Below are 57,671 nucleotides of genomic sequence, written 5' to 3' on the forward strand. Positions count from 1 at the left end.
TCTCTGCTGCTGGCCGCCTGATAGTTCCCCAATCTGCCTTTTGCTGAACTCCTGCATGCCAACTCGCTGAAGACATTCCATGGCCCACTCTTTATCCTTTTTCTTTGGACGGCGGAACAGTTTTAAATGGGGGTAGGTCCCAATAAGAACCGCATCATGCACAGTGATTGGGAAATCCCAGTCTATGGCATTCCGCTGCGGCACATAGGCGATGCTTTTGCGAACTTCAGCAATGGATTTTCCCATCACTCTAACTGCACCTTTATCCTTTGGTATAAGATTTAGCATGGCTTTTAAAAAAGTCGATTTACCTGCGCCGTTCGGCCCGATAATTCCTACCAGATTACCTGTATTAACAGTAAGGCTGACTCCTGTCACCGCTTCATTTCCGAAATAGGAAACATGCAAATCCTCTATGCTAATTGCCGGATCCTTCATCATTTTATCCCCCTTTATTTTCCAAATTTAAATTGATTCAAATTAATTGTTTATATGCAATTATACGTCACACGGACAAGATTTATGGATATATTAAAAAGTTTTGCCTTAATGCAAATTATATGCGATTAATAAACAAAGTCAACACAAAAAAATAATCTTTTCAGAAAGTTTAAGGTTTGCAGTAAAATAGGGGAATTATGAAATCAGGCTCTGGCATTCAATTTGTTTAATGGTAAAATAAGGGGTGTTATACTATCTTTATCAGTTAATAGATTGTAATTTTGTAAATATATGAAACTTTTTACCCTTTTTGATCGTTTAATTAGTAAAGGGCGGGATAGGTGCTTATGATCGATGATGTGTGGACTGCCCTGATGGTTATGATCTTTTCCTACACATTTGGGAGCGTAGCCGGGGCTTATTATGTGGTTAAATACATAGCAAAAGAGGATATAAGAAAAAAGGGGAGCGGGAATGTAGGGGCTACTAATGCAGGGAGAGCAACCGGCAAGAAGGGGTTCTTGCTGACAATTGCAATTGATGCTGGAAAGGCATGGACAGCTTTATATGTAACTGAACTTATGTTTGAAGGTGATGGTTTATTAATTCTTAGCGCTTTTTGTGTTCTTATTGGCCATTTGTTTCCAATTCAGCTGGGGTTTCATGGTGGAAAAGGAGTGGTTGTCTACTTGGCTTCTGCCTTGTTTTTGGAACCACTAACAATAGCGATAATGGCTATCACGATGGGAATTGCCTATGCAGTTCTCCGGAAGTATACAATATCAGGTTTTATCGCCATGGCTTCAATTCCCATTACAGCCTGGGTGATTGGTGATTCATTCATCATTTCGGCAGGCCTCCTGCTGCTGCTTTTGATTGTTTTCATTTCCCATACCCATTTCATCATGCCTAAACATAGGAGGTAAACTGTGAATATTATCTGCAAAATCGCAACCGAACTTAATGAATTTAAACAAATTCATCAGCTGAACTACCAGACATTTGTGGAAGAAATTCCTCAGCATAAGCAAAATGATGATCAGCATTTAATTGATAAATTTCATGAAGAAAATACATATGTCATTGCCAAGGCTGGCGAGGAAGTTGCCGGAATGATCGCGATCCGTGCCAAAAGGCCATTTTCGCTTGATTATAAGCTTCCTAATCTCGAAGAATACTTGCCTGTTAAGGGAGAATTTTGTGAGATCCGCTTGCTGTCAGTCAAAAAAGAGTTTCGCAGCACCCGTGTTTTTTATCAGCTTTGTGAAAAGCTTGTAGAGCTTTGCCTCGAAAAAAATTATACGATGGCGCTGATATCGGGCACGGTCAGGCAGCTGAAATTGTATAAGCGGATGGGATTTCTGCCTTTTGGTCCTCTGACAGGAGAGGAAGGAGCCCAGTTTCAGCCCATGTATTTAACAAAAGAGAATTTCGAACGTTCAACGAAAGCATTTGAACGCTTAATGGCCAGAAATTCAGTGCCCGTCGATCAGCATTCCTTTTTGCCGGGTCCGGTGCCCATTCATGCAAAAGTGAAAAGGGCTTTTTCAAAAGAAGCCGTATCTCATCGCAATCATGATTTTATCAGCGGTTTGAAAGACTTGCGTTCTCAATTATGCAAGATGACAGATGCCTCACATGCTGAAGTTGTTGTTGGCACGGGAACACTTTCCAATGATCTTGTGGCAGCACAGCTGAAACACCTCGAAGGGGATGGGCTGATCCTGGCCAATGGCGAATTTGGCTTTCGTCTCATAGATCATGCAAGAAGGTTTCGATTATCTTTTCAAACGATTGAAAGAGAGTGGAATGAACCGATTACCCACGAGGAAATAGCCTGCATGCTGAAAGAAAACCCATCCATAAAATGGGTGTGGACCGTGCATTGTGAAACTTCGACTGGGTATGTATTCGATATCAGCGGTATTCAGGAGATATGCGGGGAGCATGGTGCCGAGCTTTGCGTGGATGCATGCAGCACGGCCGGAATTTTGCCGTTGAATCTTAAGAATATTTATTTTGCATCGACCGTCAGCGGAAAGGGATTTGGTTCCTATCCGGGTCTGGCAATCGTATTCCATCGTGACAAAATTAAAGGGAACAGTGCTGTTCCAAGATACTTGGACTTAAAGATGTACGAAGAAAACCAAAGCATTCCATACACCCATTCGTCCAATCTGGTCAGCGCATTAAAAGAGAGTATAAAGCTGATAGATTATGAGAAATTAAATCTTTTATCTGGAAAAGCAAGAATGAGGCTGAAAGATAGCGGATTTTCTGTTCTGGGAGACGATGATTATTCCCCTGGCATCCTGACTATCAGTTTGCCGCAGAGCATTTCCAGCAGGGAATTTGGCGACACATGCAAACAGAAAGGAATTCTTCTAAGCTATGAAAGCGGGTACCTGCTTGAGAGAAACTGGGTTCAGGTGGCTCTAATGGGGGCACAGGAAGAGCAGAAGGTCATGGCATCACTCGAAATGATGGCAGGTATTTTAGAAAAACAATATGAAAAGCGGTATGATTATGAAGTTATTTAAAAGGCTTTCACCCATTTGGTTTGCCGTCATTTTAATCTGGGTTAAAACGGTCATTGTATCCTTTATCGGATTTAATCTGCATCCGGAGAACTGGACTGATATTTTATTTATGATTTTAAGCCCGATTGGGGCCATAATGGTCATTCTTGGAATTAATATTTATTTTAAGCGAAAGGTGAAACCGGCAGCCATTTTTGCAACAATGGTCATTTTGACGGGCATTCTTTTTGGGGATTTGCTTTATTATCGTTTTTATACTGATTTTGTAACCGTTCCGATTCTTTTTCAGTTTAAAAATGTCGGAGGGATTGGACCGAGTACACTTGAATTGATTAGCCCATGGGATCTTCTGTTATTTGCTGATCTGGCCGTTTTTTGGCTTTTATATATAAAACGGAAATCAGTACATGAGCAAATCACAGCAAAATCAAAGAGATTTTACACGGCTGTCAGTATGTTATTTGTATTCATGACCATTATTCTCGGCATGGTGAAAGTGCCTCATTTATTTTCGGAATCATATAATCGCCAGCAGCTTGTTAAGCATATTGGATTGTATCAGTATCATCTCTATGATATTGGCATCGCTGCATCATACCCGCTCAATCGCGCTTTTGCCAGTCCCTCTGACGCAGAAGCCTCAGCAGAATATGTCCAATCTCAAGAAGATAAGCCATCAGATTACTTTGGCGCGGCAAAAGGAATGAATGTCGTTCTCATCAGTATGGAGTCCACACAGAATTTTGTTATCAATCAGAAGGTGAATGGCCAGGAAATTACGCCATTCCTTAATTCACTGATTGAAGACAGCTTTTATTTCAGCCGGGTCTATGATCAGACCGCGCAGGGGAAAACATCCGACTCGGAATTCATGATCGATACAGGCCTTTATCCATTATCCAGCGGATCTGCGTTTGTCAGAAAAACGGAAAACGCTTATCGAAGCCTGCCGCATATTCTATCTGATGAGAAGTATTACTCAGCTGTTTTTCATGGGAATGACGCTTCGTTCTGGAATCGGGAGGCCATGTATGATTCTCTGGGGTATAATCGTTATTTTTCAAAAGCCGATTATGTGGTCACAGAAGAGAGCTCAGTGAACTACGGCATAAAGGATATCCCATTCTTCCGGCAGTCCATTCAGCATCTGGAGAAACTGCAAAAGCCTTTCTATGCCAGGTTTATCACATTGACAAACCATTTCCCATTTTTGCTGGAGGAGGAAGATCAGTTCATTCCTGAGGCCAGCACGAGTGAAATGGTCGTCAACCGCTATGTGACAACCGTTAGATATCAGGATGAAGCCATTAAAACATTCTTTCAGGATTTAAAAGCAAGCGGACTTTATGAAAATACGATGTTTGTATTGTACGGCGACCATTATGGCATCTCGGACAAATACGAACATGGCGTTCTGGAGCTGCTGGGACAGGAAGATACCATTGTTAATCGCATGCAGCTGCAGAGTGTGCCGCTGATTATTCATGTGCCAGGTGTGGAAGGCAAAACGTTTTCGAACATTGGCGGGGAAATCGATATCAGGGCAACGATCCTTCATCTGCTCGGCATTAGTGCTGAGAATAATTTCAGCTTCGGACATAACCTTTTTACAAGGGATCCCCATCATCCAGTTATTTTCCGGGATGGTAGCTTTATGGCTAAAGACTACTTTTATAAAGCCGGTAAATGCTTCAATAGCAAATCGGAAGAAGAAACAGATATTAATAGCTGTGAACCGTTAATGGATATCTCGAGAAAAGAGCTAAGGCTGTCTGATGACATTGTACATGGGGATTTGATGAGGTTTATGGAATAATTCTTGGAGGATAAGCATGGAAGTATTCGGGTTTATATTCTTGTGGGGAATCCCTTTGCTGCTGCTTTGGAGTTTTATTCTAACGCTTGTCGAAGTGAAGAGAGCAGGCAGTGAAGGACAGTTCCTGGGCAGGACGCTGACATTTATCGGCGGAATTTATCATTACACTATTTCTTCATTTGCAGCATGGATTGGTTTGATTGCCATCGCATTCGGAATTGCAGCCCTGGTAGAGGGGTCCATTTTAGGAGCATTATTTTTTGGTTTATTTGGTGTTTTTATGGTTTATAACTTTTTTCCGAGATTGAATATGCCGGAATGAGATGGAGGTATGTCCTTTTGGGCATGCCTTTTTTTAATGGCAGCACCGAAAGATTTTTCAATTCAATCAATGTAATCATTGAACCGTTGAGGGGGAAAGTTGATGCGGCATCGGACAGAAGAAGCGAAAAAGGGAGAGAAAGAGTCCGAAGTTGGTGCGAGTTCGGACAGGATAAGCGAAAAAGGGAGAGAAGGAGTCCGAAGTTTGTGCGTCTTCGGACAGGATAAGCGAAAAAGGGAGAGAAGAAGTCCGAAGTTGGTGCGACTTCGGACAGAAGAAGCGAAAAAGGGAGAGAAAGAGTCCGAAGTTGGTGCGAGTTCGGACAGAGGAAGCGAAAAAGGGAGAGAAAGAGTCCGAAGTTGGTGCGTCTTTGGACAGAAGAAGCGAAAAAGGGAGAGAAAGAGTCCGAAGTTGGTGCGTCTTCGGACAGAAGAAGCGAAAAAGGGAGAGAAAGAGTCTGAAGTTGGTGCGACTTCGGACAGAAGAAGCGGGAGAGAAAGAGTGCGAAGTTAATGCGCCTTCGTGCCGAAAATATAGAAATCCAGCAAACAAGTCCAATCAGTTTGCTGGATTATTGCTATAACGGCAGTCCCATATATATGAATCTACCTTGTAATAGAACGATAAATCTGTTTAATCGTTTCCATGTGCATCGCTTCATGATAAAAGCCGAATAAAAAAGCTTCTCCGGTTGTGTAGAAAGTAATGCCGCCGCGGTTTGTAAAGGGACTTGGCAGTTTTTGCTCCATACGCCCACGAAGTAACGTCTTTATTCTTTGTTTTTGTTCATTTAAGACAGATGCAATTTCGTCGAAAGAAGGCGGTGGTTCGGTCCAATCGGCAGGCTTAGTTCCAGCGCCAAATAACCGTTCATAGTTCATCGGGACCTTCATTTCTTCACCTGATATCCCAAAGACAAGCTTTTCCTGCACAAATGCAATATGCCCAAAGTTCCAGCGGATACTATTGTTAAACCCTTCTGGAATGATATCTGCCATTTCTTCAGGAATCCGCTTGAACGATTTTTCAGTAATGCCCCGCACTGTTTCCATATGGTCAAAAATAGTCTGTTCCAATACACTCACCCTCCATATTCATGCTCATTGGATAAAGTTCTAGGAATTCACTTCATTTTCCTACATCTATATTTATTTTTATCTAAAAGAGCTATGTATGAAAATTAATAACCTTAAGTCTCAAGTCCTATAAGCATATACAGCGCAGGCTTCTTAATCTAAGGACCATGTTTCCTTATTATAAAAATATAATCATATTTTTGATAAGGAGATACGTTATGTCTAATCAAAAAATCTATATACTCCTTACGGATACCGGAACGTTATTTACCCGGCTTATTAAGCTTTACACAAAAAAGCCGTATAATCATGCTTCTATCTCACTCGATCCTGAATTAAAAGAAGTTTACAGCTTTGGCAGAAAAACAGCGAAAAATCCATTCATAGGCGGTTTTGTTAAAGAAAATATACGAGGAGAATTTTTTAGTGATTCAAGATGTGCAGTCATTAGCTGCTCTGTTACAGATGCACAGCAGAACAAGCTTAAAGCATTCATAAATAAGATAGAATCTGAGAAAGACGATTACAGCTATAACCTGCTTGGGCTTTTTGCAATCATGTTTAATAAACAGCTCTCAAGAAATAATGCTTTTTTCTGCTCCCAATTTGTAGCAACTGTCTTACAGAGGTGTGAGATTGTTCATTTTACTAAACCACCCTCGCTGGTTATACCGCATGAGTTTATGGAAATGGAAGATTTCCAGGTTGTTTTTCAGGGAAACCTGAAAGAGTATTTTCTGAATAAAGACCGGACCATAGAAATAAACACATACATTTCAGCCCATGAGCAGGAACAGTTCGGACAATCAATGGCCATTTCCTGATGTGCTGCAATTAATTTCGATTCTTTTTATACGCTAAAGGAGTCATATTCATAGACTTGCGGAATTTTTCAATAAAGTAACTGCTGCTGTTGAATCCTACTTTAAAGGCAACTTCTGTTACATTCGAGTCTCTCTCTTGAAGCAGGGGGAGACTTTTTTGTATGCGATAATGAATCAAATAGTTAATGGGTGTCGTCTTTAAGATTTTTTTAAAGTATCTGCAGCATTCTGAATTGCTCAGTCTGCCGGCTTTGGCAATATCCCCAAGAGTGATTTTTTCTGCGAAATGCTGATGGATCCAATTCAGCATTTCCTTCATCCGCATATGCTTTTCAACTTCAGCCTGGCTGATTTCCAATTGGAATCCGTTCCTGATTAACTGCTGCCAGATAAATGTCAGCAGACTGGTTATGTTAATCTCATAAAATGGAGAAATCTCATTAATCAATTTCTTAATTTCCATGATGCTGTCTAATATGTTTTTCCCCCATTCCTCTCTGGGGTTCAGGGATATGTAAGGAAGATTTGTTGCTGATATGTATGGATAAATATAGCTGCTGAATAATTCCTGCGGAAGCAGGAAATGAGGGGAGACATTTAAACAAATATAGACGCAATCTCCACTAACATCCTCTGCCGAATGAAGACACCCGCTATTGATGAAAATGCCTTCTCCTTCTTTTACCGCCAATTTTTCTTCATTGATTTGGACCATAGCTTCACCTTTTACAGTAAGGATAAATTGAATCTCCTCATGCCAGTGTAAAGGGATTTTGCCTTGGATATTATCTCCAATCTTCGTTTCGTAGCAGGCTACCGGCAACACCACCGTCCTGTGGCTTGTCAGCTCTTTCAGGCTTTTATCCACTTTAAAATCTTTAATCTGCAAAAAAGACACCTCAATATCGTTATATTATTTTATTATATTTAGCTATATTTATCACAGGATTTGGATTATTATAACACTATTATTATATTTAAGGGTGGAATTTAACATGAATGGACGTTCAAGGAGCACGGGTTTATTGCTTGTTATTTTTGGAGCTTCATTTTGGGGTGTTGGCGGAACAGTTGCTCAAAAGCTTTTTCAGGAATTTGGAATCTCTGTTGATTGGCTAGTAACTGCCCGGCTTCTGACAGCGGGCATTCTTCTGTTAGCCGTACAATTTTTAATGAAAGACCGCTCACAGGTATTTGGAGTCTGGAAGAATAAAAGGGCGGCCATCATGCTCTTAATTTTTGGCCTCGCAGGAATGCTGGCTGTGCAGTATACCTATATGGCTTCTATTCATCATGGCAATGCGGCTGTTGCCACATTGCTTCAATATCTGGCACCGGCTATGATTATTATTTACCTGGTTCTGCGGAAACAATCGGTATTTTCGAGACAGGATTTTGTAACGGTTTCCCTTGCCCTGGCAGGATGCTTCTTTCTATTGACTAACAGTTCCGTTTCTCAGCTGTCAGTACCGGCACCTGCTATTGTGTGGGGTGTTCTATCTGGTGTGGCACTCGCGTTTTATACTTTGTATGCCATCCCGCTGCTGAAGGAATATGATTCCCTTGTCGTGGTTGGATGGGCGATGGTCATTGGCGGATCTGCATTGAGTTTAATCCATCCTCCATGGCAAATGGATTTCGGCAGGTTAACGGCTGAAGCTGGACTGTACTTGTTTTTTGTCATTATATTTGGAACGATGCTCGCATTCTGGTTTTATATTGAAAGTCTCCAAACCCTTTCTCCAACGGAAACCAGTCTTCTAAGCAGCCTGGAGCCCCTCGCGGCAGTATTTACTACCGTTATGTGGCTGAATGAACCATTCGGCATGTTCCAATGGGCGGGTACTGCCTGTATCTTTGGCATGATTCTGCTGCTGGCTTTGAATAAACAGAAACCAGCAAAGAACAGTGGTTGTGCTGAAAACGAAGAACCGCTAAAAGTGAGTTGAGAACCAGTCCCTTTAGAAGGAGGCTGGTTTTTTCTTCCTTCTGTTGGGGTAAAAGCTGAGATTGGACATCAAAACGATTTCGCTTATAAAATAAGGCTTTCTTACAAAAATCGAAAGAAAATCGCTCTTAACCTCTATAATTTCAAAACTTAATAAATTCTCCTCTATAATTTTGCTCACACTAAGCATTATATTTTGCTAAATTTATTTCGGTTGTTAAAATAAAATCAATTCTTCATGAAGGAGATTATAAAATGACTAATATACAAATACCTGTTTCTGTTTTGAACCTTGCCCCGATACGAGAAGGGAAGGACAGCAGGCAGGCGATCGAGGATCTTGCCGATCTGGCTCAGGCAACAGAGGAGATGGGCTACAAACGCTATTGGATAGCGGAGCATCATAATACGCCAACACTGGTCAGTTCTGCCACTGCAATTTTAATAAAACATGTATTGGAACATACAAAAACCATTCGCGTTGGCTCTGGCGGAATTATGCTGCCGAACCATGCACCATTAGTTGTTGCTGAGCAATTCGGAACGATGGCGACCATTTATCCGGATCGTGTCGACCTTGGTCTCGGAAGGGCGCCTGGAACGGATATGATGACGGCTAATGCGCTTCGCCGCTCGAAAAATGATTCTGTTTATACATTCCCGGACGATGTTAAGCAGCTGCTGGCATACTTTGGTCCATTAGAGGAGCAAAGCTATGTAAAAGCACATCCGGGAGTGGAAACTAATATTCCGATTTATATTCTTGGCTCTTCGACAGATTCTGCCTATTTGGCTGCTGAGCTGGGGCTTCCTTATGTATTTGCCTCACACTTTGCTCCAAGATGGATGGAGGATGCCATCCGGATCTACCGTGCCAACTTTAAGCCTTCGAAGTACCTCGAAAAACCATATATGATGGTATGCTTAAATGTCATTGCAGCGGAAACCGATGAGGAAGCCGAATTCTTATCAACCACAATGAAGCAGTTCTTCTTGAATGTTGTCAGAGGGACTTCCATGAAATTGAGCCCGCCAGTCAAGGATCTGGATTCGATCTGGAACCCAATGGAGAGGGAAGCGGCAGAGGGAATGTCAAGCGTGACCTTTATGGGGAGCAAAGAAACAGTCAGGGGGCAGCTGGAGCAGTTCCAGGATATGTACAATGTCGACGAAATCATGGCGGTTTCTTATATCTATGATGAAGAAAAACAAAAACGTTCATATGAAATATTTAAAGAAATTACAGACGGCAAATGAGCGGGGAAATTATTCCCCGCTTTTTTTTATTTAAAATTTGTTAAAGTCTTAAACGTCAATAACGGTCTAGCGGAAGCAGCCTGCCCCCTCAAGGTAACAAGCAAATCCTTGCTTTTTGGGAGTGCGAAAGGCGCTTCCGCTTTTTGTATTTCTCGGGAAAGCGCAGGATTAGACTTTTCTTGCGCTGAAAGGTCGGAAAATGACTCTTTGTGGCGGAATTGATACGCTTACCTGAAAAAAATAAAAGACTGCATCGGGAACTCTATAAAAATTTCTTTAAATATGGTATTTGAATGGATGTTTGTATGTAAGAAGTGGAAGCCTAATCACAGCAGAAACATGATTTTAGCTTATTTAAAGGGTGAATAAAATGTGGAAAGCCATCGTTTCCCATCTGCCTGATTTGGAAATTTTCTTGCAGAGTTTTGCAGTGATCATTATACCGTTAGGGATTTTTAGGTTTTTTCACAAAATCGGACCCTCAAAGGAGGGTTCCTGAAAAATGAAAATGTCCCAAATAAACAAAAAACCTTTAAAAACCAATACCATGAAACATGTAAATCGGAATGAGGATGAAGGCCCTTATGAACTAACCGGTGAAATTCAAAGGGATATTCAACTATTTAAAAAGGAAATCGGACATAATTCGGACGTTCATTTTAGGGAGTTTAATATTGGGCTAACGAGTATACGGGCAGTACTAATCTATGTTGAGGGCCTTTCGGATAAAGAACTGATTGATAAACATATCATGAAGTCGTTAATGCAGGATTTTACAGGTGCAAAGGGTTATGGAAGACACGAGGCAGAATACAAATTTACAGTCGATTTTATAAAAAATCATATTCTGTCCCTTGGTGAAATCTATACTGCCTCCATGATAAAAGATACGGTGCCGAAAATTTTAAAGGGATCAGCTGTACTGCTCCTCGACGGAGCCTCTGAAATGCTTATATTGGGTATTGCAAATGGGAAAACAAGGAATATTGAAGAGCCTGTTTCCGAGCAGGCTGTCAGAGGACCACGTGAGGGCTTCACAGAAAATATCAGCGATAATACAGCTCTCTTAAGGAGAAACGGCGGAACAGAAAAACTGATATTTTCTAAGTTTATAGTCGGAAAGCGCTCTAAAAAAGACCTTATTGTAGCTTATATTGAAGATATTGCTAATCCTGCAATAGTTGAGGATGTTATGTCCAGAATTCAGAAAATTGACATCGATAATGTGATGGAATCTGGATATGTTGAACAGCTTATCGAGGATAATTATATGAGTCCTTTTCCACAAGCGCAGAATACTGAGCGTCCAGATAGAGTAAATGCTGCTTTAATGGAAGGGCGGGTGGCCATTCTCCTGGATGGCACTCCTTTTGCACTCCTTGTTCCAGTAACATTCAGCATGATGGTGCAAGCATCTGAGGATTATTATGAACGTTGGTATTCAGGTTCGCTTATTCGATTATTGCGTTTTCTTGCAATCTTTATTTCACTTTTTGGTCCAGCGCTCTACATCTCATTTGTTTCGTTCCATCAGGGCTTGATCCCGACGAAATTAGCGATGTCCATTATTGGCACCAGGGACGGGGTACCTTTTCCTTCTATAATAGAAGCTCTGATTATGGAAGTGGCAATTGAAATACTCCGTGAGGCGGGTTTGAGGCTGCCTAAGCCAATTGGACCGGCAATCGGGATTGTCGGAGCTTTAATTATTGGTGAGGCAGCAGTTTCAGCTGGAATAGTCAGTCCAATTATGGTCATAGTTGTTGCGGTTACAGCCATTTCATCTTTTGCTATTCCTGAATATAGCTTGGGGATTTCTCTGCGTTATCTTCGTTTTGCCTGCATGTTTTTTGCTGCTGTTTTTGGATTATATGGAGTTATTTTATTTTTCCTTTTTCTCAGCAGTCATTTAGTCAAGCTTAAAAGCTTTGGCGTACCCTATATTAGCCTGGCAGTCCCATACCGTCTGAGTGACTGGAAAGACTTTATAGTACGGTTCCCTTTAAAGGTCTTGAAACAAAGACCAAGTATGATGCACCCGAAAGATCCCACCCGGAAAGGATAGACTATTTCACAGGAGGTTATCCGCTTGAAAATTGGTTCAAAGGAAAAGCTTTCAAGTCCTCAAGCAGCTGTCATCCTGGTTAATTATATTCTAGCTGCAGGCATACTTACTTTACCGCGATCCTCTGCAGAAAAATTGGAGTCGCCTGATGTTTGGATAACAGTAATTCTTGGTGGTCTATTTGCAATGGGGGCAGGGGTAATAATCGTAAAGCTTAGCCAAAGGTATCCCGGCAGGACTATTTATAAATACAGTCAGGAAATTGCAGGCAAATGGGCAGGCAGTTTCATCGGTTTGATTATTATTATTTATTTCTTTAGCCTTGCTGCCTATGAAATAAGGGTACTTTCAGAAGTAACAAGTCTATTTTTGCTTGAAGGCACCCCTATTTGGGCGATCATTATGCCTTTTATGTGGATAGGCCTTTATCTGATCGGCGGCGGTATTGATCCAATTGCCCGTTTATTTGAATTGATTCTTCCAATTACCGTAATCATCTTTCTGATTGTCATAAGCATGAGTATTGGAATCTTTGAACTTGATAATCTCCGTCCGGTACTGGGCTCGGGAATTACTCCTATAATAAAAGGGGTGAGTACAACCGTTGTCGCTTTTTTAGGAATAGAGATTATGCTTATTATTGTGGCTGTTATGGATAAGCCTGCCCAGGCAGTGAAAGTAGTTTTGATTGGCACAGGAACTTCGATGTGCTTTTATTTGATCACGGTGGTGATGGTTATAGGAGGGCTGTCTGTGGATGGCGTTTTAACGAAAACCTGGCCCACAATTGATTTGATCAGGAGCTTTGAAATTCAAGGGCTCATTTTTGAAAGATTCGAGTCTTTATTGCTGACAATTTGGATTATGCAAATCTTTACTACCTTTACCATCACCTTTTATGCGGCTTCGCTGGGCCTTTCTCAAATTTTTAAAAAGAAGATCGGCCCATTTCAGTTTGGCTTGCTGCCTGTTATCTATCTGATAGGCATGATTCCTGCAAATATGAATGAAGTGTTTGCAATGGGGGACATGATCGGATTTTCAGCATTATTCTTATTTGGTGTTCTGCCCCTGGCATTGCTAATCATTTCAAAAATAAAGGGTGCTAAAGCATGAAACTGACTCAGAATGTCCTAATTATTATACTGGCGGTTATATCTTTATCCGGCTGCTGGAGCAGCAAAGAAATCGAGGAACTTGGACTGATAATAGGAACGGCAATTGATTTGGAAACAGAAGGGGAAGCAGATGATTGGGAAAGCGGAATTGCCAACGGGAATATCTTCAGACTAACGAATCAGCTTATTACGGCAGAGACAGCCAATAATGCAACCAATGGCGGGCAATCACAGGTAAGAGCTTATAAAAATATTACGGAAACAGGAGATGCGGTTCTCCCTGCGCTGAGAAATATGATTCTGCGGATTGACAAGCGTGCTTTTGGTGAACATGCCAAAGTAGTCGTTATAGGGGAGGAACTTGCCCGCGGCTACAATCTTAAACAGGTTTTGGATTTTTTTCGCAGAGAACAGGAGATGCGACCAAGCACGCTAATTGTTATTGCCAAAGGCAGTGCAAGTAAAACTCTGGAATCTGCCGAACCAACTGTAATTCCTGCAATCCAGCTTGTCGAAATGATACAAGGTATGGAACGGACTACGAAAATCCTGACTCCCACGCCAATCGCTAAAATAGAAGGGCAGCTGAATTCAGGAAATAGCTTTTTAATACAGACAGTTGCGACTGATAATAACGATAGAAAACTTACAGGTGCTGCAATGATTGACGGTAATACGAAAACCCTCCGCGCATTCTTAAATGATACGGAAACTGAAGGAGTAACCTGGATAAAAGGAGAAGGGAAAGGCGGGCTAGTAAGGAGCTCTGATGAAGAAGCAAGTCAGCCAATTGTATATGAGAGTTTGTCGATGAAAAGTAAAATAAAACCTTCTGTAAAAGGAGATTCGATTTCTTTCACGGTTAAAATTGAAACTGAAGGGCGTATAGGGGAGCATTGGGATATCGGTGGAAAAGCATTTGACAGCAAATACATGAAAAGGGCGGAAAAAGCTACAGAAAAAGAAATTGAGCGTTTGGTGAAAAGTGTACTGGAGAAAACGCAGGGGGAGTATAAAATGGATGTGCTGGGATTTGGAAGTAGCCTTCAAATCAGCTATCCTCAGGTATGGAATAAGGTTAAAAATAATTGGGATGAAACCTTTAGCGAAATACCGGTTGATTTCAGCATTAACGTCTCAATAAAAGAAATGGGTACATCCGGCTAATTAAGGGAGGCTGCCATTTTAGTGCAGCTGCCCTTTTATGGTTCAATATATTCTTCTTTATAGAGGGCAGGATTGGCTGCAGTATTCAAACTCTGTGCAGACGCCCACAATTTCGCCAGGAATCGCGGCATTATCTGCTGTGAAGGAAGAGTGCCATATCTCGAAAAGTAAACAAACAGTTTTAAATAAGTTCTTGCATTATGGGGGAGGTGAATTTCCCTTGCGTATTAATCATTTTCCGTGATGGTCGCGAAAGACGGGTTTCAAAGCCTGAAATAAACCTTGTACTCTTACCGTTATATTCATTTTGAATATAATGGATTTTTTTAATAATCGTGGGATCATCCGAGCCATCATAATTGGCCAGTCTGGCCTGCCGAAATGCGGGAACAGAAGACAGGTTTTCTGATATACCCAAAGCGTGGGCATATGCTTTATCATGTCCTTCATATAGAGGCTTGATATTTACATTCTCCATGTATCCACTAGCGGAAATTCCTCATTTCTCAAATAGGGCGGCCTGAATATTTGTCTTGAAAGCTTAAGCTCATCGAGTGAATCACAAACTAATGAAGTGAAAAAATACCACTGCCCATTGTCATCATAATCCTGTCCATCTTTTTCAATCTGGAAATCAGTAAAGCGGTCTTCACGGTCGAAAGTAAAATCTAAGTGCTCTTTTTCTGCTTGCCTGAATCCATATGGAATCTGAATCGGCACACAAACCTCTGAGAAGTATTGATTTTTCATGCAATCCACACCTTACATTCTTTTTTTAAATTTTCCCTGCTATCGAAAATACCCTGCAGAATTCTTAGTCATGCCAAAAAGTAAGGATAAATTCCTTTAGTTATATAAAAATAATAAAAACCAATGGAAAGGACACCGAGAATGAAAAAATGCATTTTTCTATTCATCAGTCTTTCATTAATCTGGCAATTTAATTGGACATCTGTACACGCCGAAAACAATCCCCGCAATATTTATGAGGTAAAGCAGGGGGATACCCTGACAATGATTGCAAAAAAATATGGATCAACAGCAGGGGACTTAAAGCAATATAACGGCTTGCAGTCAGACAGACTTTTAATAGGACAAAAGCTCCGTGTTCCAATCATGTACAAAGTGGCACGCGGGGATACACTCTGGAAGCTGGCGGGAAAATTCGATTCCGCCGTGCCGATTATTAAAGAAGCTAATGGGCTATCTGCCGACGGCTTGAATGCAGGGCAAAAATTAAAAATTGTTCCTAAGAAATTAGCCATGGATGGAAAGTTCGTCCTCATGACGAGAGAGGAATTCCGGGATTGGATATTCAATCAGAAATTTACGAGAAAAGTGGCCAAAGTTCAGCAGCATCATACCTATCAGCCATCTTACAAACAGTTCAATGGCTCAAATCATTTTGCTTTAATGAAGGGTATGGAAGAGTATCATGTAACCGGGATGAAGTGGAGTATGATCAGCCAGCAGCTGACCACTTTCCCGTATGGAAAGGTGGCTGTGGGAAGGCCGTTCGATATAGCGCCGGAAGGATCATTCGGACTGCAGAATAAAGAAGCTATGCACAAGATCGAAGCGGATGCGATAGCGATTGAAAATCTCGGGAATTTTGATGATAATCATATGACTGCTGAACAAAAAGAAACGATCGTGACAGTCACAGCTCTCCTGATGCTGAAATATGGCCTTGCGCCATCCATTGACAGCATCACCTATCATCATTGGTGGGATATTAACTCCGGAGAACGGGTGCTGGATAGCAGTCATGGACATGCAGTGAAAACGTGTCCCGGCACTGAATTTTTTGGCGGTAATTCTACTGCAAGCGCTAAGAATAATTTATATCCACTAGTTCGGAAAAAAATGCAGGAAATCAGAGGAACATTGCACTAATGAGAAAAACCCGCAGCTGGTGCGGGTTTTTCTCATCGTTTTTTCTTTTTCTTTTTATCATCTTCTGCTGCAAGCTTTGCTTTATTTACACTTTCGAGCTCTACTTGCACATGGATTTTACTTTCCGCGACTGCCGTTACGCTGGTCACTTTGCCTTTGCGTCCTTTGATTTTAACCTCTTCGCCTTGATTTGGGACACTTTTGCGAAGCTGATTTAATAAAACATTTCTCCCATCAAGATAATACACCGTAAACATTCTCATCACACCTTTTTTCTATGGAATGTGGTACAAGTTATTGCACCTTTCCTATAAAATATAGGCTTAGTGATAAAAATAGACCGATTATATTTATTTTTTTAAATAATAGTTGCGAACGTATGTTCTTTGTAGTAAAATTAAATTTGTAATAAATGTTAAGAAAAATGAAAAAATTAGGGGAGCTGATTAGAATGACAGTTAAAGTAATTCCTTATTTAGTGATGGACGGAAATGCGAATGAAGCGATTGAATTTTACAGAGAAGCGCTAGAAGCGGAAGTTCTGTATAAGCAAACATTTGAGGAAGGGCCGGAAAACCCTGAATATCCACTTCCTGATGAAGCAAAGAACCGCATTATGCATGCAACGGTAAAGGTTGGGGAGAATGAAATCATGTTTAGTGATACATTCCCTGGCCAGAATCATCAAATAGGCAATCAGGTGACCATTTGCCTCTCTACATCAGATTCTCAAAAATCGAAGAAATTCTTTGAAGCTCTGCAGCAGGGCGGGCAAGTGACGATGCCTCTTCAGGAAACATTTTTCAGCCCTTCATATGGCAGCGTTATCGACAAATTCGGAGTGAATTTTCAAATTTATACTGAAGGCGAGCATTGATTCGGGAAAAATAGAAGCCACTCCATATAATAGGAGTTAGAAAATGAGCATCGTTAATTATCTTGGCTGTAATGTTCTACTGCCAGTCAGTGATCCTGAGAGTGATGATGAGATCATAATAGGTGATTTCTTCTCAGATGAAGATATGAGGGCAGAGGTACATAAACATCTGTCAGCAAAATATATCTACGAGGTATCCTCTAGTCAACACGGCAGCATTTGGTTTAATAAATACTACAAAAAAGACTATCCAAAAGGGCATGAAGAAGGGCAGCAAATTTTCAAATTGCTATGTGCTTTTTTAGATCAGCACCTTGCATCAGGGGATTATTGTGAACTGTATACCTGCTGGGTTGGTGACGAATCGGAAGAACCTGAATACAAGGACTGTATTAACCTTCATGAATTTGATATCGATAAGATTGAAGTATTTGAAAAATCATTGCTTGTTATCAACAAATAAATGTCTGTTTGAGCCATTCCTTTATGGAGGAGGAATAGGCTCTTTTTTGTGGAATTGTTTAATTTTAGCATACTCAAGTTCATGATAGAATTATTTATCAAGTGAGAAAGGGAACTTTTATGATAATAAAATCAAAAGAACACATAGTTAATAATCTGAACTACATTATTAGATCTGCTGTCGAGGAAGATGCAAAGGAACTTTCTAAAGTAAGGGTGCAGATTGATGGCGAAACGGAGAATATGGACCGGGAAGCAGGCGAAGCATTTATAGATGAAACAGGTTTTAAAGAGTTAATTAATAAAGATTCCATGAGTAGCCGGAATATATTCCTGGTTGCTGAAGTGAATGGAAAAATTGCCGGCTTCTCCAGATGTGAAGGCAGCGAACTGAAAAGAAGCGGTCATAAAGTTGAATTTGGTGTATGTGTTCTCAAGGAATTCTGGGGCTTTGCTATTGGAAAAAACCTATTAGCACAGTCTATTCAATGGGCGGACTCTAATCATATTAAGAAGATTACTTTAAATGTTCTTGAAACTAACGAGAAAGCGATAAAGCTGTATGAGCAAAATGGCTTTGAAATAGAAGGAATATTAAAAATGGATAAGCAGCTGTCTGATGGCAACTATTACAGCACCATCGCAATGGGAAGGATTAATGATAATACTCTAAGATGAATAATTTTCCTCTAAAGAAAGAAAAGAACATGAAGGAGCTAAAGCATAAAACACGGAGGAGCCGGCACGAAGCACTTTGGCTCGACGTTTCCTTGGATATCAAATCCCAGTTTACATACTTGGACCCCGGCACTGTTTCCTGTCATTTCCGCAACTCCGTACCCCTTATTTATGAATTGAATATAATTTAACATACGTCAGCTAAGGAGTATGTTATGGACAATCAACTAAAAGAGATCGTCGGAGCCACTTTAGCTGCGATCGGAACGATCATTTCAGCTGTCTCAACCATACCCGTAAAGTCGAAAAAAATGGAAAAACTTTTTGAGGGGCTTGATATCGTGGGAAACAGCCTCCAAGGAACAGGTAACGCTCTTCAGGCGGATGGGCAAAGCGTGCCATCACTTGAAAAGGTCGGCAATGAGATACAGGCAATCGGAAATAGTATAGTCATTGCCGGATTAACTTTGGATTTAAAGGAAGACAATGAGGATAAATTAGTAATCGCAGGGAATTGGCTTCAGGCTCTTGGCGGTGCCGCAGCACTTGGAGATGAATTTGAAGATCCCACTGCAGCCGGACAGCTTTTTAATATTTATGGAAACTTGCTTCAATCAATTGGCAACTCCCTTCAGGCATATGGAGGCACGATAAATCTCAGGGAAAAAGAGCGGGGAGATTCGGGAGAAAGCGCAAATAACATTATTGCCGTTGGAAGCTGGATTCAGGCAGTCGGCTCTGTTTTATCAGTAATCGGCCAGCTTCAGGAGGAAAATCAGGAGATTTCTTCTGATAGCAGAGAAGAAAACAATGAACCTGACTCAAAAACTTCTGTGTGGCTAAATGAAGAACTTCTTTAGAAAGGGGTAATCATGTATCTAGAAGGAGATGAGCTATTAACAATCGGAGCTTATTTTTTGGTTGCGGGCACATTTATTTCTGCGATTGGTGAAACCATGAAGCCAGATGAAAACAATTTGAACAAAAAATTAATCCGGGACGGTAACGGAGTCCAGGCGGTTGGCAATAGCCTGCAGGGATTTGGAAGGATAAGTGCAGCTGAAGGAAATGAAGAAGAAGCAAATCTATATGGAATTATCGGGAGCTTTACCCAGGCAGGCGGCAATTCCATCAACACTGCCGCAAACAATATCGAAATACAATATCCATCAGTTTCTGTGGCAGGCTTTAATTCACTGGGCAGTACCATTCAATCGATGGGGTCAGCTTTGGAAGCTGCGGGAGTTGCAAACTCGGAAAATAATATACTCAGCAATCTCGAGACTCTGGGCTACTCATTAATTTCCGTATCGGCCATCCTCGACGCTATAGGAATTCTTATAGAAGATGAAGAGAGTATCCAAAAAAGACTGCTTCTGGCTGCAGGAGGATGGCTGGAATTCATTGGTGCCTCTCTTGGCGCCTATGTAATAATCAAGGCAGCTGAGGAAACAGCATGATTTTACATTAATAGAGAAAATAAACGTTTATCATGATGATATCAGTTGATATATGTTGAATATCAATATGCTAGCAGTTGCTATCTTTGTGCGAATGTGTCGAATTTCCGGTGATTATACAAAAAAACCTGGAATAACACTACTCCAGGCAAGCTTACAGTTTTATTATACCCCTTCAAACAATACGGCAGCACCGACGCCGCCTCCGCTTCCAATTGCAGCTAATACATATTTGGAAGGAGGTCTTCTTTGGACTTCATAAAATAATTTTGTAATCATCACAGCTCCTGAAGCTCCATAAGGGTGGCCGATTGTTAGAGCACCTCCTTTAACATTCAGTATTTCATAAGGAATGGAAAGCTCATTGGCGCATGCTGCTATTTTTGATGCAAATGCTTCATTAATTTCGATTAAATCAATATCGTCAATTGTTAAATAATTTCTTTCAAGGATAGCTTGTATGGCTGGGACAGGCGCAGATCCCGGAAAGTTGGGATGTACACCTGCTACTGCACTATCGGCAAAACGCAGAATGGGCCTGTAGCCGTTTTTTATTGCTGTTTCTTCCTCCATCACCAGCACAGCAGCTGCCCCATCATGGATTCCGCAGCTGTTAGCTGCTGTTACAGTGCCATCCTTTTTAAATATAGGCTTTGCACGTTTAAGAAGAGTTTCCATTTTTCTTTTTCTAAAAAACTCTTCATCATGCAGATGTCTTCCAATTGGGATCATTTCTTCGGCCAGCAGTCCCTTTTCGAAAGCTTCCCAGCTCCGTTCATAGCTCAATTGTGCATATGTATCCTGACTTTCCCTTGATATGTTGTATTTCTCGGCTACATTTTCCGCTGCCGCACCCATATCGGGGTCTCCTATTTTTTCCGGGGAGAAGCGGGCCTTTTTGGAAAAGGGCGAGGTGCTGGCACTTTCGGTACCGCCCGCTATATAACAAGTCCCGGCACCTCCCTGGATGTAATAGCATGCCAATCGAATGGCTTCAAGACCCGCACTGCATTGCCTGTCCAGGGTTAAGCCCGGAACAGACAAAGGGAGTCCTGCTTCTAATGCTGACAAGCGGGCTACATTCCCGCCAGGTCCTACGACATTGCCCAAAATAACATCATCAATTTTATCTTCCATTCCTTCAGCAAGATAATTCAGAAGCGGGGCAGCAAGTTCATGGGGCTCATAGTCCTTAAGCATCCCATTTACTTTTCCAATAGGTGTTCTTTTTGCCTGCACAATCACTGCTTTCTTAATGGCTAATCACCTTTCTTTCGAAAGATTCCTTCAGCTGGGCACGGGCAATTTTTCCGCCGGCTGTGTAGGGCATTTCTTCAGTGAAAATCCATCTGCGGGGAACCTTATATGAGGCTAAATGTTTTTTACATAGGCGCTTTAACTCAAGGGCATCTGTTTTGCCTTTGATGACTGCAGCTGCAATTTGCCCCCAATATTGATCTTCCAGTCCTATCACAGCAACCTCCTCGACATCCGGGTGCAGACTGATCACTTTCTCAATTTCTTCAGGAAAGATATTAATAGCTCCATATAATATCATGTTCTTTTCACGTCCGCTGATGTATAAATATCCTTTATCATCAACATAGCCCATATCATCAACGGTGGCCCATCCATCCTGATCCTGTATGGAATGGATTGTTTCATTTGAAAGGTATCCATCGAAAATAAGTTCGCTTCTGACAAATATTTTGCCAATTTCATAAGGAGCGAGTTTCCTGCCGTCTGTTCCTCTAATTTCGATTTCAACACCATGGCAGGGCTTTCCGACTGATCCTGCTATATCCTCATCCGCAAGAAATGTTACATAGCTCAATTCACTGGCTCCATAAAATTCGATCATGGAGAGCTGGGGGAATATTTTGCTGATTTCCAGCTTCGAAGTTTCATCCCATTTCGCACCTGAGGAAAAGATTTTTATAGGCTTCTCTATGATTCTTTTTTCTCTTAAAATAGCTGAAACCATGGTCGGAACTGTATAAAGTGTGCTGATGGGCTGCTCCTCGATACATGAGAGAACCTGGGCTGCACTGAATTTCTCGAGGAGATGAACCGTTCCGCCCGTACAAAGCGTACTTACCGCGCCATACAAAAAATGAGAGTGGATAAGTGCCCCGGGAATCAGGACGTGATCCTTCTCATTCATCTTAAAATCGTGATGGTTCACCTTGAAGCTTGCTGCCCAGGATCTATGGGAGCGGATAAATGCTTTTGGGATGCCGGTCGTGCCTGAAGTAAATCCCATATAAAATGGGCGGTTCCTTTCTGAATCGATGTGAAACGAAGTGCTTTGACCGCAGATTTCCTCCATGGCATCCTCCCAGATATGCACGAAAGGGTGCAGGCTGGCAATCTGATCATAGTATTCTTTACCTGTGATCACGATAGAAGGGTTGGATATTTCAATCCGCTGCTTAAGTTCTTCGGCTTTCCATTTTAAGTCGAAAGGTACAGCTGTCCATCCAGCCATGGAGGCACCTGTGAATAATTGCAGAAAAGGAATTCCATTTGGCAGCAGGATTGCTGCAGTTTTATTGGTTACAGATAAAGAGTGAAGCCAGTTAGCAGTTTTGCAGAGATAAGAGCTCCATTCTTTATAGCTTAAAGTTTGGCTTTTCGAGATGATTGCTGCTTTATTTGGAGATTCTTCGGCGAGTTTTTTAATATTTGCTGTAATATTCGTCAACGGGTTGTCCTCTCCTTATGGAAAAGGAGACACCTTATAGTGTCTCCAGAGATTTAGAAAATTGCTTATTTATAATCGGATGCTTAAGCAGCCGGAATACCAGGAAAGAAGCGAGCGTCGCTTTTAACACATCTCCCGGAATATAAACCAAGCTTAATTTAATCGCATCAGACAAAGGAATATTCATCATAAAGGCCTGTACCGGAATTCCCAAAAGATAGATGAGGAATATGCCGACAGTCAGGTTTATGAGCAGGATATTCTTTAATTTTAACGTTTTGAAGCGTGAGAGTAAATACCCGATAAAAAATGCTGTAAGTGGATAGGAAATCAAATACCCTGCACTAGGCCCGAAGAATACACCAATGCCGCCGCGGCCTCCTGATAATAATGGTGCACCTGCAGCAACCAGGAGTAAAAACACTGCCATGCTGATTCCGCCAAGTCTGGCGCCTAAAATACCGCCGGCCAAAAGGACACCGAGTGTCTGCAAGGTTATCGGAACGGGTGTAAAAGATAGCATGATTGGAGGAACAAGACCAAGTGCTCCCATTACTGCTGCAAATAAAGCCACATAAGTCATCTCTTTAACTTTCATAATACCTCTCCAATTCAAATTAATAGGTTAACTGGTTTCATTTTATGGTTAACACAAATGTTTGTCAACCTAAAAAAAACGAAGTTTACAATCATGAGGATACAAGTTGGTTTAATGCTGTAAGTTTACTAGTATATATGTACTGAGCAGATGCAGCCATTAAATATTCATGTTTATTTTTTCTAAAATAAATCAAACTAAGCGGGTATCAAAATATTTTATAGGGGGTATTTAACGTGTCCAAGAAAAACAATACACCATCTGAACAAGTTGACCAAAAGGCATTATTGGACAATAAAGTGCAAGATGCGAGAAAAAACAACTTCGAAGAGGACCACATACGCAGAGTTACATCAAATGGTGCACAAGGTCAATAATTAGAAGCCCAGTTACAGAAATAAAAACCCGTTCTTAAATGATCGGGTTTTTATTGTTGCTTAAGAGACTGGGGCTATGATATAAAGGACAAGATATTTTTTGACTATTCAGTTGACTATTCCAGAATATGATTTATGATAGGGGTAACCGAAACATTGTTTTACTTACAAAACAAACATGTGTGGAGGTTATACAATGCCATTTATTGAAGTGAATGATTTAACGATTCATTATGAAGTTGAAGGAAATGGTGAGCCGCTTGTTATTCTTCATGGGCTGGGAAACAATTCACAATCCTGGAAAAAGCAGCTGGAAGGGTTAAGTAAGGAATTTACTGTTATTGCCTGGGATGCGCCCGGCTATGGCAAGAGCTCTGATCCAAGGGAGGAATTTACACAGTTCAGCCAATTTGCTGATGTTTTAAAGGGCTTTATTGACGGCTTGCATTATAAAACTGTCAATCTTTTAGGCCATTCAATGGGTTCAGCCATTGCTCTGGATTTCTGCAGCCGTTATCCTGATATGGTGACCAGGCTGATCATTGCCGATGCCACTCGCGGTGCCGCGGGGCAGAGTCAAGAAGAAAACGAAAGAAAACTGAAGAACCGCTTACATAATATTGACACATTAGATCCAAAGGAGTTGGCTCAATTAAGGGTAAAAGAACTTCTTGCGCCAAACCCGGATCCTGAAGTAAAGAAGGAAGCTGAACGCATCATGTCCCAGGTGAGGCCGATGGGCTATCGCTCTGTGGCCTTTTCACTTTCAAATTTAAATCAAATGGATATTTTGCCTTCCATTCCTGTTCCTGTCCTTGTTATCTGCGGGGCATTGGATAAGGTGACTCCTGTAAGCGAATCTGAAATTTTCCATCAGTATATCCCAAATTCAATTCTGAAAACCATTCCGAAAACAGGGCATTTATGCTATCAGGAGAATGCGGACTATTTTAATGCCCTTATTTTGAATTTCCTGCAGGGAGCATACAAAAAAGAAGAATTAGCTGAAAGGTAACCATAGAGAAATATTTCCTATTTCTCTCCTGGTTTTGTTAATATGTTAGTAAAAATGTAAACAGGGGGTGACTTGCATGGCAAAAGAGGAGAAAGAGCGGTATAATGCCAATGCTCTGGTACGGGGGCTGGAAATCTTAAAGCTCTTTAATGAGGAGCGTCCAACTCTGTCACTGGTTGAAATTGCAAAAGAATTGAATGTTAGCCGAACAGTCCCGTATCGATTATTGTATACTCTCCAATCGCTTGGTTATCTTGACCAGGACGAAAACTCAAAGAGATATAGTTTAACGCCCCAGGTATTAGAATTGGGCTTTTCCTACTTAAGTACGTTAAAACTTCCGGAAATTGCCCAGCCATATTTGGAAACATTAAGAGATGAAACAGGGGCTTCCTGCCATTTATCTATTCTGGATGGGAATGAAGTGGTGTATGTTGGCAGTGCTCCTGTCAGAGGGGTATCTGCTATTAATGTCAATATCGGACTGAGGCTTCCAGCTCATGCAACAGCAAATGGTAAATTGCTGCTTGCCTATCAGCCGCAGGAAAAGCTGAAACAGCTTTTTTATGGATCCGAATTAAAACCGTATACGGATCGGACAAAAACATCCCTGGCTGATTTTCAAAATGAAATTGAAATAATCAGGAGAAATGGATACTCCATTACAAAAGGAGAGCTTCACCATGGGATTCAATCAGTAGCGGCGCCCATATTTGATAAAACCGGCAGCATTATGGCGGCTATTAATGTTGTAGCAACAGAGACAACATTCCATGATGAGTTTATTGAACAAGTAGCGCTGCCTAAAGTGCTTGAGATTTCAAAAAAGTTATCAGGATATATGGGATATCATTTATAAGAATAGAAAGAGTGGTTAAAAGCTTGCAGCTGCTGCAAGCTTTTTTGTTTTGTATATAAAACATTTTTTAGTAAATGAAACAAATTAAAATTTTTCATTGACTCAATTTTCGAAAAACTTTACACTATTGATAAGTGGTAAACATTGTTTTGTATGTAAAACATAATATGGCTGAAAGGAGGGAAAAAAATACCACCCAAAAAATATTTTCTTATGAAGTATAATATTTGAAAAGTAATTGAAAGCGATTACAAAAAATGAATATGTTTCTTGAAAGGGGATCACAAATGCTGAAAGGGAACAAAAGATGGCTCTATATTGCTGTGCCTATATTCTTTTTCTGGTTTTTTGGACAAATTGATAAACTGGGAATCTCGGTTATTCAAACGGATCCTGGCTTCCTGAGTGATCTGGGGCTTACAGGGGCAGACAAAAATGCCAAAATTGGCTTAATAACATTTATCTTTACTATCTCTTACGCCGTTTCAAATATATTCTGGGGCTTTGTTATTGATAAAGCAGGTCCGCGGAAAACGGCAGTATTCGGGCTGTTCATTTGGACTGCGACCATGATTGCAGGCGGTTTGGCAACTTCCTATGAGATGTTTTTAATCAGCAGGGTAATTCTTGGATTCGGTGAAGGGATGATGATTCCGGTCTGCGGAAAATTCATTTCAAATTGGTTTAACCAGCGGGAACTTGGCCGGGCACAATCTACCTGGCTCGCGGGCAATTATTTCGGACCTGCCTGTGGTGCTGTTATATTGACTTTAGTGCTTGCAACTTTTCATTGGGAAGCTGCGTTTTTCTTCCTCGCTGCTTTTAATCTGTTTTTTGTTATTCCAATGTTTTGGTTCCTTACTCGGGATACTCCTGAAGAACATTATGCAATTGATAAGGAAGAGCTTGCGTATATCCGCAAGTCTGATGGCACTGAAAAACCAAAGAAAAGCTTTGCACAGGACTACCGCTATTGGATCGTTTGGTTTGGCATGTTAATGTCATCGTTTTTGTTTTTCGGAATCAGCATTTGGCTGCCTACTTATCTCGTTGAGGCGAAAAGTTTCTCAAGAGAAGCAATGACGGGGATTACCTCATTATCCTGGCTGTTTGCTCTGGGCTTTGTCTTATCCTGCGGATTTTTGGCTGACAAAACAAGACGTCCAAGCTTGCTGGCCACGATTCTATTCAGTTTAACGGCAGTCTTCTTAACAGCAGCTATTTTTGCACCACATCCGGTTCTGGCTGGTATTTGTATGGGACTCGCAATGGGAACTCAAGGCGGGGTGTTCCATTTAAGCAATTTATTTATCGTAAAATTTTCAACCCCGGAAACAGCAGGGCGCGCTGCCGGTCTTATGGGATTCACTAATATTTTAGGCGGTTTTTCAAGCTATATCATGGGATGGATGAGAGACCTTGCAGGCGGGGACTTTGGCCCATCGATTGTTATGCTTATCATTGCAGCAAGCTTAGGCTTCATCGCTTATATATTTACAATCAAAAAAGAGGCAGCTGAACTTCGAATTGAGCAGATTCCTCCAAATAGAAAAGTAATCGTATGATAGTTTCATATTTGAAACAAGGTTTTAATAATTTAATTTTTCTCAATATTTTTAATTGACATATTAAATATTGGGATTTATTATTAATCTGTAAGTAAAACATTGTTTTGTATATAAAACATAATAAAGATTTAGGAGTGATATTATATGTCAGCTGAAAAATTTGATGTGCAAGCTTTCGAAAAAAAATATGTAGCAAGGCTGCAAGATCGATCACTGGACTGGAATGTTCTTAAATTTCAAGAAGAAATTGATCCAAAGTACAAGAGGGCGCAAATGAGATATATTGGCCGCGGCGCTACAGCGAATAATGATTCAAATGTAATCGCAGCGGAACATTTCACACTCAGCACGATGGTGCTTCCAGCTGGATGTGTTGGACCTCTTCATCTTCACGATGATGTGGAAGAAGTATTCTTTATTCTTAAAGGGAGTGTAAAGGCTCTTATCCAGGAAGTAGGCAAGGATGAAGTACATGAAATTCGTCTGAATGAGCGTGACTGCATCAGTTCTCCTCCGGGAGTGTACCGCGGCATTCATAATGATGGCGATGAAGAAGCATTAATGCTGGTTATGCTTGGAGCAGTAAAACCAAATCTTCCTACATATCCGAAAGGGAGTGCTCTTGAAGAGCTGCGCATTCAGCGTGCGAAAGAAAGAGAAGCTATCATCAACGGAAAATAATAGTTTCTGGCAAACTGGCACTCTAATGAATATAACCGGGATGGTCCGCTAAATTTAACTCTGCCGGGTCATCCCGGTTCCTTTAACAAAAAATGTTTCCTCGGCAGCCAATGATCGGAGGATTGTAAATCTATTATTTTGGAGGTGCATAGGATGTTAGGTATTACTCACTTGAGGCACATTAGTCTCATTACTCCAGTTCTTGAGGAGCAGGCTGAGTTTTACGAGAAGATTTGGGGACTTGATAAGGTATCCGAGGATGGGGATTCTGTCTATTTCAGGGGTGCTGGTTCAGAGAATCATATTTTAAATTTGAAGCGGGGAGAAAAAGCGGGGCTTCACCATATTGCATTTGGAATGGTTGATAAGAACGCCGTTGACAGGGCAGCGGAGATTCTGGCTTCCAAGGGTATCCCGGTTATTTCACCGCCGGGCTATTTAGATGAAGAAGGTAAAGGGTACGGACTTCGCTTTGCTGATCCGGAAAACCGCTGCATTGAACTTTCAGCATGGGTGGAAATGCACACGACTATCTGGAATAAGAAGAATGTGGATCCGGTGAAGCTGAATCATGTTGTCATGAATACGGCAGACCTGGATATGATTACAGATTTTTATACTAATATTTTAGGATTTAAGGTAACTGATTGGAGCGAACACCAAATGTCTTTCCTTCGCTGCAACAGGAAGCATCACTCACTTGCCTTCAATCAGGACCGGCATGCATCTGTCAATCATATTGCCTATGAGGTAGACACGGTGGATGAAGTCATGCGGGGGATTTCAAACGTCAGAAAAGCAGGTTATCAGGAGCTTTGGGGGCCTGGACGCCATGGACCGGGAAATAACATCTTCTGTTACTTTCAGGATCCTGCCAAATTTGTCATGGAATACACGTGTTATTTAGAAACCATTGAAGATGAGGAAGAATGGGTGGCTCGAGTATGGAAAAGGGTTCCACACCTGATGGATCAATGGGGAATAGCCGGACCTCCAAAACCTGAAGCACGTGCAGCCATGGGCGGAAAGCCTGATCCAGGTTGGGTTAACGTGAATGCATTAACCTAAAGCTATTTGAAAGGGGTATCGTTATGGACTTTGGTTTAAAAGGAAAAACAGCAGTCATAATGGGCGGGACTTCGGGAGTAGGCCTCAAAACAGCAGAAATGTTCCTTCAGGAAGGTGCAAAAGTTGCGGTATGCGGCAGAAATGCAGAGAGGAAGGATAAAGCATTTGACCATTTATTGCATTTCGGGCCACGGGAATCAATCTTTGCCGCCACTTGTGATGTAACAAATAAAGAGGATGTTAATCGTTTTGTCGATTCAGCAGCATCCCGGCTTGAAGGAATTGATATTTTAGTTAATGCCGCCGGACAAAGTGTTATGGGGTATTTCTTCGATATTACAGATGAGCAATGGCAGGAACAGATTCAGTTAAAATATTTTGCCATTATCCATGCGGTACGTGCTGTCCATCCATATTTAGTGAGGCGCGGAGGCGGAAGGATCATCAATATTAATGCGACGCTTGCAAAGGAACCTGAAAGACATATGGTTGCTACGGCCGCAACAAGGGCAGGTCTTTTAAACTTAAGTAAAACGCTTTCCCAAGAGCTTGCATCAGACAATATCCTGGTCAACTCCGTAAGTCTTGGATTAATCCGTACTGACCAGTGGGAACGCAGACGATTGAAAAATGCACCTGATATGGATGCCGAGGAATATTACAAAGATCTTGCAGTAAAGCGGGAGATTCCGCTGGGCAGGGTTGGAGAAGCAGAAGAAGTAGCCAGTGTCATTCTCTTTTTAGCCTCAAAGCAGGCAAGTTATGTTTCAGGATCAACCATTGAGACAGCTGGAGCGCTGGGGAAAGCGCTTTAATATTAAGCAAAGGCAGGAATGATTATGATGAGCCAACAGGAACAATTGGAAATTGCACCGGTAAAAGCAAGTGAGCAAATGGAATTTACTGCAGCAGATGCAGTTGTGAAGGAACTCGTCCGTGCTGGTGTTGAGGTGGCATTTGGGATTGTAAGCATTCATAATATGCCGATTTATGATGCCATCCTCCGTGATGGAAGAATTCATCTGGTATGCTCCCGCGGGGAGAGCGGTGCGGCAAATATGGCAGATGGTTATGCCCGTGCGACAGGAAAATTGGGAGTGGTCATCACGAGTACGGGAACTGGTGCAGGAAACGCTGCTGGTTCACTGATTGAGTCATGGGCAGCGGGGGTTCCGCTCCTGCATTTAACAGGTGAGGTTGCATCCCCCTATTTGGGAACTGGAAGAGGCTATATTCACGAGTGTAAAGACCAGCTGTCTATTATGGAGGGTTCATGCAAAAAAGCTATGCGGCTAAGAAGGCCTGAACAGGCAGCTGCGGTTATCAGGCAAGCCATTAAGGAAGCTGCTGCTGTACCTTCAGGACCTGTTTCAGTAGAAATTCCAATCGATTTCCAATCTGCAATTATACCGGATTATTCATTGGAAGAAGTGTATGTTTCAGTACAGGAAAACAGCTCAATATCGTATCTTCCAAAAGAGGCGATAACCAAAGTCAGCCAGGCCCGCCGCCCGGTCATTTGGGCAGGTGGGGGCGTCATTAGCTCCGGGGCTTCCAAAGAATTGCAGGAGCTTGCGGAAAGGATCGGGGCAGCCGTTATTACGAGCCAATCAGGAAAGGGCAGCATTCCGGAGGATCATCCTCAATGTATTGGCCACTTTGCATCATTTGAATTAACAAAAGATTTAGTGAAAAAATCGGATCTCCTGATCAGCATTGGAGTCAGATTTAGAGGGAATGAAACCTCCAACTGGAAAATAGAAATTCCAGAAAATCATATCAGCATTGATGCTGATCTCCAGGCAATGAACAGAAATTATGCCGCGGCCATTGGGCTGGCAGGTGATGCTAAGCTTATATTGAGAAAAGTAAATGAAGAATTGGCTAAGGAATCATTATCACCTTCCAAAGATTATTTGGAAGAAGTGCTATCAGTAAGGAAAGAACTGCGTCTTCAGTTGAGAGCAACACTTGGACCATATGAAAAAATTGCTGATGCTATGCGTAAATTGCTCCCGCGGGATACTGTATTGGTGCGTGACGTTACGGTACAGGCAAATGTCTGGGGCAGCCGATTATTTGAAATATATCAGCCGCGTACATCCATACATGCTTCAGGCGGAGGAATTGGGCAAGGCTTGCCGACTGCAATCGGAGCACAAATGGGATGTAAGGATAGACAAGTTGTTTTATTAGCTGGAGATGGCTGCTTCATGGTCAATGTCGGTGAAATGGCAACTGCAGTACAGGAAAGCCTTCCGATAATCGTCATCCTGTTTGATGATGCAGGATATGGTGTTCTCCGAAATATTCAGGATGCCGCCTATGGACGGCAGGTTGCGGTCGATTTAGTTAGCCCCGATTTCGTTTTGCTGGCTCAGTCCATGGGATTTGCATCTGCAAAAATCGGTTCTCCGGAAGAATTCGCATCCGAGCTGGAGAAGGCAATGGACAAGAGAAAACCATCCATGATCGTAGTGGATATGGAAGCAGTCGGGCCAATGGCGAAACCATTTGGTGGGCCTCCTGGCGCGGCGGAAGCGTTCAAACCGAAAAAGTTGTAAGGGAGTGATTTGGGATGATTTCGACGTATCCATTTGTTTCAGGAAAATATTTAATAGCTGGAGAGTGGATCCAGACAGAAAATACAGCCCATGTTCTTAATCCGGCTGATCATCAGGAAGTTGTGGGCGAAGTTGCCTTGTGTACAGAAGAACAGGTTGAATTGGCCATTTCTGCTGCAGCAAAGGCTTTTGAAACCTGGTCGAAAAGTGAGATTGAGGACCGGGCAAACCGGATGAAGCTCGCTGCCGACGAGATTAAAGCAAGTGTCGAAGAGAACGCCACTTTGCTGATCCGAGAAAATGGAAAAGTGCTGGTGGAAGCGAAAAAAGACCTTCTGCGCTGTGTCGATATTATGAAGGAAGCTGCCGAAGAGCTTTTGGAATGGTGGAAGCCTGAATCCATTCCCGGTTCCCAGAAGGTCCAAATCCGAAAGCGTCCCCGTGGGGTAACGGCAGTGATCTCTCCATGGAACTCACCAATGATCCTTACGTTTAAGCGGGTGATCCCAGCTGTTCTTGCCGGAAACACAGTCGTTGTAAAGCCGGCGACAAGCTGTCCGCTAACAATCATGTCATTCCTCAAGACAGTGGCTTCTTATTTCCCTGATGGAGTCATTAATGTTGTAACTGGTTCAGGAGGGCTGATCGGCAATAAGCTTTGCTCAGATCCGCGAATCCGAACCATTGCATTTGTCGGCAGTACCGAGACTGGGAAAGAAATCATGCGAGCTGCTTCAGGCACGGTGAAAAATGTCTACATGGAGCTTGGCGGAAATGATGCGGCTATTATTCTCGAAGATGCCAATCTGGATGAAAGCGCTATTAAGCGACTGCGTTTCGGAGTTCTTAGGGCAGCAGGCCAGGTGTGCTCAGCCATCAAAAGGATCTATGTCCATGAATCCCGATACGGGGAGCTGGTAGAAAAGCTTAGAAAAGAATTTCAGCATATTAAGGTTGGAAATGGCATTCAGCCTGATGCCGAGATGGGGCCTTTGAACAATAAGGCCCAGTACGAATATGTGAATGGGCTGATCGAACGTGCCAGAAAATCCGGAGCTACCGTCATCACAGGAGGGATTCAGCTTGATCCAGAGTCCTGGGATAAAGGCTATTACATACTGCCTGCAATCATCACCGGTGTGGATCAGAAAAGTGAAATTGTTCGTGCTGAACAGTTTGGACCTGTCATTCCGATCCTTCCATTTAAAGAGGATGAGGAAGTCATCAGCCTGGCAAATGACAGTGAATTTGGTTTAAGGGCTTCTGTTTGGACAGAAGATGAAGCCAAAGCATTTGAATTTGCAGACCGGTTAGAGGCCGGCGCCGTTTTCCATAATAATCATACCGTTTTTCAGGATCTCCATCTGGACTTCCCGGGCCTAAAGGAAAGCGGACTTTCACGAGAAACGCGGCATTGCGGTCTGGAGTTTTTTGCAGATTCCTATGGTTTTGCCAATTAGGGGGATACCGATATGAAATTAGCCTTAATAGGAGGCGGGAATATAGGCAGGTTCCTGCTTCAAAGCATTAATATAGACTGCTTAATACCGAATGCGAAAATTATTGGCCTTCATACTCGCTGCCAGGAACAGGCAAAGGAACTATCACGTGAATTTGAAGCGGAAATCTTTGAAGACGTGGAATCCCTTTTAAAATCCGATGCCGACCTGGTTATTGAAGCAGCAACTGTTGAAGCTGTAGAAGAGTATGCTGCTTCCATTTTGCTTTCAGGCAAAGATCTGGTTGTCAGCAGTGTTGGGGCATTGGCAGACCGGGAATTTTATAAGTGCCTTGAAGAAATCTGCATCTTAAATAATACGAAAATCCACTTGCCATCAGGGGCAATCGGCGGACTGGATATTTTAAAAGCTGCCAAATCGATTGGTGAGCTGGATTCTGTCTCCATTATCACCAGGAAGCCTCCTCAGGCACTTCCTGGTGCCCCGCTTAATGGGGAAAAGGTGCTTTTTGAGGGTTCTGCCGCCGAAGCCATTAGATTATTCCCAAGGAATATCAATGTTTCCATTATCTTGTCTCTCGCGGGATTAGGTGCCGAGAATACCGGAGTTAAAATCATATCCGATCCAGCAGCAAGGAAAAATAGCCATACGATTGAGGCAGCAGGTTCTTTCGGAAAGCTATCGCTTCAAGTCGAAAATGACCCGATGCCTAATAATCCAAAGACAAGCTACCTGGCAGCTCTAAGCATCCTGGCTTCATTGAAGAATAGGGATGAGATGATCCGGGTTGGATAGATGTAAACTGGTGCAACAGCAGGAAGAGAATATTTCATTCTTTTCCTCGCTCCTTGGAGAAGCTTATTTTAAGACGAAGGGGGAATTTACATATGATTAAAACGACAACTAAGAATTTAGAAGAAATGACCCAAAAAGAAACGATCGGCTACTTGAACGAAACAGTCCAGCCTGAGGCTGGATCCATTCCTGCCTTTATCCTCGCAGATCCTAAGATTTACGATATTGAGCATAAAAAGGTGTTTATGAAAACCTGGCTTTTTATTGGCCATGAATCAGAAATCCCGAATAAAAATGATTATATGTTAAGAGATTTAGCAGGCTACTCCATTATTATTACAAGAGATTCAGAGAATGAAATCCGCGGTTTTTACAATATGTGCACACACCGGGGGATGAAATTATGCCGTGCTGACAAAGGAAATAAATCTTCATTTGTATGTCCTTATCATGGATTTAATTTTAAAAACAATGGTGATCTTATTGGAGTACCTCTGCAGAAGGATATTTATGGTGCTGACCTGGATAAGTCCAAACTGGGACTCCACAAAATAAGGATTGAATCATATAAAGGCCTTGTTTTTGGAACCTGGAATGAAGAAGCTGAGTCTCTATCAGATTTCCTCGGCGATTTCAAATGGTATTTGGATATTTTAGCCGGACGTGCTGAAATGGAAGTCGTCGGCCCTCCGCAAAGGTTTATCATCCATTCAAACTGGAAGGTAGGAGCAGATAACTTTGTCGGCGATTCCTACCACACAATGGTCACTCATGGATCCATTGCAAAATTGGGCATGGTGCCCAGTGCGACATATTCCAAAAAGGGATACCAAATCCACACTATGAACGGGCATGGTTTAAATCTGGGTACTCCTAATCCTGACTTCGCATTCCCTGAAGAGCTAAAATCTGAATATAAATCCAATTTAACAGATGAACAATATGATGTGCTGGCCAATTTGAAAAATATGATCGGAAACATCTTTCCAAACCTGAGCTTCCTCATTTCACATACAAAGGTAAAAGGACAGCTGATTTCGAATACAACCGTTCGGATGTGGAGGCCAATTGGGCCAGATAAAATGGAAGTGATTGCCTGGTTCCTGGTAGAGAAAAATGCTGCAGAGGACTGGAAGAAACGTTCAAGGGATTCTTTCATTTTAACGTTCAGCCCTTCAGGCATTTTTGAGCAGGATGATACAGAAGTTTTTACTGACATCACCGCTGCCGCATCAGGGCCAATGCCTGTTATGAAAGAACTTGTTTACAATTATACGATGGGCATGCACCGGGAACCGGTCAGCGATTTCACCGGTCCGGGTGTTGTCTACGATGATAAGTTTTCTGAAGCAAATCAAAGGAATTTCTATCGCTACTGGCTTGATCTCATAAACGCTTAAGTAAACTGGAACGATGCCTGAAATGGGGGAATACGGAATGAGTTTAGAGAAAATGCTCGCAACCTATGAATTTGAACAATGGCTCTACAGAGAAGCTGAGCTGCTTGATCATATTGATTTTGATGGCTGGTTCAGCCTTATGCATCCATCCCTGATTTATCAAATGCCTGTACGTGTCAATAAGGAAGGCACCGAAAGGCCGGATTATGCGGAAGATATGTTTTCTTTTAATGATGATATAGATTTGCTGAGCCTGAGAGTCGAACGGTTAAAAACGGACTATGCTTGGGCGGAAATTCCTCCTTCCCGCACCCGCCGCTTTGTAAGCAATGTAAAACTGGCAGACTATGTCCCGAATGAAAAAGCATCTGTAAATAGTTATCTTCTAATCTATCGCAGCCGGAGTACAGACATTCATCATGACCTGATCTCAGGAGAGCGCCGTGATGAATTTACATATGAAGATGGCATCTGGAAATTATCAAAGAGGGTTTTCATTGTCGATCAAACAACACTCAATACCAGAAATCTCGCTATTTTTGTTTAAGGAGGAACATTCAGTATGGCACAGCTAAGCGGAAAATCAGTCTATTTGACCGGGGGCGCCTCTGGCATTGGCAAGGCTGTTACAGAGACTTTTATACAGGAAGGAGCCTTTGTAACTGTACTGGATAAATCAGCAGCTGGCCTCGAGCAATTGAAACAGGAATACGGGGATCGTGTTCTATGCATGGAAGGGGACGTCACTGAATACGGGGATCACATTAACGCCGTTCGAGCTGCTGTGGAAGCGGCGGGAAAACTCGATGTGTTCGTGGCCAATGCCGGCGTATTTGACGGATTTGCCAAATTTAGTGAAGTAACACCAGAGGCCATGTCAGATGCCTATGACCTGTTATTTACTATTAATGTTAAAGGCTATTTTAATGGTGCAAAAGCTTCTGCGGAAGAATTGAAAAAAACAAATGGAAATATGATTTTCACGGTTTCCGGAGCCGGCTTTTACCCAGACGGGGGCGGAGTCTGGTATACAGCAAGCAAGCACGCGCAAATCGGCTTAATGCGCCAGCTTGCCTTTGAATTAGCCCCGGACATCAGAGTAAACGCGGTGGCACCAGGCGGCACATTGACGGCACTCAATGTCATAGGCCCGCTTAAGCCGTTTGTGACAGCAGTCGATCCGGATACGAAAGCAAAAAGCATTAAATCCCGAAATCCCCTCCGCATAGCTATGACCAGCGAAGACCATGTTGGAGCGTATCTGCTGCTTGCTTCTGATCAATCCCGAGCCATTACAGGCGAAGTGATTTCCAGTGATGGAGGACTTGCTGTACGGGGATTATCTTAAAGGAGAAGCGTCATTTAGGAGGATTTTTTTTATGGCAGAAAGCAAAACTACTAAAGCGCCATTAGCTGGAAATCAGGAAATAAACCAGCTGGCTTTTGTTGTTCAGGATATTGATGAGGCTTGTGAGGCTTTTTCAAGTTTACTGGGAGTTCCGAAGCCCGAGTGGTTTTTAACAGGTGATCAGGAAGTATCACAGGTAATTTACCGTGGAAACCCTACTGCATCAAGAAGTAAATTAGCATTTCTAAATACACCAACTGTTCAATTTGAACTTATTGAACCAAATGAAGAACCAGGCACGATGCGGGAGTTTTTGGATCGGGCTGGAGAGGGCATACACCATATTGCCTTTGATGTGGAATCCATCAGTGAACGAATGCCGCTTTTTGAAGAGAGCGGGTACTCACAACTGCAAAGTGGAGAATTTACATCAAGTGAAGGCAGATATGTTTATGCTGATACCTTGAGAGACTGCAAGATATTGGTTGAACTCCTGGAAAGCTCTGAGGCAAGAAATACTGCAGCTCCCCCTGATTCACTATGCCCCTTGCTTGGAACAAATAAAGTCGAGCAGCTGGCAATCGTGGTAAAAAATCTGGATTTGGCTGCAGAAGCTTACTGTAAGCTTCTCGGTGCCGATAAGCCACCCATTATACAATCAGGTCCAAGTGAAATGACGCAGGTCATTTTCAGAGGCCGGCCAACAGAAGGTAAATCAAGATATATGTTTATCAATACACCTTTCATTCAAATTGAATTAATCGAACCAGGTGATTCACCAAGTACTTGGCAGGAACATCTGGAGAAATACGGGGAAGGTGTCCATCATATTTCGTTCGTTGTCGATAACCTGAATGAAAAAATCAGATTGCTGGAAGAAATGGGATATCCTGTCATACAAACTGGCAACTTTTTTAATGGGAAAGGCAAATATGCTTATATGGACACAACCTCAACATTCAAAGTGATTATTGAATTACTTGAGAGATATTAAAAAACGGCTGCACATAAAAGTGCAGCCGTTTTTTTTAGGGTGGCATCACCTCCTGTTTAATTGTAAAATAATACTATTCTAGAAATTATTAGGGGGATTTATGTACACTTACCAATCTTTTGTAACAGATGGAACCTTTACATTATTGAGGCCAGTGATTTCTAGTTTCCTATTAATTACTGTGGTTCTATTCGTTCTTGTTTGGCTTCCTAAAGCCTTGCAGGGTTTCTTGAACGGATTTACGGTTATGGCGGTTGCCCTCATTTCAATCATTATATCTGGCCAGGTACTATTTTTTGGAGCCATTCTTGCCGATGAGTTAGGGATGGGAGGAGGAAGCGGATTTTGGATGTTCCTTGTGATTGTCATCCTGGGAACCGTGAGCCCCATTATTTATTTCATGAGACATAGGGAGGCGGGATCGTGACCAGTTCTGAAATTAAGAAACTGAGAGTCAGGCAGCTCCTGCTCTTAAATGGCACCCTCCTATTCTTCTTAAGTGCGACTTACATTTTACAAATATTAATAGATATTACTTTTTCGCAAATGTTTATTTTCCTTGGCACGGTAACTCTGATTCAATCAATTTTAGGATGGGCAAAACGTAATTCCACTAAATCTATTCTTCCTGTTATCGAACAAATTGCCATCTATGAAAAAGAAAAGATGGGCAATGAATGGAGTAAGCAGCGGATTGTGGGGAGTATTTGGACATTGCTTTTTAGCAGCATACTATTTATCAATGCTTACTTCCATTCTGATTCCGGGGAAATTCTGAAAATAGAGCCGATGTTTTTATTTTTTCTTACAATTGCGATTCTAATCATGACCAATATCAGTATGGTCATTCACAGCAGGAAGGTGGATGTTGCTCAATCACCTGCAAACTTCACAGGGTACACACGTAACTCTAATGTAAGGGCTATTATCTTTGGTGCTTGTTACGCCATCCTTATCTTTGTGTTAATACTTTCTTTAGTCTAACCGCTCCATATATGTTTAGAGCGGTCTTTTTTCTTCTTAAATACAAGTTGACAGGTCGGAATAGTTGGTTATATAATGTGAGTAATTAATTCTGAGGGAGGAATAGATTATGAATGAACGTTATCCTGTTTTGGACGGTGCAGAATCATTCTACTATGAAGGCAATGAGATCGGGATTCTGATCACACATGGTTTTCTTGGAACTCCCCAGAGTGTACGGTTTTTGGGGGAGTCATTTGCCAAGCTTGGCTATACCGTCTTTGCTCCAAGGCTTAAAGGCCACGGCACACATTATAAAGATATGGAAAAAACCTCTCATGAGGATTGGTTTGCTGAAGCAGAAAAGGGGTATCAATTTCTAAAAGACAGATGCACATCTGTTTATGCTGCAGGTCAATCAATGGGTGGTGCATTGACCCTTTGGCTGGCAAATAAATATCCCGAAATTGCAGGTATTGTGTTAATAAATGCCGCTCTCCGGGTTCCATGTTATGAATATTTAAAGGGGAAAACAAATCCCAGATACCTTGATGAAGGTGCACCAGATATTAAAAAAGAGGATGTAGAGGAAATTACGTACGGGAAAGTTCCGGTTCCCTCCATCTTCGAATTGCAGAAAATCATGGAAAGAACACCAGACTTATTACCTTCCATTAAAACACCTGTATTAGGCTTTAAGTCGGTAGAAGATCATGTGGTGCCTGCAGAGTGTACAGATTTTATTTTGGAGAAGATTGGCTCCGTGAAAAAGAAAGCTATATCGCTCTATAACTCCTATCATGTGGCATCCATGGACAATGATAAAGAAAAGATTGTTAACATAACTCATCAGTATATTCAGCAGAATCAAGCAGGCAGCTTGTCCTTTGTGTAAGGACGGGCTGTTTTTTATGTCATGAAACCTTTTAAACATGATACCGTATAAAAAGAAAAGGGTATTCAGCCTGTAATACAGAATAAGACAGTATATTTTTCTAGGGAAGAAGATGATGGAAATGAAGGCGAGAAGTAAATTGCTCCGTATGTACAAATTGCTTTCTATGGCACTTCGCATTATATTTCAAATTTACTGGTATAAATGGACCCGCAAATCAGAAGCAGAATGGGAAAAATTATGGTCTGGCATCGGGAAAAGATTCCGGACAACACTTTTTGAATTGGAAGGGCTGCTGATTAAGATTGGTCAGTTCATCAGCATTCGTTCTGATTTGCTTCCAAAAGCTTTCATCCAGGAGCTGCAAGACCTGACCGATAAGGTACCGCCATCGGAATGGAGTGAAATCCAGAGGATTTTAAACGAAGAGTGGGGGAGCGAGCTCTCTAAAAAGGTGGTGGCGATTGAAAAAGAAGCCATTGCATCAGCATCGATTGGGGAGGTATATAAAGGCGCTCTCCAGGACGGCTCAATTGTCGCCATTAAAGTACAGCGTCCTGATATTCAATCCATCGTACATACCGACTTCCGGACCCTAAGTATTCTTGTCTGGTTTGCTGATCGGTTTGTCCCTATTCCTAAGGGATTCCTTAATTTAAAGGTCCTATTTCAGGAGCTAAAGCAGGTTATTGAGCGGGAGCTTGACTTTACAAAGGAAAAGGATACCCTGCTTTATTTTAAGGAGCGATTTAAAGATAATGAGTTGGTTAAAATTCCCCGCGTGCATCAGGAGCTTTGCACTTCAAAAGTGCTTGTCATGGAATGGGTGGAGGGAAAAAGACTCAATGATTCAGCAGCGGTTGAAAAGCTTGAGATATCCCGTCACGATCTGGCACGCCGTTTGATGAAGATCTTCCTGCCGCAATGGCTGGAACCTGGGATGTTTCATGCCGATCCCCATCCAGGAAATGTGCTGTTTACAAGGGAGGGGAGGATCATTCTTCTTGATTTCGGCATGGCCGGGGAAATTTCAAAAAAAGATGCAGTCTCTTTTCAGAATTTAATTGAATCCATTCTCGCTAAAAACTACAGTAAAGCAGTCGAATGTCTGTCACAGCTGGGATTTTTGCTGCCGGAAGCTAATGCGGGAACAATGGAGAAGCTGCTGTCAGAATGGATGGCATTTGACCTTTCTCAGGTAAAAGATATGGATCTAGTGGCTCTTAAGCTTGAACTAAATGATATGATTGCTGCTCTTCCGATCCAGGTGCCAACCCGCTTTGTTTTTCTGGGCAGGTCATTTATGACAATAGAAGGGATTGTTCGCCATCTGGCACCAGAAGATGATCTTCTTGACCTTGGCAAACCAGTTTTTACAGAGTGGTTAAGCTCACAGGGGAATAAATGGTCATTCATTTGGAGCATTATTCAATCCCAGCCGCTCTTTAAAATTTTTCATTCAGCAGTGGAATTCCTGGAAACACCGCGTAAATTGGAAAAAATGAAAGAGGCCGGGCAAAGAAGGGATTTTCAGTTTACGATCTATGAAAATCGAAAAAAACAGCTTTTTCAGCTATTCATGCTAGGTTTAACTGGGTCTGGCTTTGGCATTTATTTAGAAGAAATGCTGATCATGCAATTATCCGCAGGCATCGCAGCCATTGCGCTTGCAGGGTTTGGAGTAAACAGTTGGAGGCTGGGAAAATGGCTGAAATATATGCCGGAAAAACGGAGATAATCAAAAGAGCCGAGTTTTGGCTCTTTTTTACTATTTTGATATATAACCCGCCAGATTATGATAAAATAATTAGTTAGGTAAACAATTATTCGGAAAAGGAGAGTACTCAGTGTGCTAATTCAAATCAATAAACAACTGGAGAAAATGATGCCATTGATTACTCCAATAAGCGTGGTTCTAGGTGTTATGCTCGCTGGTTATATTAAGGATTTTGCTTTTATCATCCCTTGGGTTTTTGCGTTTATGACGTTTTCAGGCAGTCTGAACTCCAGTTTTAGCAGTTTAAAAGAAATCCTTCATCATCCAAAGCCGCTTTTCCTCATATTGTTTCTGCTTCATATTTTGATGCCTCTCTTTGCATGGAGCACAGGTAAACTTGCGTTTGGTGATGATTCATTAACTATTACCGGGCTGGTATTGGCTATGGCCATTCCGACCGGCATATCGAGCTTCATCTGGGTTTCCATTTATCGCGGCAATATTCCGCTGACATTGTCCATCATTCTGGTAGATACCTTTTTGTCACCATTTATTGTTCCGCTGACATTGTCGATATTTTTCCAGAAATCTGTACAGATCGATGTTGTGCCGATGATGGCTGGATTATTCGGCATGATTGTTCTGCCTTCTTTTCTTGGTATGCTCTTCAATCAATTTGCAGGAAAAAGCGCTGCAGCCTTGAGCAGCCGGCTCTCTCCTTTTTCTAAGCTAGGAATGGCCATTGTGGTCATGCTGAATGGAGCTGTCGTCGCCCCGTATCTGAAGGAGGTAAATCTTAAATTGGTCCTCATCGGGCTTGCTGTATTTTGTGTGGCGTTTATGGGCTATCTTATCTCTTTCATCATCGCTAATTTACTGAAATACGATCAGGGCACAACTGTGGCCGTTACGTTTAATGGCGGGATGAGGAATATCAGCGTTGGCTCCGTCCTGGCAGTTACTTATTTTCCTGCTCCTGTTGCTGTTCCTGTGGTCATCGGTATGCTCTTTCAGCAGGTATTGGCGTCCCTGTATGGGATTATAATGAAGCGTCATTTCAGCAGGAAGGTTCTTCAGGAAGGTCATACTGTGTAAGGTTTAAGCTCCTGTTTCAGGAGCTTTTTTTGTTTGCCAATATATCATAAAAATAAATTTTTAATTAAATCATCCTTCCGCACATAAAAAAGCGTTATGCGCACATAAAATTTTTATCTGCACATAAAAATATTTTTCAATATAAAAGTGTGCCATCTGCATACAAAATTGGCTGAAATAATGGCCCAACAAGCAATTAAATATATAAATTTTACTAAATTTGAACAAAAAATATGATTTATCCCGAATTTTAACGGGTAGAATATCGTAGGGATATCGCCGGCATTGAAATTATCTTTAAAAAAAGTTATAATAAGACGTTGTTAACACTACCGAGGGGGAAGTTTTTTTGTCAATCGAAATTGGAAGTAAGGTACAAGGAAAAGTAACAGGTATTACAAATTTCGGAGCTTTTGTCGAACTGCCAGGCGGTACGACAGGTCTTGTTCACATTAGTGAGGTAGCGGACAGCTATGTTAAAGATGTGAATGAGCATTTAAAAGTTGGCGATGAGGTAACTGTTAAAGTGCTTAGCGAGAAGGAAGGCAAAATTGCCCTTTCCATCAAAAAAGCAGTGGACAGACCTGAAGGCCAATCTTCTTATTCTCAGCGCCCGCCGCGCCAGGGAAGAGATGATCGCCGCGGCGGTTCCAGAGATTTCCGTTCTAAAGGAAACTTTAAGCCGAAGGAAAGCTTTGAAGACAAAATGGCAAAATTCTTAAAATCGAGTGAAGAAAATATTTCTTCATTAAAGCGCAATACTGAAGGAAAGCGGGGCGGCCGAGGCGGACGCCGCGGTTAAGCAGCCCTTTAGATAGAGTGAAGCTTCAATCAGCGGGTGGTTTCCCAACTGATTGTTAGTTGAACCAATCTGGCCTATATGCTCAGTTAGACCTGAACCTCTGGATCAAAGGGTGGGGCTTACTGAGCATTAGACTGCGATAAAGGCAAGCCGTTTTAGGCTTGCCTCTTTTCGCTTATATTTCAATTATAATCGGCAGGATCATTGGTTTGCGCTTTGTTTTTTCAAATAAATACTGCCCAAGTGATTTCTTAATGCTCTGCTTGATGACATTCCACTGGCTTTTATCCTGTTCTGGAAGATCATTGACGGTTTTCTCCGCAATCCGATTTATTTCTCTCAGCAAATCTTCGGATTCCCGTGCGTAGACGAAACCTCGGGATATCGTATCAGGTCTTGATATCATTTTGCGCTCATTCTTGCTCATGGTCAGTACGATCACAATCATCCCATCCTCGGACAGCTGCTTTCTGTCCCGGAGCACGATGCTGCCAATGTCACCAACCCCCACTCCATCAACATAAGTATCTCCGGCAGGTACCCGCCTGGTCTGGCGTGCTTCTCCGTTCTCGATATCAACGACATCCCCATTTTTAATGATAAATGTATGCCCAGTTTCAACACCGATGGATTCAGCAAGCAATTTATGATGGTGAAGCATTCTATATTCACCGTGAATCGGGATAAAATATTTCGGCTTCATCAATGTGAGCATAAGCTTTAAATCCTCCTGATAGCCGTGGCCGGACACATGCATCCCTGTTGAGCTTCCTGAACCGTATATCACCCGGGCTCCCAGCTTGAACAGGTTGTCGATAATCTTAGAGACATCGCGTTCGTTCCCCGGGATTGGGGATGCTGCAAGAATCACGGTATCCTCAGGATGAATCTCTGCATCACGATAATTTCCGGCAGAGAGCCGTGAAAGGGCAGCCATCGGTTCACCCTGGCTGCCGGTACATAATATGCACACCTTTTCAGGAGCCAGATTCATCGCTTCTCTTGGATTCACAATCATACCCTCAGGAACTGTCAGGTAACCGCGTTCAATAGCTACATCCACGACATTTACCATACTCCTTCCAAGCAGGACCAGCTTTCGGTTTGTTCTAATCGCAGCGGCCACAACCTGCTGAACACGGCTCACATTGGAAGCGAAAGTTGAGATGATGATCTTGCGTGGTGCTTTCATAAATGCTTCCTCAATGTTTTCCCCGACAATATGTTCAGTTGGCGAAAAGCCAGACCGCTCAGCGTTTGTGCTTTCTGATAGCAGGGCCAGCACTCCACTGCGGCCAATTTCAGCCATCCTATGGATATCAGCATGCTCCTGATTTACAGGGGTTAAGTCAAATTTAAAATCGCCGGTATGGACAACATTGCCCTCTGGCGTCTTGAAAACAATGCCCAGACAGTCGGGGATGCTATGATTCACCTTGAAAAAGCTAACGCCTATTTTACCGAAATCTAGGCTAGAGTCAGAATCTATGGTTATAAGCTCTGAATCACCCATCAGGCGATGCTCCGTTAATTTTAATTCAATCAGCCCAAGCGTAAATCGGGTCGCATAAACCGGCATATTGATCTTTTTGAGAAGATAGGCAACTCCGCCAATATGATCCTCATGTCCATGAGTGACAATCAGCCCGCGGATTTTATCCCGGTTTTCCTCAAGGTATGTGATGTCCGGAATGATCAAATCGATCCCCAATAATGTCTCGTCAGGGAATTTCCCTCCGGCATCAATCACGACAATATCGTCATCATATTGGATCACATACATGTTTTTTCCAATTTCATTGATGCCGCCCAGAGAAAATATGGATAGTTGCTTTCCGTTTGACTCCATATGTAAATCCTCCCACTAGTCATTTTTTATTAGCATTCCCGAATGTGCCTGCTTTATCATACTGTATTGCACACAGTTAGAAAGTTTGTCTGGGGATTTTAATCCTTTAAATCAGCGAATTAATTATTGACATAAAATACCGAAGGATGCATAATAATTCTAATTATAAGAAGAATTCAACAGCCATGACAGGGAACCAGTAAGTAGAACTCAGGCTAAAAGAGAGCAGGATTCACCGGCTGAAAGATCCTGCAGCCTGCAAAGCTATTGAACCTAGCCCTTGAGCTGCCAGGCAAACCTGGCCGAATTTCCTGCGTTAAAGGATTTTCAAAGCGGGCACTTGCTGTGTGAAGTGCCAATGAAGGTGGTACCGCGAAAGACAAAGCTCTTCCGTCCTTTTTAAAGGGATGGGAGGGCTTTTTTTATTTGATTGGATGGTGGATAGCGTGAAAAGGAAACGAATTGTCGTCAAAATAGGAAGCAGTTCACTGACAAATACAAATGGAGGACTTTGCATCGAAAAACTTGAGGAGCATGTAGCTGCACTTTCCCGTTTAAAACAGCTTGGCCATGATGTCATCCTGATTTCATCTGGGGCAGTAGCAGCAGGTTTTGCTGATTTGGGCTATCCTTCCCGGCCTGTGACCATCGCCGGAAAACAGGCGGCTGCTGCAGTCGGGCAAGGGCTGCTGATGCAGGGATATACCGAAGAGTGTAAGAAGCATGGGATTGTAGCTGCACAGCTGCTGCTCACACGGCAGAACTTCCTGCACAAAGAGCAATATCAAAATGCACATGCAACTTTAGCGGAGCTTTTAAAGCGAAATATTCTCCCGATCATTAATGAAAACGATTCGGTGTCGGTGGAGGAGCTGGCATTTGGCGATAATGATATGCTTTCTGCTCTCGTAAGCGGACTTGTTCAAGCACAGCATTTAATCATTCTGACAGATATCAACGGCATTTATGATTCAAATCCGAGGACAACCCCCAATGCGAAAAAATATCATTTTATCACAGAAATCACAAAAGAAATGGTGAAAGCTGCTTCTGGTTCGGGCTCCAAGGTAGGGACCGGCGGTATGGTGACAAAGCTGGAGGCGGCACGGACAGCGCTGGCGCTGGGAGTGCAGGTGTTTATTGGAGTTGGCTGCGGACGGGAAAAATTAGTCGATATCCTCAATGGAAAAGGGAACGGCACCTATGTTGGCAACAGTTCAAAGGCGAGCGTTAGGACATCCAAACAGTGGCTGGCTCTGCATTCAGTACCTAATGGGAAAATTGAAGTGGACCAGGGTGCGGCACACGCGATGTTATCGCAAGGAAAAAGCCTTCTGCCTGCTGGGGTTACGAACATAACCGGGCACTTTCTGGTAAATGATGTGGTTGAAGTTGTAGGGCCAAAAGGAGTCATTATCGGCAAAGGCCAGGTTAATTTTTCATCTGAAGAATTGAGCGAAATCAAAGGCCTGCCAAGCTCTGAAGCCATGGTGATCGCCAACAGTGATCGCAGTGTGGTCATTCATCGTGATCATTGGGTAAGCCAAAAAAGAAGGGAGACGAGATAATGGAATTGATTCAAAAAGGGGAAAAAGCAAGGATAGCTGCGGGGAAGATGGCGAAAATGTCGACGGACCAAAAGAACCAGGCATTGGCATTAATTGCAAAACAGCTAATGGCTGAGAAGCACTTTATTTTAGCCGAAAATGAAAAAGACCTTGCTGCGGGAAAAAACAACAGAATGAATGAATCATTGCTCGACCGGCTTCGGCTTAATGAAGCCCGCCTTCAGGATATGGCGGACGCATTAATCCAGCTTACTCACCTGGACGATCCGGTTGGGGAGGTTTTATCCTCATGGGAACGTCCGAACGGACTCGCCATTACACAAGTAAGGGTCCCGCTTGGCGTTGTCGGCATGATATATGAAGCGCGTCCAAATGTCACGGTCGATGCATCCAGCTTATGTTTGAAGACTGGGAATGCTGTTATGCTGCGCGGAAGTTCTACTGCTATACATTCGAATAAAGCAATTGTGAAAGTGATTCATCATGCATTGGAAAAGAGCGACTTGCCTTCTGATGCTGTGCAGCTTATTGAGGATACGAGCCGGGAAACCGCTTCGGGGATGTTTAAACTGAACGAATACCTGGATGTCCTGATTCCGCGGGGAGGGGCAAAGCTTATTAAGACAGTAGTTGAAAATTCTACAGTCCCTGTACTTGAGACAGGTGCAGGCAATTGTCATGTCTATATTGATGAAAGTGCTGATAAGGAAATGGCGATAAACATTGCCATCAATGCGAAAACACAGCGTCCTTCCGTTTGCAATGCATGTGAAACGATCATTGTGCACAGAGAGTGGGGGGGCCTGAATGATCTTGTGCTTGCTCTGGAGGAAAAAGGGGTTACCATTCACGGCGATGAAGGTGTATGCGGAGAAAAGATCATTCCGGCTGTGGAAGAAGATTGGGCCACAGAATATTTAGGCTTGGAAGTCGCGTTGAAAGTGGCGGAAAGCGTGGATGAGGCAATCGTTCATATTAACCGCTACGGCACTAAACATTCTGAGGCAATTGTTTCTTCAAACCCAGATAATGTGGAAAAATTCCTGAATGAAGTCGATGCAGCGGCAGTTTACCATAATGCATCCACACGCTTCACAGATGGATTCGAGTTTGGGTTCGGCGCTGAAATCGGGATCAGCACACAAAAGCTCCATGCCCGCGGTCCGATGGGACTGCCGGCTCTGACTTCGACAAAATATATTTTGAAAGGGGATGGGCAGATAAAAAAATAAGCTGCCATTCCTTTTAATAAGAACGAATGAGCCATTTTCCTATTTATTGGTGTCGTTTAGAAATGAATGGTAAGATACATTTAGGTGAATGTGATGAAAATAAAGACATTATTTATTGCCCCTTATCCTGCTATGCTTCCATTAATTAAGGAATGCAGGAAAGAGGAAAAAGATTTGGACATTAAAATAGCAACTGGAAACTTGGGGCAGGCACTCCCGCATGTGAAAAATGCCGAATCTGAAGGCATTGATATGATCATCAGCAGGGGTGGAACAGCAAAGCTGGTCCAACAGGAAACAAATATCCCTGTTATTGATATTCAGGTATCCGGGTACGATATGCTTCGGGTGTTAACCCTTGCCAATGATTTTCCAGGGAAGAAAGCGATTGTCGGCTTTTCCAACATAACGCTTGGCGCCAAAACGATTACTGACATATTGGATATTGGTATAGAGGTTTTTACGATTCAAAAGGAAGAGGAAGTAGAAGCCCTTGTTCATGAATTAAGGTCCAAGGGTTTTGAATTGATCATGGGGGATGTTGTAACTGTTGAGGCTGCTGCTAAAGCAGGGCTCGAGGGAATCCTGATACAATCCGGACGTGAAGCCATCTTTGATGCGTTTCAAAAAGCGAAATCCCTGTATGATTCGTTTCGCAGAAAACAGCAGGAAAACGACCTGCTCAGGGCAATTATTAAGGAGAATACTGACAATATAATCCTTTTTAACCGTAATGCTGAATGTGTATTTGAACAATGGAATACTTTTTCTTCCCCTCCCATACTCTTGAGTGATTTACAGAGTCTTGTACACCGGAAGGGAAATGCAGAATCCGTTGTAATGATTGAAGGTATAAAGGGAGATATGCTTAAAGTTCAGGTTTCAAGCCTTGAAATTGCCGGTGAAACTTATACTCAATTTATTATTAAAGAGCTTAATGATATAAAGAGTTCCTCAGAAAATCTTAACGTGGAATCAGTATCTCAGCTGCCGATGATCATCCATGAAAGTGAAGCAATGAAAGATTGTCTGGCTGCCATATCTGCAGGAAAAAACCGAAATCTATGGCTTTTAATTGGTGCTGCAGGCACTGGAAAAGGATTATTAGCACGCTATATCCATTACTTAAAGCACCAGGGGGCCGGTTTGTTTCTTTCTATACATGCAAAGGAAGCAAGAAGAGGCTTAAATCCCTTTGATGACGACATCCGATCCATATATATTTATGACGCTGAGGACATTTCTGCAGAAGAGAAATCCCGGTTGCTCAACCAGTGTCAGAAATGGGCAGAATCGGGGAAAGAAGTGATCCTCTCTCTATCCAGTGAAATTCAAGAGTTGTACTCACTTCTTTTTAAAGAAGAAACAGTTCGCATCTATATCCCCTCTCTGTTAGAACGCAAGGATGATATAAGAGCTTTAACAGCATACTTTATTGCACATTTTCATCAGCAATATGGAACATCCGCAGTAAAAATAAGGGAGGATGCGATGGAGCTGCTGGAGCGTTATAACTGGCCTGGCAATACCGCTGAGCTGAAAGCATTCCTTTTTGATGTCTTGGCAGCTGAGAAAGGCTATATCATCAGTAAAGAAACGGTTTCAAGACAGCTGAATCGGAAGCAGCGTCCTGTCCAAATTGAAGATAGTCTGTTAACCGGAACACTCGATCAAATTGAAAAACGAATTATCGAAGCAGTTATGAAGGAAGAAAACCAAAACCAAACAAAGGTGTCAAAACGGTTAGGTATTAATCGGTCGACATTGTGGAGGAAGCTGAAGGAGTAATATTCAGCTTCTTTTTTTGTTTTATTATATGTTTAAAAATGCAACACAAAATAAAAAACTAGAAAATACCAAACTATTTTTCTGTAAAATGTGTTGAATTTTGCATTGAAAGCGTTTAATATGAAACTGTAATCGTTTTCACTAATTGTTTAAAATTGAAACAGATATAAAGGGGATGTTAAAATTATGAAGATCAAAGCAACTCTTGAGCGTATTCCAGGCGGGATGATGGTAGTTCCGTTGCTAATTGCAGCAGTGCTTAACACTTTTGCACCTGATTTGCTCCGTATCGGGAATTTTACTGAAGCATTGTTTGTTGACGGTGCATCAGCTTTAATCGCTTTATTCCTATTATGTACAGGTGCTCAAATTAATGTAAAATCATTTGGTGTTTCAATTGGGAAAGGGGCTACCCTTTTAGCAACGAAGTGGGTAGTTGGTGCGGCATTCGGGTTAATCGCTTACATGTTTGCAGGTGAAAATGGCCTTTGGCTGGGTTTGGCTCCAATTGCGATTATTGCAGCTATGACAAACAGTAATGGCGGCCTATTCGTCGCACTTGTTGGCCAGTATGGAAGCAAGGAAGACCGTGCAGCTTATTCATTGCTGGCTCTAAATGACGGTCCGTTTTTAACGATGGTTGCCTTATCTATCTTTGGAGCAATGGGCTTTGTTGATGGAATGTTCTCATTGCAATCATTCATTGCCGTACTGCTTCCAATCCTCGTAGGTATGGTATTAGGGAATTTAGACGAAGAAATGCGTGCATTCCTTGATAATGGCAGCTCCATGCTCATTCCATTTTTCGCTTTCGCCCTTGGAATGGGAATTGACTTCAGTGCTATTGTAGACGGTGGTCTATCAGGTATTATCCTTGGCCTGTTAACAGTATTCGTAACGGGTACAGCTGGATATTTAGTGTTTAAAGCGTTTAAGTGGAATCCAATTGTAGGAGCTGCTGAAGGCTCAACTGCCGGTAATGCTGTAGCAACACCTGCTGCCATTGCAGCAGCAAGTGCAGGGTTTGCACAGTATGCTGAATTGGCTACAGTTCAGGTTGCGGCATCTACAGTGACAACCGCAATCCTGCTTCCGCTGTATATAGCGTTTTTGGTTAAGCGTCTAGAGAGAAAAGGATATGAGTTTAAAGAAGGAAACCTGACGAAAGTTAACGGCTAAAGGATGTGGTTCTTGTGTTTGAAAAATTTGGCATTATTGCGGATGATTTGACTGGTGCTAATGATTCAGGAGTGCAGCTGGCGAAAAAAGGGCTGACTGCCACTGTTATGATGGATTATACCGGGAAAAACATTCAATCTGACCCTGATGTCTTAATTGTTGATACTGATAGCCGTGCAAAAACACAAGAAGAAGCATATGAAGCAGTGGAAAAAGCTGCTTCTCTTCTTTTTGAAAAAGGCTATGCTCATGTCTATAAAAAAGTAGATTCAACTTTAAGAGGAAATATAGCAGCTGAACTGGCAGCGCTTGAAGAGGTATATCGCCCGGAAATCATTGTTATTGCCCCTGCTTTTCCAAAAATGAATCGTACAACGGTATCTGGACATCATTATGTAAATGGTAAACTGATTACAGAAACAGAGTTTGGAAGGGATCCAAAGACACCTGTAACGGAAAGCTTTCTTCCTCGCATGTTAAATAAGAATGCAGGAAAAGATATTGCATTGCTTGATCTGGAATTGATCCGGGGAGAGAAAGCAGATTTTCTTGAATTCATTGAAAGAGCTGTTGCGGCGGGGAAAACCTGGATTGTTTGCGACAGTGAAAGGGAAGAGGATCTGCAGGTAATTGCCGAGAGTTTCACAAGCGTTCAGAAAAAAACGATTTGGACTGGCTCTGGTGCTCTAGTTGAATATTTACCCGATGCTCTAAAGCTTAGATCTCATCATGAAAATGATCATGAGGAGAATAACATCAGGAAAACACTCACAGTTTCAGGGAGTCTGTCACAGGTTACAAAAAAACAGCTTACCCGGATTAGAGAACTTGATCAATCTTATTTTGCAGAAATCAATCCTGTCCAATTGGTTAATCAGACAGTGGATCTTGAAGAAGTCATTGAAGAAATTGGACAAAACCAGGATAATAGCCATTTTGTTGTTTATGTGGATTCTTCAGATCAGAACCGGGATGCAGCCCGTATAGCGGGAGAAGCAATAGGATTATCAGGAAAGCAGATTGGTGAAAGGATTGCCATGGGACTGGGGCAAATTGCAAACAGACTTGTAAATAAGTTCCCGGAACTCGACGGCTTGATTTTAACAGGCGGAGACATTGCAAAAGCTGCTTGTTCAGAATTGGGTATTCAGGAAATGGAGCTCCATACAGAAATAGAACCGGGTCTCCCTTTTGGCCGATTGCGCAGCAAAGAAAGAAGCTATTGGGCTGTTACAAAAGCAGGGGGATTCGGAAATGAGCAATCCCTGGCTAACGCAATACATTATATGACAAGAAAGGTTGAGTGCAATGAGTCAAACTAAACCAGTAGTAGGCATTACAATGGGGGATGCAGCGGGTGTAGGGCCGGAAATTATTTTAAAAAGCCTGGCAGAGGCTGAAATGTATGAAATAAGCAACCCGCTTGTCATTGGTGATAGAAAAATTTTAGAACGGGCCAAATCATTTGTTGACAGCGGGCTTATTATTGAAACAGTAACGGCAGAGCAGATAAGCGAGATCCCTTATAAGCATGGAGTAGTACATTGCCTTGATTTGGACCTGTTGCCGGAAGACCTTCCCATTGGCCAGGTATCTCCTGAAGCTGGAGACGCAGCATTTCAATATTTGGCTAAAGCGATCGAAATGGCAAAAGAAAATCGAATTGATGCGATCTGCACTGCACCTTTAAACAAGGAAGCCTTGCAAAAGGGCGGCCATATGTATCCAGGCCATACAGAAATTTTAGCGGATTTGACCGATACAAAAGATTATTCCATGATGCTATCTGCACCAAACTTAAGGGTTATTCATGTGACAACACATGTCGGAATTATTGATGCAGTTAAAATGATCAATCCTGAAAGAGTGTACCACGTGCTGAAGCTAGCCCATGACACATTGAAAAAAGCAGGCATTGAATCACCTAAAATTGCTGTTTGCGGAATCAATCCTCATGCAGGCGAAAATGGATTATTCGGGTATGGCGAAGAGGAAGAAAAAGTCATTCCTGGAGTGGAAAAAGCACAGGCAGAGGGGATTAATGCTGTAGGGCCGCTGCCGGCTGACACATTATTTTTCAGAGCTGTCCGCGGCGATTTTGACATTGTCGTAGCCATGTATCATGATCAGGGTCATGGGCCAGTTAAAGTATTAGGGCTGGATGCCGGGGTTAATATTACCGTCGGCCTTCCCATCATTCGTACAAGCGTTGATCATGGTACAGCCTTCGATATTGCCGGAAAAGGCATAGCTGACGAGAAAAGCTTAATGGAAGCCATGCGTCAGGCAGTAGAGCTTGCACCAAAGAAAAAATAGCCGGATTTTAACCTGCTCGGGCCCCCGGGCGGGTTTTTTTATAGAATTTAATAGATAAATTTTTTTGAAAATGATATCGTTAACCTCACAATTGATGCTAAAATAATAGAAAAAACACAAAAAAGAGGAATATATGAGTAAACGGACAGGTCAAATTTCACTTGTGCTTATTTCGGTTTTATTTACCTCATATCAAACCATTTTCTCGCAGGAAACGTTCTTTACTTTTGATTTTATTCTATTTACCTGCATTGCCTGGTTTGTCGGCTGGCAGTTTGACAAAAGCAGGTACTACGCAGAAAAAGCGCGGGCCAGCGAGAAGAGCCACAAATTGCTTCTGGAATCACTGCCGGTTTCCGTGCTCATACATAAGGACTTTGAAATTTTGTATGCAAACTCGACTGCAGTCGCCGAATTGTCGTCATCAGATAAAGGTGCATTAATTGGCAGGTCGCTGCTTGACTTTATCGAGTTGGACTATATGGGCCGTTTGCAGGAGCGTTATCAGTACATTAAGTCAGAGAAGCAGCTTTTAAACAATATAGAATATAAAATAAAACGTTTTGATGGAACCACTAGATTTTTTGAAGTTTCATCACTTTATGTTGAATTTGAAGGGAAAGAGGCCATACTCTCAATTGGAACTGATATTTCTGATAAAAAAGAGGAACAGGAAAAGCTCCTGCAGAAATCAGAAAAGCTGGCACTTCTTGGCCAAATGGCAGCTGGAATCGCTCATGAAATCCGTAACCCTCTTACTTCGATCAAAGGGTTTGTTCAGCTCTTCAAGTCAAATAGCCAGAAAGATGAATACTTTGACATTGTACTTTCAGAATTGGACCGCATAAATGGAATCGTCGGCGAATTTTTAGTGCTTGCAAAGCCGACTGCAGACATTTTCGAAAAGCAGGACCTTACTAAATTAATCAACGAAGTGATTCTTTTGAGCAGCACCCAATCCGTATTAAACAATGTCGAAATAGCAGCAGAAAATAATCTTCACGCCCCAATGATTCATTGTGAAAAGAACCAGCTGAAACAAGTATTCCTCAACATTATTAAGAATGCCATTGAAGCAATGCCAGGCGGAGGAGAGTTAAACATTAAAGTGTTTAAAAAGTCTGGCAACACTATTTCCATTCAATTCATCGATCAGGGTGTTGGCATATCAGAAGACCGGATTTCAAGTCTGGGGGAACCTTTTTATACGACAAAGGAAAAAGGAACAGGGCTGGGACTGATGATTTGCTACAAAATTATCGAAAACCATAATGGCCGCTTAATAGTCGAAAGTAAAGTTGGGGAAGGCACCAACATTGAGATAGAACTCCCCTATGAAGGGGATTCGATACATGCAGAAGATGATCAAAACGGAAACATCGTTTTAATTTAAATGGTGGAGCGGGACCTGACAGTGCATGAAAATGTGCTGTTTTTTTATTATCCGCAGCGCATGCATAGGATGTTATAATTAAAATAAAATCCATTCTAACGGTGATTATAGTGTTTTATTTCATTTTGCTGGGCCTTTTGTTTATAGGGGCTGTTTTCGTTATCATTCGTAAAAAAATAAATATTAATACTGCTGCAATGGCGGCTGTGATGGCGTTTGGCATTGTGACACAGGGTGTTTTACTGAATTTCTTCGGTTTGTCCTTCTTTTTGGGGAGCATCGGCAAGATTATCAGCATAGCAGATATAGCCTTATGGATGGCCATCTTAGTTTCGATCGGCATGACCATTTATAAAGGAGAGTTTAAGAAGCTGCATTACATTAATCCAATTAACCGTTTCGGCATTGGAACCTGGGTGGCCGGCACGTCGATTTGCGGAATCATGTTCTGCAAGCAATTTGGAGCAGGTGCAGAAGTCCAGGCGCTGGCCATTCTGAATGCGGGATTATGGATTATTTATATTTGGATTAGTTTAATAGGCTTCAAAGAGCTCAAGGATACATCTATTGGTCAGCAGACGCATGGAGTTTTGCTGCTGACGGCGGTCAGCACACAATCTCTTGTTCTCCTTTTCAATACTGTCTTTGCAGATGTACCTGGATTTCTGAATGCCGCTCTTATTTTTTTAGGGCTGCTTTTTTATTTCATTAGTGCGTGGTTTATTCTTAAACGTTATGCCATACGCGGCTGGAACATTGCGAAAGATTGGAATAATACCAATTGTATTTTTCACGGTGCCCTGTCCATCAGCGGGCTCGCCATGTTCAAATCCGGCCTTGTAACCCAACAGGCGGCTGCTTGGTTTTGGCTTGCCGTTTTCCTGGTTTTCATTGTGGTGGAGATTATTGAAATAGCAAGGGCGATTTGCCGCAGTCTAATATATGGCTTGAAGGAAGGCATCTTCACATACGATGTGACACAGTGGAGCCGAATCTTCACTTTTGCGATGTTCTTTACGTTTACCTTTTTCATAGAAACCCCGGTACAGGCAGTAATATTGAATACAGGCGTTTGGATCATTTTAATGTTATTGATCATTGAATTATATTTAAGTGTTGATTCAATTAGAAGAAAACATGTCCGGATTCCGTTGACATCCAGAAAGGAAAGGTCGGTATAAGAGCTAAACGTACATAAATTTTTCTATCCGCAAGTAAAAATCGCTTATCCGCAAATAAATTTTTCTATCCGCAAGTAAAAATCACTTAACCGCACATAAATTTGGAAAGCATATGTAAATTCAAGCTTTTCACAAATAAATCAGATAAAAACGCGCATTAAGATAGGGCATTTTTCGAGGCAAGCATAAGAAAATAGCGGCTTTTCACAAAAAAAGAGCCAGTCACATGCAATTTTGCAATGCGGCTGGCTCTTTTTAGGCCTTTTGGACGGATTTTCAAATGGGCACTTATCCTGAGTATAGGACAAGTTTGGTTCCGGGAAGGCTGAAGATAAGGAGGCGATGTATAAATGGGTACCTTTGAAGTGTTGTCTTTGATGATCAGTTTCGGTATGTTTGTTATCGCCATGCTCCAGTTCACAAATAGAGACAGGGATTCATAAACACGCTCTCAAGCGTGTTTTTTTTCGTCTTTATTTGGAAAGCCCCTCATATTCTTTCTTAATATCTTCTGCGGTTTTATCGATTTCTTCTCCCCAATGGTCATTGACCTTGTTGAACACAATATTGCCTTTTGTATCCATTAAAGCGTAGCCTCTATAGGCTGATTCGCCATTTTTCATATCAGCCCTTTCAATGAGCTGCATTTCAGGGTCTGACACAAATGGGAGGCTGTGTCCCATTTTTTCTTCAAGAGCATTATACAGCTCAAGCTGCTGCTCAGGCTGATCATTGCTTACGATGTACACGTTGACGTCCAAGCCTTCTAATTTATCCATATTCTGATGCAACTCGACCAGTTGCTGCTGACAGAGTCCTCAGGTGTATGTAGTGATAAAGAAGAAAACACTTGGCTTGTCCTGCGGGAAGGTAACTTCATTACCGGTCTGGTCCTTTAAGGTGATCGCTTCCTGTGCCTGATCTTTACCGCAGGCTGTCAGAACAAGAAGGACGATTCCTAATAAAATCATGAATTTTTTCTTCATAAGATCTCCAATTCCTAATAGTTGTTATCCTATCATTATGGCTATATTTTTAGCTTTTCTCAATAAAAATGCTTAAGTGAACGGATGTTTTTCTACGATTAAGCGTCAATCATAAAACAAACACACCCTTTTTATAAGAGTGTGCGTTTTATGGAATATTTATTACTTTTGAGGTAATAACCGGGGATGTTCTAATGGATGAATTTGCTTCGCTGCACTTTATAAATGAGCTTATCGAGCTCCTCTGAGTACATAAGCGTTTCAGGGTGTGACAATCCCTTTCTTTTTCCAACAGAAATCATCTTTTTGCGCAGGGCATCGATGTCATGATGAAGTTTTTTTATAGCAGTCGAAGGTGTGGTCATTGATTCGGCTCCTAATCAGGGGATGAAATACTATATTCTATTATCGACAAATTAAACCGCAAATAAACAGATTCGACAAAACTTATAAAAAGATTACAAGTTTCTACAATATGCATTTTCTAGTGAAAGAGACCTATTCCGAAATGCTTGTATTAATATTCCTGTAATCTATTATTCTTCCAGATTTTACATCGAATTATCACAGGGTTAATATTTCGTCCCTATTCTTAATATGTAAACCATTATAGATAGGGGACGGAGACTTTGAAGAAGAGAATGATTTCTGTTATTGGTGCAGCAGTTATTGGGCTAAATGCGTTTGGAGGAGGTGCGGCATTGGCAAAAGATATACATAAGGACATTGTAAATGTTTCACATCGCGGGGCTTCTGCTTATGCACCTGAGCATACCATCGCTTCATATGACATGGGCGAGAAATTGCATGGGGATTATATTGAAATTGATTTGCAGATGACAAAGGATGGTCATCTCATTGCGATGCATGATGTGACGCTTGACCGGACGACTAATGGTACAGGGTCCGTAAAGGATTACACTTTAAACGAAATAAAGCAGCTTGATGCAGGCAGCTGGTTCAACGAAAAGTACCCGTATGCATCAAAAGCGGAATACGAAGGCTTAAAGGTGCCGACACTTGAAGAGGTTTTCAAGAAATTTGGAAAAAACAACAGCTACTACATTGAAACAAAATCACCGGATGTTTATCCCGGCATGGAAAAAGAACTGCTTCGACTGGTTGATAAGTATAAGATTAATAAAGAGAAACTGCTTGTCCAATCTTTTAGCTCTCAAAGTCTTAAAGTGATGAATGAATTGGACCCCTCCATTAAGCTGGTTCAATTAATCTCTTATAAAGCAAACGCAGAAATTACCGAGGCAGAGATTAAGGAAATCAAGCAGTATGCAATGGGCATCGGTCCTAATCATACGTATCTAAATGAGG

Annotated in this window: 60 protein-coding genes and 1 other annotated feature (2 of these 61 only partly in view); of the genes, 47 read left to right on the forward strand and 13 right to left on the reverse strand. The window is 42.0% G+C overall.

The features are described from left to right. Positions 1-438, reverse strand: the 5' portion of a protein-coding gene (locus MKY20_RS16190; protein ID WP_251157008.1) for a metal ABC transporter ATP-binding protein. 309 nt of this gene lie to the left of the window's left edge; 438 of the gene's 747 nt are visible here — the first part of the coding sequence; it begins with the start codon at positions 436-438; its stop codon lies off the left edge, out of view. Between the two features lie 350 nt (positions 439-788). Between MKY20_RS16190 and MKY20_RS16195 the strand changes: the two genes are divergently transcribed. From MKY20_RS16195 to MKY20_RS16215, 5 genes are all read left to right on the forward strand, one after another. Beyond that, positions 789-1,367 carry a glycerol-3-phosphate acyltransferase gene (locus MKY20_RS16195; protein WP_251267172.1) on the forward strand — a complete coding sequence of 193 codons (579 nt, stop codon included), beginning with the start codon at positions 789-791 and terminating at the stop codon, positions 1,365-1,367. 3 nt (positions 1,368-1,370) lie between these two features. Beyond that, on the forward strand, positions 1,371-2,981 hold the full coding sequence (locus tag MKY20_RS16200; protein WP_251267173.1) for an aminotransferase class V-fold PLP-dependent enzyme: 1,611 nt from the start codon (positions 1,371-1,373) through the stop codon (positions 2,979-2,981). After that, positions 2,968-4,797: an LTA synthase family protein gene (locus MKY20_RS16205; RefSeq protein WP_341001992.1), complete on the forward strand. Its 1,830-nt coding sequence runs from the start codon at positions 2,968-2,970 to the stop codon at positions 4,795-4,797. Before MKY20_RS16200 ends, MKY20_RS16205 begins: the two co-directional genes overlap by 14 nt. A 16-nt stretch (positions 4,798-4,813) precedes the next feature. Next, positions 4,814-5,119, forward strand: coding sequence for a hypothetical protein (locus MKY20_RS16210; protein ID WP_009334256.1), 306 nt, complete (start codon positions 4,814-4,816; stop codon positions 5,117-5,119). 102 nt (positions 5,120-5,221) lie between these two features. Further along, positions 5,222-5,632 (forward strand): hypothetical protein, encoded by a 411-nt coding sequence (locus MKY20_RS16215; RefSeq protein ID WP_251265003.1) that lies wholly within the window; start codon positions 5,222-5,224, stop codon positions 5,630-5,632. A gap of 92 nt (positions 5,633-5,724) precedes the next feature. Here the strand turns inward: MKY20_RS16215 and MKY20_RS16220 are convergent, their stop codons facing one another. Further along, positions 5,725-6,195, reverse strand: coding sequence for a DinB family protein (locus MKY20_RS16220; RefSeq protein WP_009334257.1), 471 nt, complete (start codon positions 6,193-6,195; stop codon positions 5,725-5,727). A 218-nt stretch (positions 6,196-6,413) separates the two neighbouring features. Here MKY20_RS16220 and MKY20_RS16225 point away from each other — a divergent pair, with 218 nt between their 5' ends. After that, a complete protein-coding gene (locus MKY20_RS16225; protein ID WP_251265002.1) occupies positions 6,414-7,019 on the forward strand; it encodes a hypothetical protein in 606 nt (201 codons plus the stop codon). A 10-nt stretch (positions 7,020-7,029) separates the two neighbouring features. Here MKY20_RS16225 and MKY20_RS16230 read toward each other — a convergent pair whose 3' ends face one another. Continuing rightward, positions 7,030-7,908, reverse strand: a complete 879-nt coding sequence (locus MKY20_RS16230) for an AraC family transcriptional regulator (protein WP_341001995.1) — start codon at positions 7,906-7,908, stop codon at positions 7,030-7,032. A 106-nt stretch (positions 7,909-8,014) separates the two neighbouring features. Between MKY20_RS16230 and MKY20_RS16235 the strand changes: the two genes are divergently transcribed. From MKY20_RS16235 to MKY20_RS16255, 5 genes are all read left to right on the forward strand, one after another. Beyond that, positions 8,015-8,968 carry an EamA family transporter gene (locus MKY20_RS16235; RefSeq protein ID WP_009334260.1) on the forward strand — a complete coding sequence of 318 codons (954 nt, stop codon included), beginning with the start codon at positions 8,015-8,017 and terminating at the stop codon, positions 8,966-8,968. Between the two features lie 254 nt (positions 8,969-9,222). Further along, positions 9,223-10,224 (forward strand): LLM class flavin-dependent oxidoreductase, encoded by a 1,002-nt coding sequence (locus MKY20_RS16240; RefSeq protein WP_341001998.1) that lies wholly within the window; start codon positions 9,223-9,225, stop codon positions 10,222-10,224. Between the two features lie 502 nt (positions 10,225-10,726). Beyond that, positions 10,727-12,289, forward strand: a complete 1,563-nt coding sequence (locus MKY20_RS16245; RefSeq protein ID WP_009334262.1) for a spore germination protein — start codon at positions 10,727-10,729, stop codon at positions 12,287-12,289. Between the two features lie 24 nt (positions 12,290-12,313). After that, on the forward strand, positions 12,314-13,405 hold the full coding sequence (locus MKY20_RS16250) for a spore germination protein (RefSeq protein WP_019381301.1): 1,092 nt from the start codon (positions 12,314-12,316) through the stop codon (positions 13,403-13,405). Then, positions 13,402-14,574: a Ger(x)C family spore germination protein gene (locus MKY20_RS16255; protein WP_019381302.1), complete on the forward strand. Its 1,173-nt coding sequence runs from the start codon at positions 13,402-13,404 to the stop codon at positions 14,572-14,574. The genes MKY20_RS16250 and MKY20_RS16255 overlap by 4 nt, the downstream gene beginning before the upstream one ends. A gap of 181 nt (positions 14,575-14,755) precedes the next feature. Here MKY20_RS16255 and MKY20_RS16260 read toward each other — a convergent pair whose 3' ends face one another. Both MKY20_RS16260 and MKY20_RS16265 read right to left on the reverse strand, forming a co-directional pair. After that, the gene (locus tag MKY20_RS16260) at positions 14,756-15,052 is read right to left on the reverse strand and encodes a hypothetical protein (RefSeq protein ID WP_019381303.1); all 297 of its coding nucleotides are present in this window, start codon (positions 15,050-15,052) and stop codon (positions 14,756-14,758) included. After that, positions 15,040-15,324: a hypothetical protein gene (locus MKY20_RS16265; protein WP_019381304.1), complete on the reverse strand. Its 285-nt coding sequence runs from the start codon at positions 15,322-15,324 to the stop codon at positions 15,040-15,042. Before MKY20_RS16265 ends, MKY20_RS16260 begins: the two co-directional genes overlap by 13 nt. A 264-nt stretch (positions 15,325-15,588) precedes the next feature. On the opposite strand from MKY20_RS16265, the gene MKY20_RS16270 reads away from it, so the two are divergent. Then, positions 15,589-16,470, forward strand: a complete 882-nt coding sequence (locus MKY20_RS16270) for a LysM peptidoglycan-binding domain-containing protein (protein WP_445293102.1) — start codon at positions 15,589-15,591, stop codon at positions 16,468-16,470. Positions 16,471-16,502: 32 nt separating this feature from the next. On the opposite strand, the gene MKY20_RS16275 is transcribed toward MKY20_RS16270, so the two are convergent. Next, positions 16,503-16,727 carry a hypothetical protein gene (locus tag MKY20_RS16275; RefSeq protein ID WP_009334268.1) on the reverse strand — a complete coding sequence of 75 codons (225 nt, stop codon included), beginning with the start codon at positions 16,725-16,727 and terminating at the stop codon, positions 16,503-16,505. 194 nt (positions 16,728-16,921) lie between these two features. Here MKY20_RS16275 and MKY20_RS16280 point away from each other — a divergent pair, with 194 nt between their 5' ends. The 5 genes from MKY20_RS16280 to MKY20_RS16300 all read left to right on the forward strand — a co-directional run bounded on the left by MKY20_RS16280 (position 16,922) and on the right by MKY20_RS16300 (position 19,947). Beyond that, the gene (locus MKY20_RS16280) at positions 16,922-17,347 is read left to right on the forward strand and encodes a VOC family protein (protein ID WP_019381306.1); all 426 of its coding nucleotides are present in this window, start codon (positions 16,922-16,924) and stop codon (positions 17,345-17,347) included. Between the two features lie 43 nt (positions 17,348-17,390). After that, on the forward strand, positions 17,391-17,810 hold the full coding sequence (locus MKY20_RS16285) for a hypothetical protein (protein WP_009334270.1): 420 nt from the start codon (positions 17,391-17,393) through the stop codon (positions 17,808-17,810). Positions 17,811-17,929: 119 nt separating this feature from the next. Continuing rightward, positions 17,930-18,487: a GNAT family N-acetyltransferase gene (locus MKY20_RS16290; protein WP_019381308.1), complete on the forward strand. Its 558-nt coding sequence runs from the start codon at positions 17,930-17,932 to the stop codon at positions 18,485-18,487. A gap of 215 nt (positions 18,488-18,702) precedes the next feature. Next, positions 18,703-19,347, forward strand: a complete 645-nt coding sequence (locus MKY20_RS16295) for a DUF6944 family repetitive protein (protein ID WP_251156984.1) — start codon at positions 18,703-18,705, stop codon at positions 19,345-19,347. A gap of 12 nt (positions 19,348-19,359) precedes the next feature. Beyond that, positions 19,360-19,947, forward strand: coding sequence for a DUF6944 family repetitive protein (locus MKY20_RS16300; RefSeq protein WP_251156983.1), 588 nt, complete (start codon positions 19,360-19,362; stop codon positions 19,945-19,947). 165 nt (positions 19,948-20,112) lie between these two features. On the opposite strand, the gene MKY20_RS16305 is transcribed toward MKY20_RS16300, so the two are convergent. From MKY20_RS16305 to MKY20_RS16315, 3 genes are read right to left on the reverse strand one after another with little or no spacing between them, the layout of a single operon-like run. Continuing rightward, positions 20,113-21,204: an acetyl-CoA C-acyltransferase gene (locus MKY20_RS16305; RefSeq protein ID WP_341003376.1), complete on the reverse strand. Its 1,092-nt coding sequence runs from the start codon at positions 21,202-21,204 to the stop codon at positions 20,113-20,115. After that, the gene (locus tag MKY20_RS16310) at positions 21,200-22,651 is read right to left on the reverse strand and encodes an AMP-binding protein (RefSeq protein WP_019381311.1); all 1,452 of its coding nucleotides are present in this window, start codon (positions 22,649-22,651) and stop codon (positions 21,200-21,202) included. Before MKY20_RS16310 ends, MKY20_RS16305 begins: the two co-directional genes overlap by 5 nt. 34 nt (positions 22,652-22,685) lie before the next feature. After that, a complete protein-coding gene (locus MKY20_RS16315) occupies positions 22,686-23,249 on the reverse strand; it encodes a biotin transporter BioY (protein ID WP_019381312.1) in 564 nt (187 codons plus the stop codon). A 236-nt stretch (positions 23,250-23,485) separates the two neighbouring features. Here MKY20_RS16315 and MKY20_RS16320 point away from each other — a divergent pair, with 236 nt between their 5' ends. The 20 genes from MKY20_RS16320 to MKY20_RS16415 all read left to right on the forward strand — a co-directional run bounded on the left by MKY20_RS16320 (position 23,486) and on the right by MKY20_RS16415 (position 42,850). After that, positions 23,486-23,626: a hypothetical protein gene (locus MKY20_RS16320; protein WP_198286707.1), complete on the forward strand. Its 141-nt coding sequence runs from the start codon at positions 23,486-23,488 to the stop codon at positions 23,624-23,626. Positions 23,627-23,822: 196 nt separating this feature from the next. Then, positions 23,823-24,641 carry an alpha/beta fold hydrolase gene (locus MKY20_RS16325; RefSeq protein ID WP_009334276.1) on the forward strand — a complete coding sequence of 273 codons (819 nt, stop codon included), beginning with the start codon at positions 23,823-23,825 and terminating at the stop codon, positions 24,639-24,641. Between the two features lie 76 nt (positions 24,642-24,717). After that, positions 24,718-25,500, forward strand: a complete 783-nt coding sequence (locus MKY20_RS16330; protein WP_009334277.1) for an IclR family transcriptional regulator — start codon at positions 24,718-24,720, stop codon at positions 25,498-25,500. Between the two features lie 287 nt (positions 25,501-25,787). Then, positions 25,788-27,065, forward strand: coding sequence for an MFS transporter (locus MKY20_RS16335; protein ID WP_019381314.1), 1,278 nt, complete (start codon positions 25,788-25,790; stop codon positions 27,063-27,065). A gap of 147 nt (positions 27,066-27,212) precedes the next feature. After that, complete coding sequence (locus MKY20_RS16340; protein WP_019381315.1) at positions 27,213-27,749, forward strand: cupin domain-containing protein; 537 nt, start codon at positions 27,213-27,215, stop codon at positions 27,747-27,749. 153 nt (positions 27,750-27,902) lie between these two features. Beyond that, the gene (locus tag MKY20_RS16345; RefSeq protein ID WP_019381316.1) at positions 27,903-28,817 is read left to right on the forward strand and encodes a VOC family protein; all 915 of its coding nucleotides are present in this window, start codon (positions 27,903-27,905) and stop codon (positions 28,815-28,817) included. 23 nt (positions 28,818-28,840) lie between these two features. Then, complete coding sequence (locus MKY20_RS16350; RefSeq protein WP_019381317.1) at positions 28,841-29,632, forward strand: SDR family oxidoreductase; 792 nt, start codon at positions 28,841-28,843, stop codon at positions 29,630-29,632. A 27-nt stretch (positions 29,633-29,659) separates the two neighbouring features. Next, entirely contained in the window at positions 29,660-31,381 is a 1,722-nt protein-coding gene (locus tag MKY20_RS16355) for a thiamine pyrophosphate-binding protein (RefSeq protein ID WP_341003378.1), read from the forward strand. Positions 31,382-31,395: 14 nt separating this feature from the next. Further along, on the forward strand, positions 31,396-32,841 hold the full coding sequence (locus MKY20_RS16360; RefSeq protein WP_019381319.1) for an aldehyde dehydrogenase family protein: 1,446 nt from the start codon (positions 31,396-31,398) through the stop codon (positions 32,839-32,841). 12 nt (positions 32,842-32,853) lie between these two features. After that, positions 32,854-33,636, forward strand: a complete 783-nt coding sequence (nadX, locus tag MKY20_RS16365) for an aspartate dehydrogenase (protein WP_341002008.1) — start codon at positions 32,854-32,856, stop codon at positions 33,634-33,636. A gap of 92 nt (positions 33,637-33,728) precedes the next feature. After that, positions 33,729-35,036, forward strand: coding sequence for an aromatic ring-hydroxylating dioxygenase subunit alpha (locus MKY20_RS16370; RefSeq protein WP_019381322.1), 1,308 nt, complete (start codon positions 33,729-33,731; stop codon positions 35,034-35,036). Positions 35,037-35,073: 37 nt separating this feature from the next. After that, positions 35,074-35,583, forward strand: coding sequence for an aromatic-ring-hydroxylating dioxygenase subunit beta (locus tag MKY20_RS16375; RefSeq protein WP_019381323.1), 510 nt, complete (start codon positions 35,074-35,076; stop codon positions 35,581-35,583). A gap of 15 nt (positions 35,584-35,598) precedes the next feature. Beyond that, a complete protein-coding gene (locus tag MKY20_RS16380) occupies positions 35,599-36,384 on the forward strand; it encodes a 3-(cis-5,6-dihydroxycyclohexa-1,3-dien-1-yl)propanoate dehydrogenase (protein ID WP_009334287.1) in 786 nt (261 codons plus the stop codon). 31 nt (positions 36,385-36,415) lie between these two features. After that, on the forward strand, positions 36,416-37,378 hold the full coding sequence (locus MKY20_RS16385; protein WP_019381324.1) for a VOC family protein: 963 nt from the start codon (positions 36,416-36,418) through the stop codon (positions 37,376-37,378). Between the two features lie 100 nt (positions 37,379-37,478). Beyond that, complete coding sequence (locus MKY20_RS16390) at positions 37,479-37,805, forward strand: hypothetical protein (RefSeq protein ID WP_019381325.1); 327 nt, start codon at positions 37,479-37,481, stop codon at positions 37,803-37,805. Beyond that, positions 37,802-38,362, forward strand: a complete 561-nt coding sequence (locus MKY20_RS16395; protein WP_019381326.1) for a hypothetical protein — start codon at positions 37,802-37,804, stop codon at positions 38,360-38,362. Before MKY20_RS16390 ends, MKY20_RS16395 begins: the two co-directional genes overlap by 4 nt. 109 nt (positions 38,363-38,471) lie before the next feature. Further along, positions 38,472-39,236 carry an alpha/beta hydrolase gene (locus tag MKY20_RS16400; protein WP_192908669.1) on the forward strand — a complete coding sequence of 255 codons (765 nt, stop codon included), beginning with the start codon at positions 38,472-38,474 and terminating at the stop codon, positions 39,234-39,236. Positions 39,237-39,357: 121 nt separating this feature from the next. After that, positions 39,358-40,974 (forward strand): ABC1 kinase family protein, encoded by a 1,617-nt coding sequence (locus MKY20_RS16405; RefSeq protein ID WP_033196553.1) that lies wholly within the window; start codon positions 39,358-39,360, stop codon positions 40,972-40,974. A 111-nt stretch (positions 40,975-41,085) separates the two neighbouring features. Further along, on the forward strand, positions 41,086-42,048 hold the full coding sequence (locus MKY20_RS16410) for a bile acid:sodium symporter family protein (RefSeq protein WP_019381329.1): 963 nt from the start codon (positions 41,086-41,088) through the stop codon (positions 42,046-42,048). A 349-nt stretch (positions 42,049-42,397) separates the two neighbouring features. Continuing rightward, on the forward strand, positions 42,398-42,850 hold the full coding sequence (locus MKY20_RS16415; RefSeq protein ID WP_009334297.1) for a S1 domain-containing RNA-binding protein: 453 nt from the start codon (positions 42,398-42,400) through the stop codon (positions 42,848-42,850). 175 nt (positions 42,851-43,025) lie between these two features. Here MKY20_RS16415 and MKY20_RS16420 read toward each other — a convergent pair whose 3' ends face one another. Next, on the reverse strand, positions 43,026-44,699 hold the full coding sequence (locus MKY20_RS16420) for a ribonuclease J (protein WP_258753375.1): 1,674 nt from the start codon (positions 44,697-44,699) through the stop codon (positions 43,026-43,028). Positions 44,700-44,875: 176 nt separating this feature from the next. Next, positions 44,876-45,100: a binding site (T-box leader), on the forward strand. 45 nt (positions 45,101-45,145) lie between these two features. Here MKY20_RS16420 and proB point away from each other — a divergent pair. The 9 genes from proB to MKY20_RS28710 all read left to right on the forward strand — a co-directional run bounded on the left by proB (position 45,146) and on the right by MKY20_RS28710 (position 55,799). Beyond that, a complete protein-coding gene (proB, locus tag MKY20_RS16425; RefSeq protein WP_251267181.1) occupies positions 45,146-46,267 on the forward strand; it encodes a glutamate 5-kinase in 1,122 nt (373 codons plus the stop codon). Then, positions 46,267-47,499, forward strand: a complete 1,233-nt coding sequence (locus MKY20_RS16430) for a glutamate-5-semialdehyde dehydrogenase (protein WP_019381333.1) — start codon at positions 46,267-46,269, stop codon at positions 47,497-47,499. The genes proB and MKY20_RS16430 overlap by 1 nt, the downstream gene beginning before the upstream one ends. Before the next feature lie 93 nt (positions 47,500-47,592). Beyond that, complete coding sequence (locus MKY20_RS16435; RefSeq protein ID WP_019381334.1) at positions 47,593-49,287, forward strand: sigma-54-dependent Fis family transcriptional regulator; 1,695 nt, start codon at positions 47,593-47,595, stop codon at positions 49,285-49,287. Positions 49,288-49,473: 186 nt separating this feature from the next. Continuing rightward, positions 49,474-50,466 carry a 2-keto-3-deoxygluconate permease gene (locus MKY20_RS16440; RefSeq protein WP_009334303.1) on the forward strand — a complete coding sequence of 331 codons (993 nt, stop codon included), beginning with the start codon at positions 49,474-49,476 and terminating at the stop codon, positions 50,464-50,466. Between the two features lie 14 nt (positions 50,467-50,480). Next, positions 50,481-51,788, forward strand: coding sequence for a four-carbon acid sugar kinase family protein (locus MKY20_RS16445; protein ID WP_341002016.1), 1,308 nt, complete (start codon positions 50,481-50,483; stop codon positions 51,786-51,788). After that, a complete protein-coding gene (gene pdxA / locus MKY20_RS16450) occupies positions 51,775-52,782 on the forward strand; it encodes a 4-hydroxythreonine-4-phosphate dehydrogenase PdxA (RefSeq protein ID WP_192908663.1) in 1,008 nt (335 codons plus the stop codon). The genes MKY20_RS16445 and pdxA overlap by 14 nt, the downstream gene beginning before the upstream one ends. Positions 52,783-52,915: 133 nt before the next feature. Continuing rightward, entirely contained in the window at positions 52,916-54,175 is a 1,260-nt protein-coding gene (locus tag MKY20_RS16455; RefSeq protein ID WP_251267182.1) for an ATP-binding protein, read from the forward strand. Positions 54,176-54,285: 110 nt separating this feature from the next. Next, complete coding sequence (locus tag MKY20_RS16460) at positions 54,286-55,356, forward strand: hypothetical protein (RefSeq protein WP_251156973.1); 1,071 nt, start codon at positions 54,286-54,288, stop codon at positions 55,354-55,356. Positions 55,357-55,706: 350 nt separating this feature from the next. After that, positions 55,707-55,799 carry a putative holin-like toxin gene (locus tag MKY20_RS28710; protein ID WP_019381338.1) on the forward strand — a complete coding sequence of 31 codons (93 nt, stop codon included), beginning with the start codon at positions 55,707-55,709 and terminating at the stop codon, positions 55,797-55,799. A gap of 30 nt (positions 55,800-55,829) precedes the next feature. Here MKY20_RS28710 and MKY20_RS16465 read toward each other — a convergent pair whose 3' ends face one another. The 3 genes from MKY20_RS16465 to MKY20_RS16475 all read right to left on the reverse strand — a co-directional run bounded on the left by MKY20_RS16465 (position 55,830) and on the right by MKY20_RS16475 (position 56,707). Continuing rightward, a complete protein-coding gene (locus MKY20_RS16465) occupies positions 55,830-56,156 on the reverse strand; it encodes a redoxin domain-containing protein (RefSeq protein WP_226280775.1) in 327 nt (108 codons plus the stop codon). Positions 56,157-56,174: 18 nt separating this feature from the next. Beyond that, complete coding sequence (locus MKY20_RS16470) at positions 56,175-56,342, reverse strand: hypothetical protein (protein ID WP_009334309.1); 168 nt, start codon at positions 56,340-56,342, stop codon at positions 56,175-56,177. A 191-nt stretch (positions 56,343-56,533) separates the two neighbouring features. Further along, positions 56,534-56,707: an aspartyl-phosphate phosphatase Spo0E family protein gene (locus MKY20_RS16475; protein ID WP_009334310.1), complete on the reverse strand. Its 174-nt coding sequence runs from the start codon at positions 56,705-56,707 to the stop codon at positions 56,534-56,536. 276 nt (positions 56,708-56,983) lie between these two features. Between MKY20_RS16475 and MKY20_RS16480 the strand changes: the two genes are divergently transcribed. Next, positions 56,984-57,671 carry the 5' portion of a glycerophosphodiester phosphodiesterase gene (locus MKY20_RS16480; RefSeq protein ID WP_372675461.1) on the forward strand. Its footprint extends 152 nt past the window's final position, so the window shows 688 of its 840 coding nt (coding positions 1-688); it begins with the start codon at positions 56,984-56,986; its stop codon lies off the right edge, out of view.

Source organism: Cytobacillus sp. FSL W8-0315 (assembly GCF_038002905.1).
GTDB lineage: Bacteria > Bacillota > Bacilli > Bacillales > Cytobacillaceae > Cytobacillus > Cytobacillus pseudoceanisediminis.

What these genes read in the sequence shown, in the direction of transcription:
- MKY20_RS16360 (WP_019381319.1), top strand. Translation starts at nt 31,396, where the DNA reads ATGATTTCGACGTATCCATTTGTTTCAGGAAAATATTTAATAGCTGGA.
- MKY20_RS16370 (WP_019381322.1), top strand. Translation starts at nt 33,729, where the DNA reads ATGATTAAAACGACAACTAAGAATTTAGAAGAAATGACCCAAAAAGAA.
- MKY20_RS16235 (WP_009334260.1), top strand. Translation starts at nt 8,015, where the DNA reads ATGAATGGACGTTCAAGGAGCACGGGTTTATTGCTTGTTATTTTTGGA.
- pdxA (WP_192908663.1), top strand. Translation starts at nt 51,775, where the DNA reads ATGAGTCAAACTAAACCAGTAGTAGGCATTACAATGGGGGATGCAGCG.
- MKY20_RS16475 (WP_009334310.1), bottom strand. Translation starts at nt 56,707, where the DNA reads ATGACCACACCTTCGACTGCTATAAAAAAACTTCATCATGACATCGAT.
- MKY20_RS16380 (WP_009334287.1), top strand. Translation starts at nt 35,599, where the DNA reads ATGGCACAGCTAAGCGGAAAATCAGTCTATTTGACCGGGGGCGCCTCT.
- MKY20_RS16215 (WP_251265003.1), top strand. Translation starts at nt 5,222, where the DNA reads ATGCGGCATCGGACAGAAGAAGCGAAAAAGGGAGAGAAAGAGTCCGAA.
- MKY20_RS16375 (WP_019381323.1), top strand. Translation starts at nt 35,074, where the DNA reads ATGAGTTTAGAGAAAATGCTCGCAACCTATGAATTTGAACAATGGCTC.
- MKY20_RS16345 (WP_019381316.1), top strand. Translation starts at nt 27,903, where the DNA reads ATGTTAGGTATTACTCACTTGAGGCACATTAGTCTCATTACTCCAGTT.
- MKY20_RS16435 (WP_019381334.1), top strand. Translation starts at nt 47,593, where the DNA reads ATGAAAATAAAGACATTATTTATTGCCCCTTATCCTGCTATGCTTCCA.
- MKY20_RS16470 (WP_009334309.1), bottom strand. Translation starts at nt 56,342, where the DNA reads ATGAAGAAAAAATTCATGATTTTATTAGGAATCGTCCTTCTTGTTCTG.
- MKY20_RS16340 (WP_019381315.1), top strand. Translation starts at nt 27,213, where the DNA reads ATGTCAGCTGAAAAATTTGATGTGCAAGCTTTCGAAAAAAAATATGTA.
- MKY20_RS16455 (WP_251267182.1), top strand. Translation starts at nt 52,916, where the DNA reads ATGAGTAAACGGACAGGTCAAATTTCACTTGTGCTTATTTCGGTTTTA.
- MKY20_RS16385 (WP_019381324.1), top strand. Translation starts at nt 36,416, where the DNA reads ATGGCAGAAAGCAAAACTACTAAAGCGCCATTAGCTGGAAATCAGGAA.
- MKY20_RS16265 (WP_019381304.1), bottom strand. Translation starts at nt 15,324, where the DNA reads ATGAAAAATCAATACTTCTCAGAGGTTTGTGTGCCGATTCAGATTCCA.
- MKY20_RS16335 (WP_019381314.1), top strand. Translation starts at nt 25,788, where the DNA reads ATGCTGAAAGGGAACAAAAGATGGCTCTATATTGCTGTGCCTATATTC.
- MKY20_RS16245 (WP_009334262.1), top strand. Translation starts at nt 10,727, where the DNA reads ATGAAAATGTCCCAAATAAACAAAAAACCTTTAAAAACCAATACCATG.
- MKY20_RS16285 (WP_009334270.1), top strand. Translation starts at nt 17,391, where the DNA reads ATGAGCATCGTTAATTATCTTGGCTGTAATGTTCTACTGCCAGTCAGT.
- MKY20_RS16430 (WP_019381333.1), top strand. Translation starts at nt 46,267, where the DNA reads ATGGAATTGATTCAAAAAGGGGAAAAAGCAAGGATAGCTGCGGGGAAG.
- MKY20_RS16290 (WP_019381308.1), top strand. Translation starts at nt 17,930, where the DNA reads ATGATAATAAAATCAAAAGAACACATAGTTAATAATCTGAACTACATT.
- MKY20_RS16405 (WP_033196553.1), top strand. Translation starts at nt 39,358, where the DNA reads ATGAAGGCGAGAAGTAAATTGCTCCGTATGTACAAATTGCTTTCTATG.
- MKY20_RS16295 (WP_251156984.1), top strand. Translation starts at nt 18,703, where the DNA reads ATGGACAATCAACTAAAAGAGATCGTCGGAGCCACTTTAGCTGCGATC.
- MKY20_RS16205 (WP_341001992.1), top strand. Translation starts at nt 2,968, where the DNA reads ATGAAGTTATTTAAAAGGCTTTCACCCATTTGGTTTGCCGTCATTTTA.
- MKY20_RS16240 (WP_341001998.1), top strand. Translation starts at nt 9,223, where the DNA reads ATGACTAATATACAAATACCTGTTTCTGTTTTGAACCTTGCCCCGATA.
- nadX (WP_341002008.1), top strand. Translation starts at nt 32,854, where the DNA reads ATGAAATTAGCCTTAATAGGAGGCGGGAATATAGGCAGGTTCCTGCTT.
- MKY20_RS16440 (WP_009334303.1), top strand. Translation starts at nt 49,474, where the DNA reads ATGAAGATCAAAGCAACTCTTGAGCGTATTCCAGGCGGGATGATGGTA.
- MKY20_RS16195 (WP_251267172.1), top strand. Translation starts at nt 789, where the DNA reads ATGATCGATGATGTGTGGACTGCCCTGATGGTTATGATCTTTTCCTAC.
- MKY20_RS16300 (WP_251156983.1), top strand. Translation starts at nt 19,360, where the DNA reads ATGTATCTAGAAGGAGATGAGCTATTAACAATCGGAGCTTATTTTTTG.
- MKY20_RS16225 (WP_251265002.1), top strand. Translation starts at nt 6,414, where the DNA reads ATGTCTAATCAAAAAATCTATATACTCCTTACGGATACCGGAACGTTA.
- MKY20_RS16275 (WP_009334268.1), bottom strand. Translation starts at nt 16,727, where the DNA reads ATGTTTACGGTGTATTATCTTGATGGGAGAAATGTTTTATTAAATCAG.
- MKY20_RS16255 (WP_019381302.1), top strand. Translation starts at nt 13,402, where the DNA reads ATGAAACTGACTCAGAATGTCCTAATTATTATACTGGCGGTTATATCT.
- MKY20_RS16420 (WP_258753375.1), bottom strand. Translation starts at nt 44,699, where the DNA reads ATGGAGTCAAACGGAAAGCAACTATCCATATTTTCTCTGGGCGGCATC.
- MKY20_RS16330 (WP_009334277.1), top strand. Translation starts at nt 24,718, where the DNA reads ATGGCAAAAGAGGAGAAAGAGCGGTATAATGCCAATGCTCTGGTACGG.
- MKY20_RS16390 (WP_019381325.1), top strand. Translation starts at nt 37,479, where the DNA reads ATGTACACTTACCAATCTTTTGTAACAGATGGAACCTTTACATTATTG.
- MKY20_RS16280 (WP_019381306.1), top strand. Translation starts at nt 16,922, where the DNA reads ATGACAGTTAAAGTAATTCCTTATTTAGTGATGGACGGAAATGCGAAT.
- MKY20_RS16325 (WP_009334276.1), top strand. Translation starts at nt 23,823, where the DNA reads ATGCCATTTATTGAAGTGAATGATTTAACGATTCATTATGAAGTTGAA.
- MKY20_RS16400 (WP_192908669.1), top strand. Translation starts at nt 38,472, where the DNA reads ATGAATGAACGTTATCCTGTTTTGGACGGTGCAGAATCATTCTACTAT.
- MKY20_RS16210 (WP_009334256.1), top strand. Translation starts at nt 4,814, where the DNA reads ATGGAAGTATTCGGGTTTATATTCTTGTGGGGAATCCCTTTGCTGCTG.
- MKY20_RS16350 (WP_019381317.1), top strand. Translation starts at nt 28,841, where the DNA reads ATGGACTTTGGTTTAAAAGGAAAAACAGCAGTCATAATGGGCGGGACT.
- MKY20_RS16355 (WP_341003378.1), top strand. Translation starts at nt 29,660, where the DNA reads ATGAGCCAACAGGAACAATTGGAAATTGCACCGGTAAAAGCAAGTGAG.
- MKY20_RS16260 (WP_019381303.1), bottom strand. Translation starts at nt 15,052, where the DNA reads ATGGAGAATGTAAATATCAAGCCTCTATATGAAGGACATGATAAAGCA.
- MKY20_RS16270 (WP_445293102.1), top strand. Translation starts at nt 15,589, where the DNA reads ATGATTGCAAAAAAATATGGATCAACAGCAGGGGACTTAAAGCAATAT.
- MKY20_RS28710 (WP_019381338.1), top strand. Translation starts at nt 55,707, where the DNA reads ATGGGTACCTTTGAAGTGTTGTCTTTGATGATCAGTTTCGGTATGTTT.
- MKY20_RS16315 (WP_019381312.1), bottom strand. Translation starts at nt 23,249, where the DNA reads ATGAAAGTTAAAGAGATGACTTATGTGGCTTTATTTGCAGCAGTAATG.